This is a genomic window from Microcoleus sp. A003_D6 (assembly GCF_036702825.1).
Taxonomy (GTDB): domain Bacteria; phylum Cyanobacteriota; class Cyanobacteriia; order Cyanobacteriales; family Microcoleaceae; genus Microcoleus.
The window spans coordinates 1-55,378 of record NZ_JAUBWA010000035.1; the positions used below are offsets into that span (position 1 = coordinate 1).

Annotated in this window: 31 protein-coding genes and 2 pseudogenes; 14 read left to right on the top strand and 19 right to left on the bottom strand. The window is 47.9% G+C overall.

What is annotated here, in order from left to right:
• Positions 1–578: 578 nt before the first annotated feature.
• On the bottom strand, positions 579–1,595 hold the full coding sequence (locus QUB70_RS12155) for a methyltransferase domain-containing protein (RefSeq protein ID WP_332980576.1): 1,017 nt from the start codon (positions 1,593–1,595) through the stop codon (positions 579–581).
• 582 nt (positions 1,596–2,177) lie between these two features.
• Between QUB70_RS12155 and trxB the strand changes: the two genes are divergently transcribed.
• The 4 genes and pseudogenes from trxB to QUB70_RS12175 all read left to right on the top strand — a co-directional run.
• Positions 2,178–3,548, top strand: a complete 1,371-nt coding sequence (gene trxB / locus QUB70_RS12160) for a thioredoxin-disulfide reductase (protein WP_332980579.1) — start codon at positions 2,178–2,180, stop codon at positions 3,546–3,548.
• A gap of 177 nt (positions 3,549–3,725) precedes the next feature.
• Positions 3,726–4,610, top strand: a complete 885-nt coding sequence (locus QUB70_RS12165; RefSeq protein WP_332980612.1) for an ABC transporter permease — start codon at positions 3,726–3,728, stop codon at positions 4,608–4,610.
• 184 nt (positions 4,611–4,794) lie between these two features.
• Positions 4,795–5,019: an AAA family ATPase gene (locus QUB70_RS12170; protein WP_332980580.1), complete on the top strand. Its 225-nt coding sequence runs from the start codon at positions 4,795–4,797 to the stop codon at positions 5,017–5,019.
• A 121-nt stretch (positions 5,020–5,140) separates the two neighbouring features.
• Positions 5,141–5,921 (top strand): annotated as a pseudogene (locus tag QUB70_RS12175) (ISAs1 family transposase); the annotation flags it as partial.
• A gap of 180 nt (positions 5,922–6,101) precedes the next feature.
• On the opposite strand, the gene QUB70_RS12180 reads toward QUB70_RS12175, so the two are convergent.
• A complete protein-coding gene (locus QUB70_RS12180) occupies positions 6,102–6,725 on the bottom strand; it encodes a TetR/AcrR family transcriptional regulator (protein ID WP_332980582.1) in 624 nt (207 codons plus the stop codon).
• Positions 6,726–6,845: 120 nt separating this feature from the next.
• On the opposite strand from QUB70_RS12180, the gene QUB70_RS12185 reads away from it, so the two are divergent.
• From QUB70_RS12185 to QUB70_RS12205, 5 genes and pseudogenes are all read left to right on the top strand, one after another.
• On the top strand, positions 6,846–7,598 hold the full coding sequence (locus tag QUB70_RS12185) for an SDR family oxidoreductase (RefSeq protein ID WP_332980583.1): 753 nt from the start codon (positions 6,846–6,848) through the stop codon (positions 7,596–7,598).
• Between the two features lie 514 nt (positions 7,599–8,112).
• Positions 8,113–9,384, top strand: a complete 1,272-nt coding sequence (locus QUB70_RS12190; RefSeq protein ID WP_332980584.1) for a dihydrolipoyl dehydrogenase family protein — start codon at positions 8,113–8,115, stop codon at positions 9,382–9,384.
• Positions 9,385–9,657: 273 nt separating this feature from the next.
• Positions 9,658–10,797, top strand: a pseudogene (locus tag QUB70_RS12195) (ISAs1 family transposase).
• A gap of 802 nt (positions 10,798–11,599) precedes the next feature.
• Complete coding sequence (locus tag QUB70_RS12200; protein ID WP_332980586.1) at positions 11,600–11,782, top strand: hypothetical protein; 183 nt, start codon at positions 11,600–11,602, stop codon at positions 11,780–11,782.
• Positions 11,783–12,010: 228 nt separating this feature from the next.
• Positions 12,011–12,172: a hypothetical protein gene (locus QUB70_RS12205; protein WP_332980587.1), complete on the top strand. Its 162-nt coding sequence runs from the start codon at positions 12,011–12,013 to the stop codon at positions 12,170–12,172.
• Positions 12,173–12,271: 99 nt separating this feature from the next.
• On the opposite strand, the gene QUB70_RS12210 is transcribed toward QUB70_RS12205, so the two are convergent.
• The gene (locus tag QUB70_RS12210) at positions 12,272–12,616 is read right to left on the bottom strand and encodes a hypothetical protein (protein ID WP_332980588.1); all 345 of its coding nucleotides are present in this window, start codon (positions 12,614–12,616) and stop codon (positions 12,272–12,274) included.
• Between the two features lie 244 nt (positions 12,617–12,860).
• On the opposite strand from QUB70_RS12210, the gene rpoD reads away from it, so the two are divergent.
• On the top strand, positions 12,861–14,030 hold the full coding sequence (gene rpoD / locus QUB70_RS12215) for an RNA polymerase sigma factor RpoD (protein WP_332980589.1): 1,170 nt from the start codon (positions 12,861–12,863) through the stop codon (positions 14,028–14,030).
• Between the two features lie 520 nt (positions 14,031–14,550).
• Here the strand turns inward: rpoD and QUB70_RS12220 are convergent.
• The 4 genes from QUB70_RS12220 to QUB70_RS12235 all read right to left on the bottom strand — a co-directional run bounded on the left by QUB70_RS12220 (position 14,551) and on the right by QUB70_RS12235 (position 19,517).
• Complete coding sequence (locus QUB70_RS12220) at positions 14,551–14,703, bottom strand: chlorophyll A-B binding protein (RefSeq protein ID WP_332980590.1); 153 nt, start codon at positions 14,701–14,703, stop codon at positions 14,551–14,553.
• Between the two features lie 126 nt (positions 14,704–14,829).
• The gene (locus QUB70_RS12225) at positions 14,830–16,263 is read right to left on the bottom strand and encodes an ABC transporter ATP-binding protein (protein ID WP_332980592.1); all 1,434 of its coding nucleotides are present in this window, start codon (positions 16,261–16,263) and stop codon (positions 14,830–14,832) included.
• Positions 16,264–16,677: 414 nt separating this feature from the next.
• Positions 16,678–19,230, bottom strand: coding sequence for a DNA gyrase/topoisomerase IV subunit A (locus tag QUB70_RS12230; protein ID WP_332980594.1), 2,553 nt, complete (start codon positions 19,228–19,230; stop codon positions 16,678–16,680).
• The gene (locus QUB70_RS12235) at positions 19,194–19,517 is read right to left on the bottom strand and encodes a hypothetical protein (RefSeq protein WP_332980595.1); all 324 of its coding nucleotides are present in this window, start codon (positions 19,515–19,517) and stop codon (positions 19,194–19,196) included. The genes QUB70_RS12230 and QUB70_RS12235 overlap by 37 nt, the downstream gene beginning before the upstream one ends.
• A gap of 580 nt (positions 19,518–20,097) precedes the next feature.
• On the opposite strand from QUB70_RS12235, the gene QUB70_RS12240 reads away from it, so the two are divergent.
• Positions 20,098–20,493 carry a response regulator gene (locus tag QUB70_RS12240; protein WP_332980596.1) on the top strand — a complete coding sequence of 132 codons (396 nt, stop codon included), beginning with the start codon at positions 20,098–20,100 and terminating at the stop codon, positions 20,491–20,493.
• Between the two features lie 405 nt (positions 20,494–20,898).
• Here QUB70_RS12240 and QUB70_RS12245 read toward each other — a convergent pair whose 3' ends face one another.
• The 6 genes from QUB70_RS12245 to rpsT form a co-directional block, all read right to left on the bottom strand.
• Positions 20,899–25,029: a DNA-directed RNA polymerase subunit beta'' gene (locus tag QUB70_RS12245; protein WP_332980597.1), complete on the bottom strand. Its 4,131-nt coding sequence runs from the start codon at positions 25,027–25,029 to the stop codon at positions 20,899–20,901.
• 196 nt (positions 25,030–25,225) lie between these two features.
• Positions 25,226–27,103, bottom strand: a complete 1,878-nt coding sequence (locus QUB70_RS12250) for a DNA-directed RNA polymerase subunit gamma (RefSeq protein ID WP_332980598.1) — start codon at positions 27,101–27,103, stop codon at positions 25,226–25,228.
• Between the two features lie 86 nt (positions 27,104–27,189).
• Complete coding sequence (locus QUB70_RS12255) at positions 27,190–28,299, bottom strand: HNH endonuclease (protein ID WP_332980600.1); 1,110 nt, start codon at positions 28,297–28,299, stop codon at positions 27,190–27,192.
• Positions 28,300–28,432: 133 nt separating this feature from the next.
• Positions 28,433–31,816 (bottom strand): DNA-directed RNA polymerase subunit beta, encoded by a 3,384-nt coding sequence (rpoB, locus tag QUB70_RS12260; RefSeq protein ID WP_332980601.1) that lies wholly within the window; start codon positions 31,814–31,816, stop codon positions 28,433–28,435.
• 601 nt (positions 31,817–32,417) lie between these two features.
• Positions 32,418–33,197, bottom strand: a complete 780-nt coding sequence (locus QUB70_RS12265; protein WP_332954891.1) for a TatD family hydrolase — start codon at positions 33,195–33,197, stop codon at positions 32,418–32,420.
• Between the two features lie 187 nt (positions 33,198–33,384).
• Positions 33,385–33,684 (bottom strand): 30S ribosomal protein S20, encoded by a 300-nt coding sequence (rpsT, locus tag QUB70_RS12270; protein ID WP_332980602.1) that lies wholly within the window; start codon positions 33,682–33,684, stop codon positions 33,385–33,387.
• 893 nt (positions 33,685–34,577) lie between these two features.
• On the opposite strand from rpsT, the gene hisD reads away from it, so the two are divergent.
• On the top strand, positions 34,578–35,891 hold the full coding sequence (hisD, locus tag QUB70_RS12275) for a histidinol dehydrogenase (protein WP_332980613.1): 1,314 nt from the start codon (positions 34,578–34,580) through the stop codon (positions 35,889–35,891).
• A 203-nt stretch (positions 35,892–36,094) separates the two neighbouring features.
• Here hisD and QUB70_RS12280 read toward each other — a convergent pair whose 3' ends face one another.
• From QUB70_RS12280 to QUB70_RS12300, 5 genes are all read right to left on the bottom strand, one after another.
• Entirely contained in the window at positions 36,095–41,836 is a 5,742-nt protein-coding gene (locus tag QUB70_RS12280; RefSeq protein WP_332980603.1) for an AAA family ATPase, read from the bottom strand.
• A 101-nt stretch (positions 41,837–41,937) separates the two neighbouring features.
• Positions 41,938–42,105, bottom strand: a complete 168-nt coding sequence (locus QUB70_RS12285) for a hypothetical protein (protein ID WP_332980614.1) — start codon at positions 42,103–42,105, stop codon at positions 41,938–41,940.
• Complete coding sequence (locus QUB70_RS12290) at positions 42,086–43,480, bottom strand: hypothetical protein (protein ID WP_332980604.1); 1,395 nt, start codon at positions 43,478–43,480, stop codon at positions 42,086–42,088. The genes QUB70_RS12285 and QUB70_RS12290 overlap by 20 nt, the downstream gene beginning before the upstream one ends.
• A 149-nt stretch (positions 43,481–43,629) precedes the next feature.
• Entirely contained in the window at positions 43,630–43,773 is a 144-nt protein-coding gene (locus QUB70_RS12295; RefSeq protein ID WP_332980605.1) for a hypothetical protein, read from the bottom strand.
• A 75-nt stretch (positions 43,774–43,848) separates the two neighbouring features.
• Complete coding sequence (locus tag QUB70_RS12300) at positions 43,849–44,004, bottom strand: hypothetical protein (protein ID WP_332980607.1); 156 nt, start codon at positions 44,002–44,004, stop codon at positions 43,849–43,851.
• Positions 44,005–44,694: 690 nt separating this feature from the next.
• On the opposite strand from QUB70_RS12300, the gene QUB70_RS12305 reads away from it, so the two are divergent.
• Positions 44,695–48,447, top strand: coding sequence for a CHAT domain-containing protein (locus QUB70_RS12305; protein WP_442927776.1), 3,753 nt, complete (start codon positions 44,695–44,697; stop codon positions 48,445–48,447).
• A gap of 219 nt (positions 48,448–48,666) precedes the next feature.
• Positions 48,667–52,905 (top strand): FG-GAP-like repeat-containing protein, encoded by a 4,239-nt coding sequence (locus QUB70_RS12310; protein WP_332980610.1) that lies wholly within the window; start codon positions 48,667–48,669, stop codon positions 52,903–52,905.
• 128 nt (positions 52,906–53,033) lie between these two features.
• On the opposite strand, the gene QUB70_RS12315 is transcribed toward QUB70_RS12310, so the two are convergent.
• On the bottom strand, positions 53,034–55,169 hold the full coding sequence (locus QUB70_RS12315; protein WP_442927777.1) for an adenylate/guanylate cyclase domain-containing protein: 2,136 nt from the start codon (positions 55,167–55,169) through the stop codon (positions 53,034–53,036).
• Positions 55,170–55,378 lie beyond the last annotated feature (209 nt).

The window sequence follows — 55,378 nt, forward strand, 5'->3', positions numbered from 1 at the left end:
CCCATTCCACAAGAAAAAAACTTTTTGTGGGATGGGCATCTTGCCCGTCCCAGCTATTTTTGCAAGAGGTCTAGTAAGCGAGAGCCGAAAACTTGGCAGTCACCGAAAAACGAGACGGAAGCCCCTGGCACTTAGACACGGGGAGGAAGTCGGCTGCGGTTTCAACCGCCTTCAATATTTCTTTATACAACTTATTGAAAGGTTGTACTAGAATTAGATTGTAAGTAAAACAACCATCTACGTGTTGAAACACGCCTTGTATCGGAGAAATCCCGGCGAGCGTGAGCCACCACACTCCTTGAGGAGTAGTAAGCCTGTATAACTGACAAATAATGGCAGAGTGTGAAGCGTACCTATCTGGCAAAAGTGATGGATTATGAAAGCAAACACAATTTAAAAGTAAGCGCAATTGCAATACCATTTGTACCGGTAGTTGTTTTGAGCGTCTAGAGGTGCTTTGATAACGCCTTCCTTGAGTTTTCGGATTCATTCAAGAATCCCCGTGGCTTCAGCCCTGGGGAGTATCAAGAGTCTAAAAATTTTATGGATAGGAGATATATCGGACGATAGTACCGAGTCTACAAAGTCTCGCACCAAGCACGTTCTGCTGTCCAGTGCCTGTCCGAAGATTCGTAAATTCTCAACCCATCCAACCCGGCATTTCGGATCGTCTCCTCAACTTCATCCAGCGTAAATGCTGCTTGCAGCGAATCGCTGAACAACTGCTTCTGATGCGCGTTGCAATCTCCCGCATAAAGCTTGACTAAATTATCCCTGATTTCCGCTTTTTCCGGCCGCAGCAAATCCCGCAAAAAAATTGCTCCGTTCGGTTTCAACACCCGCTTGACTTCCTGCAAAAACGGCAGCGGATCGGGCAAATGGTGGATAATGCTGTTGGAAATCACCATGTCAAAATAATTGTCGGGATACGGCATTGCCTTAGCATCAATTAATTCGAGACTGATTTGCGATCGCGCGCCCGCCTTTTCCACATTTTGGGCCCCGACTTTCAGCATATTTGCCGACAAATCGATGCAAGTCAATTTCCATGCTGGCCGCATTTGACAAAGGGCGATCGGAATTCTCGCAGTACCAGTCCCCGCATCCAAAACGTTTCCAAAAACCGGCCCCAAGGCAGCCGCACTTTGAGCAAAAGCAGCATTAACCTCAGTAAAGTCCATCGAATCGTATTCGATCGCCTCTGCCAAGGAATCCATCACTTCCGGTTCCAAAACTCGCTGCATAAAACTTATCTCGTTCTCTGGCATTTCCATATAGGGGTTCAGTTTCGCCTGCAAAAGCTCGACTAACTCAGGTTCCATATATTTGTAATTGTCCGGAATTTGCAGGCAAATAACTTTCTTGCCTTCGAGACTTTCGGGAAATTTGCTGCGAAGTCGATCGCCATGCTTCTTCTCCATCACAAATATCAAATCCGCCCAACCGACAAGACCCTCAGTGACTCTAATTCTTGCACCTTTTTCCGTTCCAGCCGATCGCACGCTGTAGCCGCTAACATTCTCCCATATCTTCTCGGCAGTCAAACTTCTCCACTTATTCTGACTGCACACAAACAATATCTTGATTTTATCCATTCAGACACAAATCCAAAATGCTATTTTATCAGCGTTCATCCGCGTTCATCCGCCCACATCTGCGGTTAAAAAGCTCGATCGAATTTCCCCCCGATCGCACCTTACATACCACAAACACTGTATTTTGTCAAACTCGCCCAAATCTCCGTTACAATTCTTAACCCATCAAATTCTGATTTTGCGTAAAAAATTGTACTTATTACATTTGCGAGTTCGTTAATTTTACGATTTTAAAAGCTTTCAGCGTCAAAAAGTCAAATTAGTCATAATGCCCCTGGATTGTGAAAATCGTACCACAAGCCTCAAAGCAAGTAAATAGGTAAAATAATTGAGAATGAAGTCAATAATTTTGGTCGTCTTTAGATTTGCTTAAGATTTGAGGGGTCAAAATAGATCGAACATTTAAAACTAAATCGACTTTTAGATTGTTTTTGCTTATAAAACAAGCTGGAGTTGCCCCGAAGACCGATCGACCCTCAACAATAGATACAGGTGCTCGATCGCCCAATGGCATCAAACCAAACTCGATCGAACTCTGTTAGAATTAGTAAAACGAAGTCGTTATGAGTTTGACTAAAAGCTATGACCGAACAAACCGTAGAAAACTTAGTGATTATCGGCTCAGGCCCCGCAGGCTACACAGCAGCCATCTACGCCGGGAGGGCAAACCTGAAACCCGTAGTGTTTGAAGGCTACCAAGCGGGAGGCGTCCCCGGCGGTCAACTGATGACCACCACAGAAGTAGAAAACTTCCCCGGTTTCCCCGAAGGCATCACCGGGCCGGAGCTCATGGATCGGATGAAAGCTCAATCAGTGCGCTGGGGTGCAGAATTATACACAGAAGATGTAACTTACGTTGATTTAACAAAGCGGCCGTTTACAGTGCGATCGGAAGACCGAGAAATCAAAACCCACACCATAGTAATCGCTACAGGCGCGACGGCGAAACGGCTGGGGCTGCCTAGCGAACACGTATTTTGGAGTCACGGCATTTCTGCCTGTGCGATTTGCGACGGCGCTACCCCAATTTTTAAAGGAGTAGATTTAGCTGTCATCGGCGCGGGCGACACCGCAGCGGAAGAATCTATTTATTTGACAAAATACGGCTCTCGCGTACATATGCTGGTGCGGCGCGATCGGATGCGCGCCAGCAAAGCCATGCAAGACCGAGTGCTGAACAATCCCAAAATTACCGTGCACTGGAACACCGAAGCAGTGGATGTCTTGGGCAAACCGGGCGCAAAAATGGACGGGGTGAGAATTAGAAATATTGAGACGGGTGCCGAAAGCGATTTGCTGGTGAAAGGATTGTTTTACGCGATCGGTCACACTCCCAACACTCAACTGTTCCAAGGTCAGCTAGAACTCGACGAAGTAGGCTATATCGTTACCAAACACGGTTCGGTAGAAACCAGCGTCGAGGGAGTTTACGCCGTCGGCGACGTGCAAGACCACGAGTTTCGCCAAGCCATCACCGCAGCCGGCAGCGGCTGTATGGGTGCGATGCTGGCAGAACGTTGGCTGTCGTCGAACGATTTAACGCAGGAATTCCATCAAACCGAGGAATCCGAGCAACCCGCAGCAGCGCCGGAAGCTCAAAAAGTACGCAAAACCAGCGAGAACTTTGATCTCAAAGACACGCGCCACGAAGGAGGTTATGCTTTGCGGAAGTTGTTCCACGATAGCGATCGACTGATTGTAGTCAAATATGCCTCTGGGAGTTGCGGGCCTTGCCACAGCCTCAAGCCGATTTTGAGCAAAGTAGTAGATGAGTTCGAGGGCAAAATCCACTACGTGGAAATTGACATCGAAGAAGATCCAGAAATTGCTGAAAATGCTGGCGTGATTGGTACGCCGACGATTCAGTATTTTAAAGACAAAGATTTGGTGGCCGAGCTCAAGGGAGTTAAGCCGAAAAGCCAGTACCGCGAGTTAATTGCCAGTAATTTGTAGGAAGGCAAATTAGCGAAGACTTTTTAACCGCAGATATCAGCGGATGAACACAGATGAACGCTGATGTAATCTTATCTGCGTGTATCTGCGTTCATCTGCGGTTAAAAAGTCTTCTTATGGTTTTCGGTAAATATTGATATGCTGATGAAAACAAATCTGACGCAACAATTATCAATTATGGCTCAAAGCCGCCTCCGCCTGCCGCGATTTCTCAACAGTACCTCACCGTCAAGCCTGTCAATGAAAATGATGTGGGCAGGTTTGACAATAACTGCCGTGTTTATATTGGTAGCCACTTTGTCTCCAGCTATGCAAGCTTGGGGATGGCTGCAAAATCCTACCGAGGCTTTGATTAACCCCATCCACGAACCGCCGTCACCGACTTATTGGTTTGGTACTAGCCGCAGCGGCTACGATGTGTTTTCCCGCACGCTGTTTGCTTCTCGGGCGGCTTGGCAAGTGGTGATTTTAGCCACATCTTTGAGTTTATTTATTGGTGTGCCGCTGGGTTTGGTTAGCGGTTATTTGGGCGGTAAGCTCGATCGAGTGTTGTTATTTTTAATGGATACAATTTATACTTTGCCGGGGCTGCTACTTTCTTTGACGCTAGCGTTTGTAGTGGGAAAAGGAGTTTTGAATGCTGCGATCGCCCTGAGCATTTCCTACATCCCTCAATACTACCGCGTCGTCAGGAATCACACCGCCAGCGTCAAAACCGAATTATTTGTCGAAGCCGCGCGAGCAATGGGTGCTGACACTTGGACAGTGCTTTCGCGCTACCTGTTTCTGAATGTGATTCAAAGCGTACCGGTGCTGTTCGCGCTCAACGCTGCCGATGCAATTTTAACATTAGGAGGATTAGGATTTCTCGGATTAGGGCTTCCCGAAGCAACTCCCGAATGGGGACACGACTTGCGTTTAGCTTTAGATGCGCTACCTACTGGCATTTGGTGGACGGCCTTGTTTCCCGGTTTGGCGATGACTTTAATGGTAGTCGGATTGTCTTTGGTGGGAGAAGGATTGAATGAGTTTGTCAATCCTAAACTGCGAAATCAGCAGTAATTTGTCTCGCAGTTAAATTAAGTTCGCAGTCAGGACTTTAGTTTTTTTCTTCTTCTCTTTTCTTCCTTCGCGCACTTCGCGTCTTCGCGGTTCGTTAAATAGGTATTATTTAAGTGCTTCGGGAATCAATCAGTGGAAAAATTAGGATGGAAAAAACCGAGATTATAATTGAGGAGGTGAAATCATGAAAAATATTCCCCGTATAGAATATCTCAAAGTCCAAAATTACAGTGCTTTGCACAATCTAGAACTTAAAAATTTCACCCTCTTAACTGTCTTCTTAGGCCCCAACGGTAGCGGAAAGTCAACTATTTTTGATCTTTTTGCTTTCCTGTCTGAATGTTTCACTGAAAGCCTCAGAAAAGCCTGGGATACAGGGCGAACGCATCTAAATTTTATGTTAACATAATCTGGTATATTGGAGAATAGTTCTTGAGTATCCAAAAAACATTTAATTAGAGTTTACCCTTATGAAACTCAAACCTAAAATCACCATTGCTGACCATTTTCCCGACTGAGAAGCTCCAAGAATTGAGCGGACGAAGCGCCATCAATTAATTGATATTATCACCCTCTCAATTTGTGCCGTGATTTGCGGTGCTGATACATGGGTGGATATCGAAAGTTACGGGCGCAGCTCAATACGAATGGTTAAATAAATTTTTAGAATTACCGAATGGCATACCGACCCAGGACACAATTGCGCTCCTTCTTTTCTCGCCTCAAGCCGGAGCAATTTCAAAAATGTTTTTTGAGTTGGATTCAATCTATTAGCTGCTTCAATCCCGCAGAGGTAATCGCAATTGATGGCAAAACTCTTCGCCATTCTTACTATCGGGGAGGAGACAAAAAAGCGATTCATATGGTTAGTGCTTGGGCGACCAGTCAAAGATTAGTTTTAGGACAAGTTAAAGTTGATAAAAAGTCCAATAAAATCACAGCAATTCCGGCCTTAGTCAAAGTATTAGAATTAAACGGAAGCATTGTCACGATTGATGCCCTGGGCTGTCAGAGGTCAATTGTGAAGTCAATTGTCGAACAAGGAGGAGATTACGTAATCACCTTAAAAAATAACAAGCCATCCCTATATGCCAGAGTAGAAGAGTTGTTTAAACAAGCAATTAGAGCAGAATTTTCGGGGTTTAAACATACAGCTTATTCGACCAAAAAAGAGAGTAATCATGGTCGATTAGAAATCCGATATCACTTAATGTTAAGTGACATCAAAGACCTAATTGACCCGATAGTAAATGGGAGAATCTTCAGAGTATAGGTCTGATAGAATCCGTGCGAATAGTGAAGGGAAAAACCATTCGCCGTCTTGTGGGGAGTAGGGGTTGGGCGTCTCGCCCGCCCTCAATATGCAATTTAGATGCGTGACAGCTTATTAGACCTCTTGCAAAAATCCTTTTAATCAAATTCTGGAACGGGCAAGATGCCCGTTCCACAAGAAAAAAAATTTTGTGGGATGGGCCGGAGAGCCCGTCCTAGTTATTTTTGCAAGAGGTCTATTGAACAGGCCCGCAATGCCGTCTGAACAACCTCTAGGAGTTCCGCGCGACTAGCTCCACTTGCTGCTTGCACCGACATTCCAAAGTTGACTGTAACGATAAAGCTCGCGAGGGCTGCGGGGTCAGCATCAGAGGGCAAGTCACCTTCTGAGACAGCACGCTCGAAGCGATCGCGGATAGCAGCCTCGCCTGATATGCGGCGCTCTGCCAACTCTTGATGGAGTGGATGGTCTGGATCGACAGAGGAAAGCATACTCTGTGCGTAGAGACATCCTGATGGGTTGCACGGATTAGTCACCAAATCAACAACACCAAGCATCATCCGCTCGATGACTCTGCGGGCAGTTGGCTCGGAGAGTGCTTCACGCAGGTAGGCAGTTTGCCGATCGCGATAGCGATCGAGCGCCTTGCGGAATAAGGTTTCCTTGTTGCCAAAGGTCGCATAGAGACTGGGACGGTTAATGCCCATCGCTGCGGTTAGATCGGTCAGGGATGTTCCTAGATAGCCCTTGCGCCAGAATATTTGCAAAGCTTGTTCCAAGGCTTCGTCGATATCAAAAGCGCGAGGTCGTCCCTGTACGCTATGAGGCTTTTTCGTTTCCATACCGTTCAGTATAAAACTTCCTTGACACCCAGATTGAACCAGGGTATATTTTTTGTACCAATCGGTAAGTAAATCACCGATATCGGCAATTACTAAACCTTATTCAAAAAAAACATCATAATGTCACAAAAACTCTCAGGAAAAGTCGCTCTTGTCACTGGTGGCACTAGCGGCATCGGTCTTGCCACTGCCAAACGATTCGTTGCCGAAGGTGCCTATGTCTTCATCACAGGTCGCCGTCAGGCTGAATTGGATGCCGCCGTGGCAGCAATAGGCAACAACGTCACGGGCGTTCAGAGCGATGCCTCGAATCTGGCAGACCTCGATCGCCTTTTTGCCACAATCGAGCAAGAGCAAGGTCGCCTGGATGTAATCTTCGCCAACGCTGGCGGTGGAGAACTCGCCCCGCTCGGATCGATCACTGAGGAACACTTTGACAAAACCTTCAACACCAACGTTAAAGGCTTGCTGTTCACCGTGCAGAAGGCTCTGCCGCTGTTGCCAGAAGGTGCTTCCATTATTCTGAATGCCTCGATCACTTCCATCAAGGGTACTCCAGCGTTTAGCGTTTACAGCGCCACCAAAGCCGCCGTGCGATCGTTTGCCCGCAACTGGACACTTGACCTCAAAGAGCGCAAGATTCGCGTCAATGCCATCAGTCCTGGTGTTGTGCCTACTCCCGGATACAATCTCCTGGGGCTGAGCGAGGAACAGGTGCAGGGTTTTGTGGCAACACAGGTCAACACCATCCCGCTGGGACGAGTGGGTACACCGGATGAAATTGCTAAAGCGGTCGTTTTCCTCGCATCCGATGACAGCAGCTTTGTCAACGGCATCGAACTCTTTGTCGATGGAGGCATGGCACAGATATAAAGCCACAAAACTGCAAGTTCAGGAGATCGAGGTGATGTCTCCAATCTCATAGATATCGATCGCTATCTACACCACAATAGACCTCTTGCAAAAAAAATATGTGTTATCCTTAAAAGTTTGCTCAAGTTTAGGTAAAACTTTGAATTATTGGGTTGATTGGCATCTCCTTAAACTTGCCCAGCCTGCTAGATTATAAAATTGCCTAAACTTTCCATAATAGCACAAAATAATTTTGCAAGAGATCTAATTGAGTAATAAAGATGACGGCAGCTATATCACTGACATTGAAAAGTTTGTTGATGGGGGTGTAGCACAAATCTGAAGGGGGCGATCGCGTGGTTGATGAAATTATCAGCGCAGGCGTTAAGGCGATCGCAGTCGGCACCATTCCAGGCAATGCCAAATGACGATGTGCTAACTCAATCCAAACTCTACCTCAATGAACACAGAAAGTTTTGAACTTGGAGTGTGAGAGTGTTATGAAAGCAAACTATTTCCAAGGAGTTTAGCGCTAATGGAAACAGCAGATGTCATAGTTATCGGCAGTGGTCAAGGCGGCATTCCACTGGCGACTGATTTTGCTAAAGAGGGGCGCAAGGTCGTCTTGTTTGAGCGGGATGCTTTAGGCGGTAGTTGCATCAACTATGGCTGTACTCCTTCCAAAGCGTTCTTAGCAGCAGCTCATGCAGCAGGTAGGGCACGCCAAGCGAAGAAGTTAGGCATCCATGCGGAGGTTGAAGTAGATTTTCCCGCTGTTATGGAGCGAGTTCGGGGAATTCGCAGCGACTTTTATCAGGGGATTCGCAACCGCTTGGAGACTGCGGGTGTCAAAGTCATTTGTGCTGAAGCTTCTTTTGTGGGTGAACGGACGGTCAAAGGTGGGGATGTCACCGTTCAAGCTCCTCTAGTAATTATTAACACGGGTACGTCATCGCTGATTCCTGAGATTCCCGGTTTGGCAGGAACTCCCTACCTGACTAACCGCAACTTCTTTGATTTGAACACTAAACCCGCCCGTTTATTGGCAATCGGAGGGGGCTATATTGGCTTGGAATTGGGGCAGGGATTGGCGCGTTTGGGCAGTCAGACTCACTTAATTGTGCGGGGTTCACGCCTTTTAGATCGAGAAGAAGCTGATGTCAGCGAGGTCTTAGCAGAAGCCTTTAAGCAGGATGGAATTCAGCTTCATTTTGGGGTGAATGTCAATCAGGTTGCATACGAGAATAATGTATTTAATCTGATGCTGAGCAATGGCGAACAACTTCAGGGAGAAGCGTTGCTAGTTGCGATCGGACGGAAACCCAATACAGGTGCATTAAATGCTGCCGCTAGCGGGATTGAGTTAGATGCTCGAGGGTTTATAAAAATTGATGACCAGTTTCATACAACCTGTACTGGTGTTTATGCGATCGGGGATGCTGCCAAACAGCCCGCTTTTACTCATGTGTCGTGGGAGGACTATCGCCGCTTAAAAGCTATTTTGTGTGGAGAAAACCGGACGCGGGGCGATCGCGTTCTTGGCTATGCGGTATACACAGAACCCCAGGTGGGGCGAGTGGGGATGACGTTAGAACAGGCTCAGAAACAAGGCATCAACGCGCGTGCGGTGACGTTACCCATGAGCCAAATTGCACGCGCGATCGAGTGGGGGCATGACCTCGGATTTTATCGCATGGTAATCGACAGCGACACAGACAAAATCCTGGGAGCAACCTTGGTGGGGTACGAAACTGCTGAACTGGTTCATGTATTTTTATCGCTGATGGAGACGGGAGCAACTTGGTAGTTGTTAGAGCGATCGGTTCACATCCATCCCACCTATGGTGAAGCTTTACCCAGTCTGGCACGGTTGCTGCTTGGAGATAATATGCCTGGGTATCCGAATATATTATGAAGAGGTTTTATACCAATTTTTTATGAGGCTGCATAGAATCCGATCCCCCTTAGCTTGCCCCCTACTCCCCCTTAATAAGGGGGGGACAAGATTCTTCTCTTTCGTCCCCGCAACGATTCGGGGGATGCGAGGGGGATCGAGATATGTGCAACTTCACAGCCTTCACTGAATATTTTAAATGACAGTTTTTTAGAGCATTTTGCTAACTTGAAAGACCCCATAATAGAAAGAAGTAAAGAACATTTGCTCAAAGATCCGATCGCGATTGCGATTCTAGCTTTCCAGACGCGGTGCCGACGGATGGGTGGCAATAGAAGCCTATGGCAACGCCAAATATGAATGGTTAAAAAGCTTTCTAGAATTACCGAATGGTATACCATCTCATGATACATTTAGTCGAGTATTTTCCCGAATTGAACCGCAGCAGTTTCAAGAATGTTTTTTGAGTTGGGTAAATTCGATAGTGGGGGAATTAAAACTAGAGGTAATTGCCATTGATGGCAAAACAATGAAACAATCTTATGACAGAAATGACCCACAAAAAGCGCTACATATAGTTACGGCTTGGTCTTCATCTCATCAATTAGTTTTAGGACAAAAAAAGTTTATAAAAAATCTAACGAGCTGACAGCAATACCGGAATTGATAGAAATGCTAGAAATTGCCGGAAGTATAATAACCATCGATGTTATGGGCTGTCATAAAGACATAACATCTATGATTATCAAAAAAAAGGAGATTACATTTTTTTAGCTTTAAAAGGGAATCAAAAGCTCCTGCACAAAGCCGTGAAAGAATAGTTTGAAGTAGCTCAAAAAACCGACTTTTTAGACCAAAAGTACAATTATTATGAACAAGTAGAAGCGGGACATCATCGAGTGAAAAAAAGACAAGTATGGACGGTTGATGTATCTGAGTTGCCACCTCTACATAATCAAGAATTATGGAGTGGATTAAAAACAGTTGTTCTGATAGTTAGTGAACGACGATTGTGGAATAAAACCACCACTGACGCTCGTTTTTACTTAAGTAGTTTAAGCAGTAATGCTGAAAAGATTGCTGGGGCAATCCGCAGTCACTGGGGAATTGAAAATAGCTTACATTGGACACTTGATGTTACATTTTGTGAAGATAAAAGCCGGATTCGGAAAAAGAACTCTCCCGAAAATTTTGCACTTCTACGTAGACTAGCTATAAATTTACTGAAACAAGAAAAAACTTCCGGCACAAAGTCTAAAAATGAAACGGTATCGAGCCGCACTGGACAATAATTATTTAGTTCAAATTTTAAACTCTGCCAGTTAACACTCGAAATCTAATACCAATCTATGAATAAAAACTATCCGGCTTTAAGAAGTTCAGAAAATCTTAAAGTTCTGGTTTGATCTGCTCAAGTCGGGTTAAAATTAAGAATTTTAAGAAGGTTTTTTTAGTTATTTAGTAATGCACAAAATCACGTTTTTGTCAAATGAATTTAGATGTGTTTACCCTGCTAAGGAATGAGAATTAAATAACTTACACTCTTGAAAGTGGGGAGTAGGGGTTGGGCGTCCCGCCCGCCCTTTTTGGACGGGCGGGACGCCCATCCCACAATAACAATTAAAATTGTAAGTTATTTAATTTGCGATCCTAAATATATGAATCCTGAATTAAATCGCTCTAAAAGCTTCCAAGTATTTTATCGAGGTTTATTAGAAATCATCAATAGTAAGCAGGTATAATCAACTTTATAGACAATTTTCGCTCTCGTCATTGCTGAGCTAGGAGCGCGATCGATGATTTAGATATCAAACCTAGATCCGCGCTTTCGGAGGACACGCTGTAAATAAATGTAACAAAACTTTGAGCGATCGCACCAGCGTCCTACCCCTCCACATCTTTAATCGCATCCAGCAGCTTATGCCTTCTCCAACAATAGCAAGCACATCGCTAACTCGGTAAATTTTCCTTCCCTTGGGGAGTTATCATCTGCCGACAGTTGCAGCAATGTCGGCTGTGGATTTTGTTCCGTCTGCTTGAAATTATCAAGACAATTTGGGAATGCTACCTAAAATTGATGGAAGGGCTTTATAGAATCTTTACACTGTCACGATATATTGAAGGAATTGTGAAGTTATACTTCCGGGAGATGGCAAATTGTGTTGTTTGTGAGAAAGTGCGATCGCGCAAGCCAACAAATTTTAGAGAAATTTGCAGCCGCCAGTTGCGCGGCGGGTTAACTCTCAGTAGAATTTATCCGGGTGGTTTTTTGCCACTTACGCGACAAACTCGTGTCGAACTGCTTAAATGAGAATGTGACGTTAAGAACTTAATGTGATTTAACGTCAAAATTAAACCCAATTTCTGAGATTTGAGCTAACTTAACAATGAAAGCCCCCTGTTGCACTACTAAACCCGCAACGCTTCATTTGGGGTAATCCTCGGTCTCTAATCCAGAGTTGCCGACTTACAACTAAAGCTCGTAAGCTTTATTCGATCGCAGATTGCATAACATTCAATTCAGGGAAACAGGGTAAAGATGGGTGCATCTACACGGATTGTATTGGTTCCAATTCCGGTCAGTCAAAAATTGTCTGCTAACTGTCTGGCCAATTACGCCGCAGCCGTTCACCCAGATATTCGCAAAAAACAGCGCCGTTGGCTCATGCCCAAGTTTTTGCGGGCAGTGCTCAGGATTTAGCGGAGCCTGACACGAGTCAGTATTGTCAAGCTAAGCTGACAAAGTTTTCCTAGTTCTTGACAAAAAACGGAAAACAACTTCCATTTTTTGTGAGAAAGGCTACAATCGGAAAGGTCTTTGCAAGATCCGATTCTCACCGTTTGGTACTTCGACCCTCTGCTGTTGCAGTTGAGGCAGCAGAACCGCATCCAAGGTGGCGAAAATTTGCCGTGCAACTGTGATATCTGACAACCAGAGTGAAAGCAGCAGGCGAATCAAAAGTTCGACATCTCGAACACAAAAGTTAGAGGGTTCCGTGCCGGAAAACTTGTCCGGTAAAAGATCGAAGTAGCGAGTAAAAAAGCCAGTATTTTTGAAGGTGCGATCGATCGCATCTCTGGGTTCGCTTCTAGGGGCAAGGTATCGCAGATGATGCGGTAACTCGCTGAAGGAAGAAAAAGCCACACAGTCAATTCGAGGTCGCGACGTTCAAGTCTGCGATCGATTGAATGTGCTCGCTAATACAAACCAGAACTCGAACTTTGACTCAAAAAACGGGTGCAATTTCGGTAACAGCTTCATTTAGCAGACCGAAAATCCCACTATTTCTTCCTGCGGGAATGTCAATACTGGCTAACTTGTCTAAACTACAAACAGACACTATTCCACTGTTATTTATTCTTCAATTCAGGAGCATGAGGAAGGCGGCATGATCCAGGCTAACACCGTACTCGAAACCACAATTAAACCCGAAATGGAAACAATGGAGTTGCTTCGGAACGCCGAAAGCGTTCTACCTGAGAGTGAGTTGGAACTCTTTATCGACGAAGAAGACGATCGAGAAGATTTTCTAGACAATCCATCTGAGGAAGACGACACTAAGTCTGCCAAAGGCGCCAAAGCCCGCCGTCGGGCTCAGGCAAAGAAAAAGCATTATACTGAAGACTCTATTCGTCTTTACCTGCAAGAAATCGGTCGGATTCGGCTGCTGCGAGCCGATGAAGAGATTGAACTAGCCCGCAAGATTGCAGATTTGCTGGAATTAGAGCGTGTTCGAGAAAAACTGCTGGAAGAGTTAGACCGCGAGCCCAAAGACAATGAATGGGCTAATGCTGTAGATATGGCACTACCTGCATTTCGCCATCGACTCCACGTCGGACGGCGGGCAAAGGAAAAAATGGTGCAATCAAACCTGCGTTTGGTGGTGTCGATCGCCAAAAAATACATGAATCGCGGTTTGTCTTTCCAAGATTTGATTCAGGAAGGCTCTTTGGGTTTGATCCGGGCGGCTGAAAAATTCGATCACGAAAAAGGCTACAAGTTTTCCACCTACGCAACTTGGTGGATACGTCAAGCCATCACCAGAGCAATTGCCGACCAATCCCGCACTATCCGCCTACCAGTGCACCTTTACGAAACCATCTCGCGCATCAAGAAAACTACCAAACTTCTTTCTCAAGAAATGGGACGCAAGCCTACGGAAGAAGAAATCGCCACTAAGATGGAGATGACGATCGAGAAGTTGCGCTTCATCGCTAAATCCGCACAGTTGCCTATCTCCTTAGAAACTCCGATCGGCAAAGAGGAAGACTCGCGTCTGGGAGACTTTATTGAATCTGACGGGGAAACGCCAGAAGATCAAGTCTCGAAAAACTTGCTTAGGGAAGACTTGGAAAGCGTTTTGGATACTCTCAGCCCCCGAGAACGGGATGTACTGCGGCTGCGTTACGGCTTAGATGACGGACGGATGAAGACCTTGGAGGAAATTGGTCAAATCTTTAACGTCACTCGCGAGAGGATTCGCCAAATCGAGGCTAAAGCCCTGCGGAAGTTGCGCCATCCCAACCGGAACAGCATCTTGAAAGAATATATCCGCTAGAGTAATTTTCTAGCATCACCCAAAAGAGTGATTCGCACTCTTTTTTTGGGGGGGGGGAACTCCCCGCCCCCGGTTTGAGCTATAGCTGGTGAACTACCAGAGGCTGATGCTCCGCATACAGCACTGGCTTCCTGATTCATCGGGATGTGCTTTTATCTACGAAAAGATAAGTAGTCTTACCATCCCTCCACAGGCGGTCGTCCTAGTTCCTAAGACCCATATTTTTTCTTGCAACACGTCCCGTTCAGCTTGGTTTTTGCATTGGGAGATAATGGTCAAGATGCATCTATCGTATCATTGATTCGTTATCACTCAATTTATTTTCGGGCTGCGCTTTCATTCCGTCACTCATCCTGTAAACAGATAGAGTGCGGGACTTCCCGTTCGCATTAGTTAAATTTTGTGCTGCTAACTGCACCGAGCAATTGCTATTTGCTGCTCAAATCGCCCTGCCAAAATTTAGGGAGTCCGTTACGGAACTCCCAAGCTTTGCAGTGTCTCAAAAATCTTAACTAGAAAATTACATCACGCCCCAAAAGTGAAGCACGCCTTGACCGGAAACCAGTTCGATGATGACAGCGGCAGAGAAACCAATCATCGCCAAACGACCGTTCCAATTTTCCGCTCCTTCGCTGAAGCCCCAGTTCCAAGCGTTGCGTTTTTGTTCTTGCATAGTGCGAACTCCTTTTGTTAACTTTTGTAAGGCTTACGTAAATAAATATAACAGTCACTTGAAAAAAGTGCAAGCTTGTGTAATGTGATATCGGTCACAACGGTCGATCGACCCTTATGATTTTGCCTAACGAGGAAAAATAGCCAGCTCGGTATCGGGGTCAAACAAGTGAATCTTGTCATGGGCGACGGCCAGCCAAAGCTCCTCGCCAACACGGATCGATCGCTCAGGAGGAACCCGCACCTGCATCCGCACGGCCGGAGCATCCGTCAAACAGACCCGCAAATAAGTTTCGTGTCCCAAAGCCTCTACAATTTCCACTTGTACCGACAGATTTTTGGTAGCAGGAGGGTTAATGCTCAGATGTTCCGGCCGAATGCCCAAAATGAGTTTTCGCCCGTCATACGGTTGTAAATTTTTGGCCCAAATATCCGGTAAAGTAAAGCGAAATTGCGGGTGATAAATCAACAGCGGGGCAGTAAATTGCACCGGCAAAAAATTCATCGGCGGAGAACCGATAAACTCAGCAACAAACAGATTAGCCGGCTTGTTGTAAAGCTCTAAAGGTTTAGCTACTTGCTGAAGCTGTCCTCCATTCATAATAGCAATGCGATCGCCCATAGTCATAGCCTCAGTTTGGTCGTGAGTCACATAAATAGTTGTAGTTCCCAACTGCCGCTGCAACTGCACAATTTGCGATCTAGTTTCCGCCCTCAATTTCGCATCAAGATTCGATAGCGGTTCGTCCATCAAAAACACTTCAGGATTTCGAGCCATCGCCCTACCCAAAGCTACCCGCTGCTTTTGCCCTCCCGAAAGTTGTTTCGGCAAGCGATTTAAAAGAGATTCTATTTGCAATAATTCAGCTACCTTCAGGACTCGTTCTCCTACTGCCTTTTCCCGTTCCGACAAATAGCGCAAACCCGGAGGCAGCTTGCGAGTTACTCCTCCTAAAAAATCCTCAAACAAAGGATAAGGTAGATGAGTTTTAAAAGAATTAGAAGCTAAATAATTAATAACCTCTTCTAGCTTATTCCTAATTTTTTCTATATTCTGAATGCTTCCTTCTTCTCCTTGTATCTTCCCCCTTATCCCTTCTACTTTCTTCCCTCTTCCTTCTTCCTTCTTCCTTCTTCCTTCTTCCTTCTTCCTTCTTCTTTCTTCCTTCTCCCTTTCCGAGCGGCGCAATCCAAAGGCGAGATTATCGTAAACTGTTAAGTGAGGATAGAGAGCATAATTTTGAAATACCATAGCGATATCTCGGTCTTTAGGAGGCAAATCGTTAAGGAGCCGATCGCCAACCCAAATATTGCCGGCCGTCAAAACTTCCAAACCGGCGATCGATCGCAGCAAAGTGCTTTTTCCGCAGCCAGAAGGCCCCACCAGCACCATGAATTCCCCATCTTCGACCGTCAGGTTGATGCGACGCAAAACGCTGTTAGACGAAGGGCGATCGGTCACAGGCGAGACAGTTTCTGCGACGCTGTTTGCTGCTTTTTCCTGTTCTCCTTGGCGGAGCGGAAAACTTTTGTAGATATTTTCTAATACAACTTTCGCCATCGAACAATTTTAGATTTTAGATTTTAGATTTTAGATTTTAGATTGGGCATGGGGCATGGGGCATGGGCCAAACAGGTAATTGAGATATTCAAGAGACCCCTTGCAAAAGTCCTTTTAATCAAATTTTGGGACGCTGCTCAAAGCCCATCCCACAAGAAAAAAGATTTTTGTGGGACGGGCCGGAGAGCCCGTGCCAGCTATTTTTGCAAGAGATATAAGGAAGGAGGAAGTTCGGTAACGAGCAATGTACAGGATTTAAATGATTTAACGGATGGATGTTGAAGTCAGAAGTCAGAGGTCACAAATCAGATTAATGCCCAATGCCCCATGCCCAATGCCCCATGCCCCATGCCCAATGCCCCATGCCCAATGCCCCATGCCCCATGCCCCATGCCCCATGCCCCATGCCCATGACTATTGACTGCTGATAACTTTGATAATTCTTTCACCTGGATTGAGGTCAAAAACTCGATCGCCCGCAGCATCTTTCCCCCAAAAAGCTATAGCATCAGTAGCCGATCGCAGCAAGCGGCCGCTTGTCGTAAAAAGTTTAACATCCGTACCCGGAACAGCCCGCAGCAAGCCAACCAAAGCATCAGACGGCTCTGCAAAGCGAAAAGCTTGAGTGCCAATTTCGCCTCGGTTAGTAAGTCTGACAGAACCCGCAGGCATTCGTTTAGCCCAACCCAACTCCGAAAATAGTACCAAACTGTCGTCCGGGTCGAGAGTGACGCAACCCACCAACTGTTCCTGCTTCCGCAACCTGGTTACTTGAGAACCCTGGGCGCTGCGGCCCATTGGCGGAAGTTGTTCGTCATCGACATCAAACCGGAGGACTCGGCCTCCTGAAGTTGCGACAGCCACTTGCTCGCCAACTTTGCTCAGACTCGCGCAGCGCAGCCGATCGTCCTCCTTGAGTTTAACAACAGTAACGCCGCGATTAGTCAAATCCGCAAATTCCTGCATCGGCAAGCGCTTAATTTTCCCTTGCTGAGTCAGAGTTACTAAATCCGCCACTTCCGAATTTTCCGGCAAAATAAAGTGTCCCACTGTGATTTCCGACAAAACGCGACCGGCACTTTCTTTAGTAGCACTCGGCGACAACAAACCGACGATCGGCGTTCCCCGGTCTTTCGGGCTACTATTAGGAATATCCGCGACTTTCAGCGGGTAAGCTTTGCCGTTAGGAGTTAAGACGACCAAAGTGCGATCGGTTTTTGTCAGATTTGCCGTCACAATAAAATCTTCATTTTTTTCTAAAGCTGGAACCGATTTTTCCCGACTTTTCGAGCGCGGACGTTCCCCCGGCGGCACGCGCCGCACGTACTGCTTGTGAGAAAATTCAACAATAGTTTCCTCTGCCTCTAGAACGGGCAATAAGTTAGGCTGAATCGTTGCCGGCGACAACTGTTTCACCCCAGAATTCTTCTTACCCGAAACTTGTGGTTGAGCGTTTCCCCCGCGTCCGGTTTCCTTGGCGAATTTAGTGCGGCGTTCGTCAGCGTACTTGCGTTTGAGCGATCGAAATTCCTTCTTCAAAGCCTTCAAAAGTTCGCGCCTGTCGCTCAACAACCGCTGCAATTCTTGAATATTTCCCATCAACTCATCAAACTCAGACTGCAAATTTTGCCTTTCCAAACCAGTCAGCCGGCGCATCGGCATCGCCAAAATCGCATCAGCTTGACTTTCGCTCAAATTGAGGCGAACTTGCAAAGTTTGCTTAGCAGTAGTGCCGTCAGGAGAATTTCTGAGAATGTCGATCGCAGCATCAAGATTTGTCAAAGCCAAAATTAAGCCTTGGACAATGTGACAGCGGCGTTCCGCAGCCTGCAACTCGTAATTGTAGCGGCGCGTAAGAGTCACTTCCCGGAAATCCAGAAATTCCTGCAACAATTGTCTTAGCGTCAACTGTCGGGGTTGACCGTTGACAATTGCCAGCAAAATCGCCCCAAAATTTGTTTGCAGGTCAGTTTGTTGGTAAAGGCGAGCCAGAACCGCTTCCGGGGTAAATTCCCGCTTGAGTTCAATCACAACTCGAATGCCTTCGCGATCGCTCTCGTCGCGCAAATCAGAAATACCGTCGAGGCGGCCGGCATTAACCAACTCCGCCACCTTTTCAATCCAAGCCGCCTTATTTACCTGAAACGGAAACTCCGTCACCACGATCGCCGTTTTAGTCCGCACCTTGCGATTACCAGGCACTTCTTCCACCCCGGCCACACCCCTGACCGCAATGCTACCTCGGCCCTTAGTGTAGGCGTCAACAATGCCCTCTGTAGCGACGATTTCCCCTCCGGTCGGGAAATCCGGGCCCGGAATCAGTTCTATCAACTTCTCGTCCGAGAGTTCCGGGTTTTCAATCAAAGCAATTAAACCGTCTACAACCTCCCCCAAATTGTGGGGCGGGATATTAGTTGCCATCCCCACAGCAATGCCCGTACAGCCGTTGAGTAACAGAAACGGCAACTGAGCAGGCAGCGCCGTCGGTTCCTGCTGCGAACTGTCAAAGTTAGCAGTAAAATCAACAGTTGCATCCCCGACTTGGGTTAGCATAGCTTCGTGGGCGATCGGTGCCAGCCGAGTTTCCGTGTAGCGCATAGCAGCAGCCGGGTCATTGTCCACCGAACCGAAATTGCCGTGACCCGCCACCAAAGGATAGCGGCTCGAAAACTCCTGAACCATGCGCACCAGAGCGTCGTAAACCGATTGGTCGCCGTGGGGGTGATATTTTCCCAAAACATCTCCAACTACCCGGGCGCACTTGCGGTAAGGTCTGTCTGGCGTCAGACCCAGTTCGTGCATCGCGTACAAAATTCGACGGTGAACCGGTTTTAAACCGTCGCGGACATCAGGCAAAGCTCGCCCGACGATCACACTCATGGCATATTCGAGGTAGGATTGCTGCATCTCGGCGTGCAGAGGCGTAGAAATTACTTGCCCGGAAAGTAGGTTGAGTTGTTTAGCCATGAGTCCTTGTGTCCGTTAATTCCTGAGTGAAGACAGCCTCTGTCAATAATGCTGAGGTTGCCTGTCTCTCCTTTAAAAGTGTTTGCCGCAGGCGAACCGAAAGTTCGACAAAACCGCGATCGCGAGAGGATAAAAATAAACTTAACTTGTGAAAGCAGAATCAGAGTGCCGAAGACCGACAACACTTGCCTCTTGCTCTCCACTCTTACCCTAACCTCTATGTTGCCTTCATTTGTGGCTACCTGTCTATTTACCGCCCGATCGCGCGTAGGTTGATTGACAGTCATGCTTTTCCTTATAATCGCTCACAAATGCCGATCCTTAAGAATTCAGCAGTCAAAATCTCTCCTAGATCGCGGGAGAGTCTGACCTCCGCTTGAGGAACGGAAGCGTCGCTCTTTTAAGCCGTGTCGATCGGTCAAAACTGAGAATTGGGAATCCCCAAAAATCCCCCGCTATATTCGCTACTCCGAATGCAGCAGCGGGAGTATGTGAATAAACATTGCTTTATTCTAAGAGCATCAAAGAAAATAATTGTCACACCTCCCCGACTCTAAGCCGGAGGCTTGACCGAAAGAGGATACTAGAAACCTGTTAGGGAATCTTGAGACTCTCGCCAGTGTCAGGTCTAGTTCTAAAAAACAACTAAACTGTCTGTGTGTAGTAGTCTAAATGATGGTAATGGATGCTTCTGGGCATCTGTACGCCCTCTCACAGTTAGTGACTCAAGGATATACATACGGGTTTTGCAGTCTTTCCCGGCTGATGGCGCTAAAAACTCTGCATTTTTGACGGGGAATGTGTTCCCCGTGCCGTGTTCCTCTTTCGACTAAAGTCGCAAAGTTTCCATACTTCCCATATTTATTTATGAAAACCGTTCTGATTGTAGAGGACGATTTGGTCAATGCTCGGGTTTTTTCCAAAATTCTGACTAAGCGGGGGGGCTTAGCCGTGAAGCATACAGAAAATGTTGAAGAGGTGATGCAGATTGCTGCGAACGGCGAAGCTGATTTGATTTTAATGGATGTGTCTCTTTCGCGCAGCGTGTACCAGGGAAAAGCTGTTGACGGCATCAAGATTACTCAACTCCTTAAAGCTGACCCGCAAACGGCCTCGCTGCCGATTATTTTGGTGACTGCTCACGCGATGGCCGGTGATAGAGAAACTTTTCTGAATCAAAGCGGTGCCGACGGTTACATCTCTAAACCTGTGGTAGACCATCAAGAGTTTGTCGATCAAATCAAGGCTTTGCTCCCTGACTGAGCGAACCGAAGGAAGAAGGCCCTTCGACCTCCTTCGACTCGCTTGGCGGCTCGCCCGGGGAGGCGAAGCTGAGCGGGCAAAAGTCGCTTTTCGGGTAATAAAGAAGCAAGAACGAAGAAGCAAGAAATACTTTTTTGTTGTAACTAACAAACAATTAAAACTCTTGAACTATAAATCTTTCTTGAATTCTGACTTATGCCTTCTGACGAGTACATAAGTGCCTTCTTCCTTCTTCCTTTCGAGGTGCCAAGAGCACAATGCTATGAGTTCTGAGTTCTAAATAAGGAGAAAAAAAAATTTAATATTTTTCAACTCATGAAGAAAGGCGTGCGTTCCGAGGCACGAAAAAAATCTCCGCGGCCGTCGGATTTCTCGGGCGCGCCGCGGCAATCTCAAAACTTTTTATCAGTCTTCGTCCTCATCGAAGTCGTAACCGATATCATCATCATCGTCAGCCGCTTCCTCTAAGGAATCATCATCAGTTAAGCCGACAAAATCTTCCTCCTCAACCTCAACTTCCTCGAAATCCCCATCAGCCTCAAGGTCAGAGCCCCGGCCGATATCGAAACCGCTCTCGATCGTATACTTGCGGCGCGCAGTGCGATCGTCCAGCACCACATCCTCCGGCAAATCGTGGATTTCATCATCAAACACGGCACCGTCAAGAGCCGCATCCGAACTGCCCTGATCCTCATAAGCATTGAACCCAGTCCCGGCAGGAATCAGGCGGCCGATAATCACGTTTTCCTTCAGGCCGCGCAGCCAGTCAGACTTACCCTCGATCGCAGCTTCAGTCAGCACCCGCGTCGTTTCTTGGAAGGAAGCCGCAGAAATAAAGCTGTCAGTATTCAGCGAAGCCTTAGTAATCCCCAGCAGCACCGGAGTATAATCCGCCGGCGCCCCGCCGGTAATCGACATCGCCTCATTCACCTGCTCCACCTGCCGCAGTTCCACCAACTCACCCGGGAGCATAGTAGTATCGCCGCCGTCCTCCATCCTGACTTTGTTGGTCATCTGGCGGACGATCACCTCAATGTGCTTGTCGGAAATATCCACACCCTGAGACTGATAGACAGACTGCACCTCGTTCACCAAGAAAGTCTGCACCTGCTGGAAACTCTCCAAAGCCGCCTCAAAAGTAGGCTGGCGCTCCTTCAGGACATGGAAAAACACCTCCAGAATCTCGTGAGGGTTAGCGGGTCCGTCGGTCAAAGCTTCGGCGACACCGACGCGCTGTCCGTCAGAAACGATCGGATTCTGACCGGGCAACAGGGGATACTGCTCGATCCGACCGTCATCCTCAACCACCGCCAGTTCGACAACATCGTCGTCCGTCACCACCTGAGCCGTCCCGGGCCGCTTCGCCAAAATACAAGCCTCCTTCGGCTTCCGCCCCTCCAGAAGTTCCTCAATCCGGGGCAAACCCTGAATGATATCCCCAGTTTTGGCGCGCTCGAACACCAGAATCACCAAATTGTCGCCCCGCTGCACCAAATCCCCGTCGTCTACGTGCAGCACCGCACCCCCCGAAACCCGGTAAGGGCGTGCCACCCGCAGCACGATCTTTGCAGGTTCGCCGTCAGACGCAGGCACGACTTTCACGACTTGACCCGACTCTTCCAGCACCACCCCCGGAGCCACCTCCGTACCGGCCACCAAAAGTTGACCGGGGCTGACATCGGGAGTACCGGCCACAGAAATCGAAACAGAATCGGCATCCCGCATCACCAGCAGGCGGCGCACGGGTTCGTTCAGTCCTTCGCGGATGCCCCGGACGATGCCGGCTTCTTTGCAGAGAATCTCGGTGCGGGCCACGACTGCCCCGGGCGCGATCGACTGCCCGTCCTCCACCAGCAGCCGCGTGTGAGTGCTGCCCTGAGTCGGATCGGCTGACACGTCCCGCCGAATCACCAGCGATTCCAAAATCACCAACTGCAAGCGGAAAATCCTAGACGGCACAGAGTCCTCACTGCTTAGAGGGTGCGCCAGCTCTTGCGACTCCACGAGCGCATCTGACAAACCCCAAGCCGGGCCCGAACCGTCCGCCCCAAAAGCCAGAGCATCCCCCTCATCCGGCAGCAGCTCGATATCCGCCGCCAGTTGCGGAGCGCTCCCGCCGATTTCCAAAATAAGCTGAGTCCGCAGCAGTTCCAGTCCCTCGACAGACTTGACGCGCTCCCCATCCTTGTAGGGCAGCCGCTGCACCGCCTTCAGGGCGATCGACTCGTTGAGCGCCGTCTGAGAAGGTATGGGCGGCTTGTCCGGCACTGGAAACTCCACCACAGGTCGCAGCAGCAAAGCGGGGCCTTCGGGAGTTTCGATATATTCCGCGTAGCCCAACTCTTCGGCAATCAAGCCGGGGAAAATTTCTTGACCGGCGCTGACAATTTGACCTTCGCCGAAAGTTAGCGGCGGGCGGTCAACGGCGTGAAGCGTTCCCGGCTTGATGACAATTTCCCGAAGGATGTCGTTTTTCTGAGTGACTTCTACCGCCCCGCTGGTTTGGCAGAAAATATCCTTGACTACTTCGGTACCGGCTTCGACGTACTGGCCGTCTTCGACCAGCAGCAGCGAAATATCCTTGTTAACTTCGTGGCATTCTTCGGGTATCCACAGCAGAGTCCCGCCCTTCACCACTTCGTAGCCGAGTTTGGCTTTGCCGCGCTTGTGGACTTCGACTCCGGCGTATCTTACTATCCCGCCTGTCGCGGTGCGGTAGCTGTCGTCGAGCAGTTCCGCCACCACTTCCCCGTTGATGACTTTGCTTCCGGGAGCTGTCTTCAGGGAAAACCGCTGGTTGGAAGCTGTTTCGATTATGTAGTGGTCGCGGCCGCCGGCGCTTTCGGCCCGGACAACTGCTTGGTCGAGCAGCACTTGAGCGGTGATGATTTCTATTTCTCGCTCGTCGGCGATGCGGACTACGCCGCCGTGTTCGGAGACGAGTTTGGTTTCGGCGATGACGCTTTCGGCCCGAATGCGATCGCCGTTTTTCACGGCGGGTTCTGCGTTGGGGGGCAAGTTGTACACTTCTCCCGATAGAATCCAAATCAGCCCGCCTTTGCTGGCCGTGCGGGTTGTGTTGCCTTGGCGGTCGGTTTTTTCCTCCGGTATCAAGTCGGCAAATTTGGCTTCTCCGGCTAGGTCGGAAGCCACGTCTGTAGTCACTTTTTCGGTGGTTTTGCGGGCGGCGCGGCCGACGATCGGCACTTGGGCCAAAACTTGATTCTTGACGGCGCGCTGTCCGTCTTTGACCATGAGAGTGGAACCCTGGACGATCGCCAGTTCAATCTTCAGTTTTTGATTTTTGGCGCCGGATTTGGCTTCCTCAAAGCCGTCGCCCTCGAATACGAGTTTGCCGTTGTTTTCTGCCACGAGCGCTTCTTCGCCGTGGGAGGTGCGGAAGGAGCGGGTGCGCAGGTTCTTGAACTTTGCTACGCCGGGGAAGGGGGCGCGTTCTTGTTTTGCGACTTCTCCGGTGAACACGCCGCCGGTGTGGAAAGTGCGCATGGTGAGTTGGGTTCCCGGTTCCCCGATCGACTGGGCTGCAATAATCCCGATCGCCTCTCCCATGTCCACCATCTTCAGGTGGGCCAGACTCCAGCCGTAGCAGCACTGACACACCGACCGCGTAGATTCGCAAGTCAGGGGCGATCGCAAGTACACTTCGGGCACCCCTGCTGCCCCAATTTCCCCGGCCAGCTCCTCTGTAATCGGCTGGTTTCGAGCGGCTTTTTCGTTCTCAAAAGCCACGATTTCCCCTGTTTTGGGGTGCACCGCATCTCGGGCCAACACGCGCCCCAGCAGCCTGTCTTTCAGGGGAATCAGCACGGTCGCCCCGTCGGTCATCGGCCGCACCCGAATCCCCCGCTGGGTGCCGCAGTCCACTTCGCGCACGATTACATCTTGGGATACATCCACCAAACGGCGGGTAAGATAGCCGGAGTCGGCGGTGCGCAGGGCTGTATCGACCAAGCCTTTGCGGGCTCCGTAGGAAGAAATAATATATTCGGTGACGGTGAGTCCTTCGCGGAAATTGGTTTTAATTGGCAAGTCGATGATTTCTCCTTGCGGGTCTGCCATCAGCCCCCGCATCCCCACCAACTGCCGCACTTGGGAGATGTTCCCCCGGGCGCCGGAGAAGGCCATCATGTAGACGGAGTTGAGGGGGTCTGTGGCTCGGAAGTTCTTGACTACTTCGTCTTTGAGGTCTTCGGAGGTGCTGTTCCAGGTGTCGATTACTTTTTGGAAGCGTTCGACTTCGGTGATTTCGCCTCTGGTGTATTTCTGTTCGGTGATGCGGATTTCTTCTTCGGCCGCGTCCAGGAGCGATCGTTTGGAGGGCGGCACTTGCAAGTCGTCTACGCTGATCGAGACTCCGGCTTTGGTGGCGTAGCGGAAACCCAGGTCTTTGAGTTTGTCGGCCATTTGCGCCGTCCGCGCGGTTCCGTACTGCATGAACGACCAAGATATTAATTTTTTGAGCTGACCTTTGTCAACAACTCGATTGCGAAAAACAATTTCCTTATTTTCTGTCATTTTTTGCGCTTGATTGGTAATTGGTCAGTAGTCATTGGTCATTAGTCATCGGTCATTAGTCATTAGTCATCGGTCATTAGTCATTAGTCATCGGTCATTAGTCATTAGTCATTAGTCATTTGTAGCAACTGTCAACTGACAACTGTCAACTGCCAACTGCCAACTGCCAACTGACAACTGTCAACTGAACCATTTCCTAGTTGTTAATTACCGATTCGATCGTTTGGTGATAGATAATCCTGCCCGGAGTAGTGCGAATGAACTGAACTAGAGGCTTGCCCTCTGCGTCTTCTCTCAGACGGCGGAACTTGTATTCTTTCGTCACCACTTTACCGTCTGCCGAAACCGAGACTGCAAGGGGTTCCCCTTCCGGTTCTACGTTTTCAACTTTCCCGGTAAACCTCACCCACACGTAAGAGTGCAAGTCGATCACTCCTTGTTCGTAAGCTACAACCGCGTCCTTAAAGTTCGAGAAATAGCGACCCGCCCCTTTTTGAGCGTCAAGATTTTCCGCTGTCAAGTAATAGCAACCGAGCACCATGTCTTGAGAAGGAGTAACGATCGGTCTTCCGGTTGCCGGCGACATAATGTTGTTAGAAGCCAGCATCAGCAACCGGGCTTCTGCCTGAGATTCCAGAGACAAAGGCACGTGAACGGCCATTTGGTCGCCGTCAAAGTCGGCGTTAAAGGCCGGACAAACTAGCGGGTGAAGCTGAATCGCCCTCCCGTCTACCAATATCGGCTCAAAGGCTTGTATCCCCAAACGGTGCAGGGTGGGAGCTCGGTTGAGCATTACCGGGTGGCCTTCAATCACTTCTTGAAGCACTTCCCAAACGCTTTCGTCGTTGCGGGTTATCAGTTTTTTGGCGGCTTTGATGTTGTTGACCAATCCTTGGCGGATCAGGCGGTGGATGACGAAGGGCTGGAAAAGTTCGATCGCCATTTCCCTCGGCAAACCGCACTGGTGAATCTTCAGCTTCGGCCCCACGACAATCACGGAACGCCCGGAGTAGTCAACCCGTTTCCCCAGCAAGTTTTGCCGGAAGCGGCCTTGTTTCCCTTCAATGATGTCCGACAGCGACTTCAGCGGGCGGTTGTTTGCCCCCACGACTGTGCGGCCCCGGCGACCGTTGTCGATCAGGGCATCCACTGCTTCTTGCAGCATCCGCTTTTCGTTGCGGATGATGATCTCCGGCGCCAGAATTTCTTGCAGTCTGGCCAAGCGGTTGTTGCGGTTGATGACTCTGCGGTACAGGTCGTTGAGGTCGCTGGTTGCAAAACGCCCGCCGTCTAGCTGCACCATCGGCCGCAAGTCCGGGGGAATCACCGGAATGACGTTGAGTACCATCCAGTCGGGATGGGAACCGGTGGCGATGAAGTTGTCAATTACCCGCAAGCGTTTAATTAACTTCGCCCGTTTTTGACCTTTAGCATTGGCAATATCTTCCCGCAGCTTTTCGGCTTCGCTTTCTAGGGGAATGTTTTGCAGCAAGACTTGCAAAGCTTCAGCACCAATCCCCACCTCTACACCTGTGAGTGTGGAATCTTCGCTGTAAAGTTCGTCTTCTATTTCCAACCAAGCATCTTCTGTCAGCAATTGCTTGTATTGCAGCTTCTCTGCATTACCGGCATTCAGCACGACGTAGGCATTGAAATAGACGATTTGTTCGACATCTCGCAGGGGCATATCTAACAGAATTGCCATGTAACTCGGGATGCCTTTGAGATACCAAACGTGAGCTACCGGAGCCGCTAATTTGATAAATCCCATGCGGTGACGGCGCACGCGAGATTCAGTGACTTCAACACCGCAGCGTTCGCAAACAATGCCTCTATGGCGAACTCGTTTGTACTTGCCACAATGACATTCCCAATCTTTTGCAGGCCCAAAAATTCGCTCGCAAAACAAGCCATCCATTTCAGGTTTTAAAGTCCGGTAATTAATTGTTTCCGGTTTCAAAACCTCGCCCACTATCTGACCGTTGGGTAAAGTTCTCTCTCCCCATTGTCGAATTCTTTCTGGTGAAGCTAACCCAATCTTTACGTAATCAAATCGTTGTTCTATCTTAGCCATTCTTGACTCCAATTGATGATTTACTTGAAATTATTTGGTGCTGTAATTTATCTTCTTTGCTTGATTCTTTGGTGATTAAATCAATCTCAGACTCCTTTATATGTGACATTATTTTTGATATCATAAATGACACTTCTGGACAATCCAAATTCCAGAGCAATATTAGGGATGGATTCTCCAGCTTTAATTCGTTCTCGCACATCCTCTGCTTGAGCAAAAGTCAGTTGGCGATCGAGATATCCACCCATGCGACGAATCGGAACCTCTTCGCCTGCGTCCTTCCAAGTCAGGTGATACTTAATATTGTGTATAGTTATGGGATTTACGCTGTATGCTTCAGCTAGATCCTTCATTCTCTCTCCTGCTGCTAGTTTTTGCCGGATTTCTCGCACTTTTTCCCAGTCTAATTTGGCATTGGAAAGGGGATGACTTTTTCCTTGGGTGCGTCCTTTTTTGGAAGCATCTAATAAATTCTGAGTGCGAGTACCAGCCCAGAGGTGTTCTGGATTAATACAACTGGGAGTATCGCAAGTATGACAAGCATCCATATAAGTGGAAAGTTCATATCCTAATTTCTCTGCTAAAACAGCACGAGTAACTGATTTCAACTTCCCATTTTTCCAGTATCTGCCATAGCCTGAACCATCTTTTCCGCCTTGAAAAATTATGCAGCCGTTGTCTTGAATTTCTCCTAAAAAACGTGGGGAAACTGTGGTGAAGTTATCGGGTATATTTGTCTGAACGATCTTAGTAATAGTTTCATGTTGTACCCCATACTTTTTTGCTAGGTGGTTCTTGACTTTTCCAGATAAATATTTAGTCTGAATTTCTCGCAGTTGTGCGATCGACAATTTATCAATTCCCGGAATACTTTTGCGTCTGGGAGTTTTGCGATCGCGCAGCCCTCGAAGAGGATCGCGCCCCATCATCTGTCCGGTATTCTCAGCAGCCGATCCTGCTATGAGATGTTCCGGGTTGATGCAGCTTCGGTTATCGCAGGTGTGGCAAGCAAAATAAGCGGAATCGAGGAATCCTGCTATTTTTGATTCGAGGACTAATCGGTGGACTAATACCGTTTTGCCATCGATCCACTTACGCCCGTAACCGTTTTTCAACCTACTGCCTTGCCAATTAATACAGCCTGTCTCCCGATCGAATTCTCCTTCAATTCCGGGGATAACTGTTACAATAGTCATGTCAGCGGCTCTCCCTTTTAGAGCGTTGATTCGCCTCAACAGTGGTACGAACACTGCTGAGGCATTTTCATTGGAGATTGTCGATTAAAGATTTTAGATTAAATGTTGCCAAAAAATCTAAAATCTAAAATCCCTAATCTTCGTCTTCGTCGCGAGAAAGCGACTCGTAAGTAGGCCGGGAGGGCGATCGCCGACCCCCAGCATCCGCCATCAAATCCACCTCAACGTGTTCGCTGCCCTCGTCGGACGTATTCACCTTGTGCACGGCAATATCCAAGCACAAAGACTGCAACTCCCGCATCAGCACCTTGAAAGATTCCGGCGTTCCCGGCCTGGGGATGGCTTTGCCCTTGACAATGGCATTCAAAGCCTCGTTTCGGCCCTGCATATCGTCCGACTTCACAGTCAGCAGTTCTTGCAAGGTGTAAGCGCAGCCAAAGGCTTCCAAGGCCCAGACTTCCATTTCTCCGAACCGCTGTCCCCCCTGCTGCGCCTTGCCGCCCAAAGGCTGCTGCGTTACCAGCGAGTAAGGCCCCGTGCTGCGGGCGTGAATTTTGTCATCTACCAAGTGGACGAGTTTGAGCATATAAGCGATGCCGACTGTAATTGGTCGATCGAACGCCTCCCCAGTTCTGCCGTCGTAGACTATAGTCTTGCCCGGATGCTTTTCATTAAACACCCACGGCTTACCAGTTTTTTCCCGCGCCTCCTGTAACTTGCCGTGAACCGTTTCGCGAGACTTTTCGGCCCCGTGCATTTCGTCGAAGGGAACCATTTTGAACCGCATCGACAGATTTTCGCCGGCCCAGCCCAGCAAACACTCGAAGATTTGACCCACGTTCATCCGCGACGGTACGCCCAAGGGATTGAGCACTATGTCAACAGGAGTCCCGTCGGGCAAATAAGGCATATCCTCCATCGGCAGAATCCGGGACACAATACCCTTATTCCCGTGGCGGCCTGCCATTTTGTCGCCGACTTGAATCTTCCGCTTTTGAGCTACGTAGACGCGGACGACCATGTTGGCACCGGGGGGCAGTTCGTCGCCCTGTTCGCGGGTAAACACCCGCACGTCCACCACGCGGCCTTTTTCGCCGTTAGGGACGCGGAGGGAATTGTCGCGCACGTCGCGGGCTTTTTCCCCGAAGATTGCCCTCAGCAGTTTTTCTTCCGGCGGTTGGTCGGATTCGCCTTTGGGAGTTACTTTGCCGACCAAAATGTCGCTGGCTTCTACCCAAGCACCTTTGCGGATAATGCCCTGTTCGTCTAGCTGGCGCAGCGCGTCTTCGCCGACGTTAGGAATTTCGCGGGTGATTTCTTCCGGGCCGAGTTTGGTTTGGCGGGCTTCGATTTCGTATTTTTCAATGTGGATCGAAGTGTACACATCTTCGTACACCAAACGCTCGCTAATTAGCATCGCGTCTTCGTAGTTGTAGCCTTCCCAAGGCATATAAGCTACAAGGATGTTGTGACCCAGAGCGAGTTCTGCCCCTTCGGTGGAGGAACCGTCAGCGAGCACTTGACCGGCAACAACTCGATCGCCCTCATAAATCAAAGGACGCTGATTTAAGCAAGTATCCTGGTTAGAACGCTGATATTTTTGGAGTTCGTGTTCGATGCAGCCAGCATATTTTTGCTTCCAAACCGAGGGCTGTTTGACTTTGAGGTCGTCGTACTCCCGAATCAGGAAATGTTCTTCGCTGGAATTCGATTCGGCATCTACAGCCAGGGGTTTGACAATAATCCGGGTGGCGTCGATGTAAATCACCTCGCCGTCGATCCGGGAAACCACAACCATCCCGGAATCTCGGGCCGCCTGAGCTTCCAAGCCCGTACCGACTAGGGGCCGTTCTGGTTTCAGCAGCGGCACAGCTTGCCGCTGCATATTCGATCCCATCAGAGCTCGGTTGGCGTCGTCGTGTTCCAGGAACGGAATCAGGGATGTCGCGACGGAGACGATTTGCACCGGCGAAATCGCCATGTAGTCCACCTGCATCGGAGTGGTGGTAGTAAATTCTTGGCGGTAGCGGACGGCTACGGTTTCGCCCAAGAGGTTGTTGTCTTCGTCGAGGCTGATGTCTCCGGGGGCGACGCGCAAATCGTCTTCTTCATCGGCTGTCATGTAAACGGGGGCTTTGTCGCGCAGCACCCGTCCTTTTTCTACGGGATAAAAAGGAGTTTCAATGAAGCCGTAGGGGTTGACGCGGGCGTGGGTTGCCAAGGAACCGATCAGACCGGCGTTGGGGCCTTCTGGTGTTTCGATCGGGCAAATCCGGCCGTAGTGGGACGGGTGAATGTCCCGCACCGCAAACCCGGCGCGTTCCCGTGTCAAACCTCCAGGCCCCAAAGCCGAAAGCCGGCGTTTGTGAGTCAGTTCTGCTAGAGGGTTGGTTTGATCCATGAACTGCGATAGCTGGGAGGAACCGAAGAATTCCTTGATTGCTGCTACCAGCGGTTTGGGGTTGACCAGAGAAGCGGGGCTGAGGGAGTCGGCATCCGAGACGGTCATTCTTTCGCGGATGATCCGTTCTAAGCGGTTGAGGCCGACGCGCACTTGGTTTTGCAGCAGTTCTCCGACACTGCGGACGCGGCGGTTGCCTAAGTGGTCGATGTCGTCTGTCGAGCCGATGTCAAATTCGAGGTTAATTAAGTAGTCGATCGCCGTCAAGATATCTTGCGATGTCAGCACCCGCATGGTATCGGGGACTGTCAAGCGCAATTTTTTGTTGAGTTTGTAGCGACCGACTCGACCCAAATCGTAGCGTTTGGGGTCGAAAAAGCGCGAGTTGAGGAGCTGTTCTCCCCCCGCTACGGTGGGGGGTTCGCCGGGACGGAGTTTGCGGTAGAGCTCCATCAAAGCTTCTTCTTCGCCGAATTGTCCTTCTTTCTCGATCGTTTTCTGGAAGTATTCTGGGTGGCGCAGGGAATCGTAGATTTCGCCGTCTGTGAGTCCCAAAGCTTTGAGCAGCACCTGAGCCGATAGTTTGCGGGTTTTGTCGATTCTTACCCAGACTAAATCGTTTTTGTCTGTTTCAAATTTCAGCCAAGCGCCGCGGTTGGGGATCAGGGAGGCGTTATACGAACGGCGGCCGTTTTTGTCGGTTTCCGATTTGTAGTACACTCCGGGCGATCGCACGATTTGGTTGACAATCACCCGTTCCGCGCCGTTGATAATGAAAGTACCGCGCTCGGTCATCAAGGGCAAGTCGCCGATGAAGACTTCTTGTTCTTTGATTTCCCCTGTTTCTTTGTTAATCAGGCGGGTGGGTACATACATTTGCACCGAATAGGTGCTGTCCCGGCGCTTTGCTTCGTCCACATCGTATTTTGGGCGCTTGAGTTTGAAGTCTTTGCCCATGAAGTGAAGTTCCAGCTTCCCCGTGTAGTCTGTAATCGGAGAGAAGCTATCGAGTTCTTCGATCAGCCCGGCTTCTAGGAACCAGCGAAAACTTGCCCGCTGGATTTCGATCAAATCGGGCAAGGTGAAGGCGAATTCTGTGTAATCTTTAGTGGTCATGGGTATCCTTTTTCCGCAGTGGCTCTAGCTTTTTACATGGCGCCAAGGCTGGGCTTTTTTACCTTGTTGCGTTTTTTTGATTGATTGTGTGAGAGAATTTATATGATGTTTTCGATCGCCTACCAACTGCTACAACGGTTATTTTTGCTGGTGGCTCGCAGTGTTTTTGTGCGGATTTTGGTTTCGATTGAGATGCTTTTAGCTTTCATCTCGTGGTGTTTAAGGGTAAATCCCCTACACTTTTGACTTCTAAAATTCACTTGACAGCTATTGCCAAATTGCTGAGGTTCCAAGTTTCTTCTGATGTGTAAGTTTGAGTGTGTAAGTTTGAGGTATTGCGTGAAGTTTTGACCGATCCCGAAGGTTAGCGTACTCGCGTTGTGTTGGTAGTTCCGGGGCGACATCGCAGTCGCGGATACTAAGCCAACGCCCGATCGGTCGGTTCTTTTATTATAGGACGCAAATCCGATCGCAGCAGGCAACGCCAAAAGAATCTCAAATAAAGGATGAATTCGGTTTTTATAACGGCATATAGATGGGATTATCCCTACTGCTTGCCCCTAACTCTACCTGTTTTCCTCCTTTCTCTGTTCTGAATAAGCTAAACTGAAAAGCCGAATAGCTGACAGGCATTTTCGGTTGTCTGCTGGGACAAAGTTAAGAGAGAAACTCCTCTCAATTTAGCAACTTGCTCGGCTACGTAGTAGACGTAGGCGGGTTCGTTGCGTTTTCCGCGCTGGGGTACGGGGGCGAGAAAAGGGCAATCTGTCTCGACTAGGATGCGATCGCTATTTACCATACAAGCTGATTCTTGTATTTGCAAGGCTTTTTTAAAGGTGACTGTTCCGCTAAAACTGATGTAGAAACCTAGGTCTAAAAACCACTGGGTTTCTTCGGGCGTACCTCCCCAGCAGTGCATGACCCCGCGCACTGGCCCGCGTGTTTGCCAAAAGTTCCTCAGCATTTGGGCCATTGGGGCGGCGGCGTCGCGACAGTGAATAATGACTGGTTTGTCAAGTTGCTGGGCGATTTCAAGCTGTGCCTCAAACACTTTAAACTGGTGTTCTCGATCGTCAGCTTTATAAAAGTCCAGTCCGGTTTCGCCGATCGCCACTACCCTAGAGTCCGAATTCGCTAATTCCCTAATCTGGCTCGCCGTCTCGTCTTTCCACTTGTCGGCATCTAGAGGGTGGAGTCCCACTGCAAACGAGACTTCTGCAAACTGGTTGGCGATTGCTTGAATGCCGGCAAACTCTTCTGGCTCTACACAAGAATGAACCAGCCGAACTACACCAGCTTCGCGCCAGCGTTCTCGAATGGCTTCTAACTCAGATTTGTAGGTCTCAAAGTTGATATGAACGTGAGTGTCGATGAGCTGCATGGGCGAATGGGAGAGGGGGAGAGGGGAAGAGGGGGGAGAATCTGGAGAATCGGGAAAATCTTCCCTCTTGCTTCTTTCATCCATCCGTTAAATCCGTTACACAATCCGTTGCCGAACTTCCCTCGGACTTTTTCCCTCAACATCCGTTAAATCCGTTACATAATCCGTTGCCGAACTTCCTTCTGTCTTAGGATGCTACTTGTGTTTCGTGCGGCTTGAGGGTTCTTGCCAAGCGGGACTTTTTGCGAGCGCCGTTGTTGCGGTGGAGTACACCTTTTTTGACAGCTTTGTCGATTTTGCTGAAGGCCTCAGACATTCGCTGCTGCACTTCTTGCATTAATTCAGGACTCGGAGCTGCGGCGTACTTGTCAACGGCCGCGAAATACTTCTTCATCAAGGTTTTGACCGCTGACTTGTAAGATTTGTTGTACAAGCGGTTGCGTTCGGCGATTTTGACTCGTTTGACGGCGGACTTAATATTTGCCATAGTTCAGTTGCTGGAAGTAGGTATTCATTGATAGACCCTAGTCTAAAGACACGGGGATTTTGAAGGACAAGCTTTTCAGGAGCGAGCCACAAAAAGCTTGATTTTTAAAGGCTGAGTCAGACAGCTACTACCCACTGGCTCAGATTGAGCTGAGTCTGCGGCTACTTTTTGGCATCGATCCCGAATACGATCGTCGCGCAATAATTTTTTATTGACTCATTTAACTGCCTATTTTTTACCCTGACGATACCCAAAGGTAGGACACGGGTGTTAAGGAGGCGTTTTGCGGGGTTCCCACCGTCACCAGTTAAAGTCACGGTTTCTTGCGCGCAATTTTCGATTGTACAATAATTTGGCGTTTTTTTATAAAAAAATTATCAAGTGTGGGAAAAACCAATATAGCATCTATTCTGCTTAAAATCCCATTCCCTGAAAAATCCAAGTTAAGCTATAACAAAGAGTACGGGTTATTTGGGCTTCTTGCCGAAGCACTTACCGAAGGTAGAAGGCAAAAGGTAGAAGGTAGAAGGTAGAAGGTAGAAGGCAGCCGGAGCAGAAGGTAGAAAGTAGAAGGCAGAATCAAAATTCTCCCGCTCGGACACTCTCGCTTTCGGATAATCTCGGGTTCGGACACTTTCCCCCTCTGCGTTCCAACCCTCTCCCTCCGCACCCGGCTCTCTGTCGGGCAATTTCTAAGGAAAATTGTGACTTGTTCTCAGTGTGGCAAAATCCTCGACAGAGATTTAAACGCTGCACTGAAGCGGGAAAAATGCCGCGAGTCTCGCGGTTTAAGTTTGTGGACTGGTGGTCGCCGACTTCTCCAGAATATCGCCACAAAAATTCCCAATTGTCAAGCAAATGTTAGTGAATTATTGACGGCATTCCTAATCTCCATGCTGCGAATCATTACTCAGTGGGTTGAGGCACAAGCTGAACTGCGACGGATCTGCGATCGCACCCATGACGAACTTGTCGTTCACAAAGAAGCCACCGTGCGGGAGGTGCTGCAAGCTGTAAGGCGCAGAGGCGATAAGGCTGTGCTGCACTACACTGCTGAATTTGACCGCATGACCCTAAATGTGGAAGATTTACGGGTGAGCGGCGCCGAATTGGATGCTGCTTACCAACAGGTGTCGAAAGAATTATTAAATGCAATCCGCACAGCTTGCAAACAGGTAGAGGCGTTTCACCGACAGCGCGTACCCAAGTCTTGGGTGCAGTTTGGTGATGACGAGATTGTTTTGGGCAAACGCTACACACCGGTCGATCGAGCGGGAATCTACATTCCTGGCGGTCAGGCATCCTATCCCAGCTCGGTGATCATGAATGCGGTTCCTGCGAAGGTCGCCAAGGTTCCGAGACTGGTGATGTGTACTCCCCCCGGACAGGAGAAGAAAATGAATCCTGCGGTGCTCGTAGCGGCTCAGGAAGCGGGAGTTGATGAGATTTATCGGGTAGGCGGGGCTCAGGCGATCGCGGCTTTGGCCTACGGTACGGAAACTATTCCGAAGGTGGATTTAATTACTGGGCCGGGGAATATTTACGTCACCCTTGCTAAAAAACTGGTTTACGGGACTGTGGGGATCGATTCTCTGGCTGGCCCGTCGGAGGTGTTGATTATTGCCGATGGTTCGGCGAATCCTGTACACGTAGCTGCGGATATGTTGGCTCAAGCTGAACACGATTCGATGGCGTCGGCAATTTTGCTGACGGCGGATTCGGTGCTGGCTCGGAAGGTGGTGGCTGAGGTGGAACGACAACTGGTAAATCACCCGCGCCGGACTTTAACGGAAAAGGCGATCGTCAACTATGGTTTAGTCGTGGTAGTTGACTCGCTCAAAGCCGCGGCGGAACTGTCTAACGAGTTTGCGCCCGAACACTTGGAATTGCAAGTTGCAGATCCCTGGGCTTTGCTCGACCAAATTCGCCACGCTGGGGCGATTTTCTTGGGCTTATCGACGCCGGAAGCTGTAGGTGATTATTTGGCTGGCCCGAATCACACTTTGCCGACTTCTGGGGCTCCGCGCTATGCGTCGCCGCTGGGTGTCGAAACTTTTATGAAGCATTCGAGTTTGATTCAATATTCGCCCGCTGCACTTAAGAAGGTGAGTAGGGCGATTAATGTTTTGGCCCAAGCAGAGGGGCTTCCTTCTCATGCTGATTCGGTGTGGCTGCGGACTGAAAATGATGAGGATGCAGAATTTTAGCTTCTAGTTGGTAGATTTTAGATGGGTGGTGGTGGTGGGAAAAGAAAGATTGTTGCAAGTAGGCAACAATCTAGGAATCTCACTTTCTGAGAGCTAAAATCTCATATTGAAGTTAATAACTTTTACTTGCCACCGACATCGCTAGGGTAAAAATGACACGGGTGGCGCGGTGCTTCCCGATCGACGACACGCCCAGAGAAAAACTAATCGGGGTCGCTGGCATCAGTTATGGCTGTTTGCGATTGGGGAGAGAGTGCCTGCTGCTGACAGCGTTCCCAATAAATTTTAGCCACGCGATCGCCCTGATTCTGACGCCAACACTCGGCAAACAGCCGCCCCGCTTCAGCTAACTTCCCTTCCGAATAAATTGCCAAGGCTTCGGCAAACAATTCCAGCGTAGCTAACTTGCCCGCTTTAATTTCTGGCGAATCTGCATCAAACACCTCATAAACCGTCACGGCTTCGGATTTTCCCTTGACTTTTACCGTATCGAGAGTGCGGATTGTGTACTGGGATAGATTTTTCAGCCGCGCATAAGTTGGCTGGGTGATTAACAGCGACACCCCATAATTTTTTGTCAAACTTTCCACACGAGAAGCTAAATTCACAGCATCGGAAATTACCGTCCCGTCCATGCGATTTTGTCCGCCCACCGTTCCCAGCATCAAAGTTCCAGTATTGATGCCAATCCCAATCTGAATCGGTGCATAGCCAGAATTAGCGCGATTTTGATTGTATTCAACCAGGCAGTGCAGCATAGCAATTCCCGCTTTCACCGCATTATCCGCATCGCCGCTAAACAGCGCCATAATCGCATCGCCAATATATTTATCAATAAACCCGTTATTTTCATTGATGACGGGTTCCATGCGAGAAAGATAGGAATTGATAAATCTGAAATTTTCATCGGGCGTCATGCTTTCCGAAAGCGTAGTGAAGTCGCGAATGTCGGAAAACAACACTGACATTTCCAACTGCACTTGGTCGCCCAATTCCACATCAATAATGCTTGATTTCCCTAAAAACTGGAGAAATTGAGAGGGGACAAAACGCTCGTAAGCTTTGTTGAGTTGGAACAGTTCATTGGTAAATCTAAGGCGCTCTGTTTCGGCTTTTTTACGCTCTGTGATATCTTGAAAGGCTACCATTGCATAAGAAATGTTGTCCTTTTCATCATAAATTGGCGTACCCCAAGCCTCGATCGGAATAATCTTGTCGCCTTGGTGGATTTCCATATCCTCAGCGGTGACACTTTCTCCCTTCAACGCCCGCACAATCGGCAAATCAGCAGCGGGATATTCCTCATCCGTACCCGCTTTATAGTTTTGATAAACTTCTGCTATTTGATCCGATCTAGCATCCGCTATGATTCCTTTGCCAAGTAAATCCTGTGCCACGCGATTTGTATAATAAGGTTTTCCGGAAGCATCCAAGATTCCTATACCAACTGGTATCGCTTCTAAGAATTGAGTCAGTTTTCTTTCATTCTCGCGTACTTCTGTATAAAGCTTAGAATTTTGAATCGAGATCGCCGCCTGTCCAGATAACAGTTTTAATAATTCCACTCTTTCTGGCGTAAAAGCTCCGGCTGTCAGATTATTTTCTAGATAAACAATACTAATAATTTGAGATTGGTTAATCAGCGGAACGCATAAGATTGATTTGGGCTGATGCTTTTGGATGTAGGGGTCATTGGTAAATTGTCCCTCTCGAACCGCATCATCTAGTACGATACTTTCTTGAGTGCGGGCCACATAATTGACAATTGCGGAGGAAAGTTCTTGGCAATTTTCAATGGGGATTGACTGCAACACAGTGACGAGTTCGGAATTTATTGTCCCTTCAGCTTCAATTAACAGCTTTCCCTGGCTTGATAAAATTAGATACCCTCTTTGCGCCCCTGCATTTTCCATCAAAATTTTCATCAAGCTAGACATTAACTTATCTAGCATTATTTCACCGGAAATCGCCTGATAAGCTTTCATTACTGTGGTGATATCTAAGTTATATGCCGAACCAGTTGTCGTCCCTCTTGCGGTAGCTTTAGTGTTTTTTCTTCCCGGTTGAATTGCCGCCAATAATTGGGAATATCGCGTTTCTAAATCTTTTACCTTAGCAGTTGCTCCCCATTGAGCATAACAATAATACGCCTCAATCATGTATGTTTGAGCAAGTTTTTCTTTACCCCAGTTGAGATAAAATTTAGCTGCCAGTTCATTTGCTAAACCTTCTTCTTGGATATATTCGTTAACTTTAGCTCCCAAAGTTGCCTTGTCATATAACTCAATGGCTTCGGCTTTTTGTCCTAACACTCGACATTTTTCGGCTTCTACCAAATCAACTTTATGTTGATAATTCATTGGGGCATAGTGCGCCCAGTGCTGCAACCGAGTTTGGTTTTCTGTTACACTCTGCAATGCTTCTGCTGTTTCCTCTACCTCTGGATTCAATAGTGCCAAAGTCAGCAGAGAATCATAAAGATAAAAGACTGGTTCGCTGACTAATCCCGCACCAGCCATAAAATAGCGCCTGACTTCAATAGCATGATTTTTCGCTGGCTCAATTTCTCCAAACAAGAAACAAAGCATCAGTTTATACAAATGGAAAATATACAATCCATATCCATCCTTGGCAGATTGTAGCTGCTGGAGAAATTCTGTTTCTTCCAGGGCTTTCCCAGACAAAAGGGTGGGATGTTCTGCAAGACCTAGCAAATTTAAAACAGGTTGCCAATAGATCCGGCAATAATTTGCGGTTGTCAATTGATTTATTTGCATCAAACTATGGCAGTAAGCGCAAATTTCCTGCTCTAAGGTAGCCAGGGATTGATTACACCAAAAAGAATTAAGACAAAAAGTGTGCCCATTATATCCAGCCATTACCAGGTTTCCAAATTCTAGGGCAGAGGTATAACCATCTTGCAACATGGGTAGTGTTTCTTTAATGTGAGATTTGCGGTGTACAATAAGTATCCCCAAAATCATCAAAATCTCTGTCTTACTGGCTTTGGCATCGAGTTTTGAGATAATCTGAAGTGCCAGAGAACCAAACTGCGTTCCTGTATCCACGAGTTGGAAGAAATTGCAGAGAATATTGCCATAGGTCGCATAGCCGAAAGTAGAAGTCGATGTGTTACCGTACTGAATCGAGAGTTTAACGGACAAAGTATTCAGCAATGAGTACAACGTTGAGCCAGTGAGGTAAGCTGCTGGGCTGATGATATTGACAATCTTGAGAGTAGCGAGTTTTTCTGCATCCCTCATTTCCGGCAAGTGAACTAAATCGGCAATTTCCCTATCTCCAATGAGTTCCTCAATCTCTTGGATTTCCTGTTGCAGATCTGATGGTGTTGGTGTTTCAGGAAAGGTGACACCAAGCTGTTGTAAGACTGGTTGGGCGATCGCGATCGCTGAAATCAATTTACCTTGGGAAATATGCGATTGAATTCTAATGCAGTAAACATTAACCTTTTCTAGTAAGGAATGTGCCTGTTCAATGACAGTATCAATGAACTGTTCCATCACCTCAAAGTTACCGCATAACATTGCCACTTCCGCCGCTAATTCATGGAAGGCGAGGGTCATTTCGTATAGCTGTTGCCAATTATTGTCTCCCAACAAAGACAATCCCACTGTGACATATTCACGCGCTGCTTGATAGGCGGTGGCAGTTCTGGCTTTGCGACAGGCGATGAGGTTAAGTTGTGCGAGTTCATCTCGTTGGGGTTGTTGAGTAATTAAAGAAGTTCCATAATTTAATTGATTGACTATTTCAAAAATACGGTCTTCTCTTGCTTCTGAGGGAATTTCTTGCAGTAGCAGTTGCCCGATTTGGTAATGAGTTGTCTGTTTTTGGTCGTCGGGAATCAAGGAATAAGCTGCTTGTTGGACGCGATCGTGCAGGAACCGATAAGTTGGATTGGCGACATAATTAGTAGGCGATTGAGCATCTATTTGAATAAATTTATAGCCTTCGGCAATCAGTGAAATAAGTCCTTCTTGCAAGGCTTTCCAAAGTGCTGATGCCGTTTGTTCTGGTAATTCTTCACTGACTACTGCCAATGTCTCTAAATCAAATTGTGCCCCAATGCAAGCCGCCAGTTTAAGAACCTCCTGAGTTTCTTTGGGCAACTTCTGCAATTGCAGCGCCATAAACTCCACCACATCATCGGCGTGGGTAAGTCTAGCTTGAGCAATATCGCACTGCCAATGCCGTACATCCCAGTCAAAGATAATTTGACCCTCTTCATGCAACGCCTTGAGGAATTGAGTAGAGAAAAATGGATTACCTTTGGTTTTTTGATAAACCAATTCTGTCAAGGGTTGAGATAAAGATAAATCGCAAATCAGCGTATCTGCTACCAACTGATTCATATCTGCTAAACTTAACGGTTGCAGCGTAATAGTATTCACCACTGCCCCAGACTTCACAATCTCATCCACCGTCAACATAAACGGATGAGTCGGTGACACTTCATTATCCCGATAAGCACCCAACACCAACAGATACCCCCTATCCTGCATCAACAGTTGTAATAACTTTAAAGATGCCGAATCTGCCCACTGCAAATCGTCCAAAAACATCACTAAGGGATGTTCGGCTTGAGTAAATACTTGCACAAATTTTTGCATCAGCAAATTAAAGCGATTTTGGGCGGCAGTACCCGACAGTTCTAGTGCCGGACTTTGAGCGCCAATGATGCGTTCTAATTCAGGAATTACCTCAATCAAGACTTGCCCACTCTCGCCTACTGCCGTCAAAATTTTGGCTTTCCATGTTTGTAATTGAGCATCGCTTTCTGATAACAATTGACCCATTAATTCGCGAAATGCTTGCACAAATGCTGAGAAGGGTATATTGCGTTGAAATTGGTCGTATTTACCTTTAATAAAATAGCCACGCTGTCTGGCAATCGGCTTATGGACTTCGTTCACTACGGCGGTTTTCCCAATCCCAGAGAAGCCAGCTACCAGCATCATTTCGGCGCTACCTGTACTGACTCGTTCAAATGCAGCTAATAGACTAGAAACTTCAGTTTCTCTGCCATATAACTTTTCGGGAATCAGGAAACGGTCTGTAATATCTCGCGTTCCCAAGTCAAATTCTTCTATGCTATCCGTTGCTTGTAATTGAATCAAACACATCTCTAAATCGTGCTTTATTCCCAAGGCAGTTTGATAGCGATTTTCCGCATTCTTCGCCATCAATGTACTGACAATCTGAGATACAATTACGGGAATTTGTGGCTCTATTTCGTGGGGAGGAATTGGTTGTTTAGCAATATGGCAGTGAACCAACTCTAAAGGATATTCTGTGTCAAAAGGAAGTTTTCCTGTTAGCAATTCGTAGAAGGTGACACCGAGGGAGTAAAAGTCAGTGCGGTAATCGAGAGTGCGATTCATCCTGCCAGTTTGTTCCGGTGAAATGTAAGCGAGAGTTCCTTCAAGAACGCCGGGGTTTGTCAGTATCGGTGTCTCTCGGCTTAGCTGAGTGGAAATGCCAAAGTCAATAATTTTTAATTGTTCCGTTTTCGGGTTGTAAACAATATTAGAAGGGTTAATATCTTTGTGGATGATGTTGGCACGGTGAATTTGCCCTAAAATTTCAGTGGTGGCGATCGCGATTTGCAGAAACTCCTTGAGACTAAACTGGCGCTGCTGCATCCAAATTGTCAAGGATTCGCCGCCAAAGTCCTCCACAAACATCACGAGGCTGTTTTGGTATTTTTGCAAGTCATAAACCTGCACGATTCCTGGCTCTTTTAGCTGTTGGGTAATGCGGAATTCGGTGCGGTAGCGCACCAATTCTTGAGGTGTGGGGTAGCTTTCTTTGAGCAGTTTGAGGATAATCGGCCGGTTATCTGCTTCCCGAATTGCCCGGTAAACCAGAGAGTTGGCACTTTCGTAAAGAAGTGTCTGGGCGGCAACGCCTGCAATAGAGAGCATATTGATTTTTTTGCTAAAAATTAACGCGAAGTCAAAACGCACCAGCTTTGTGTAGAGAATAGCCCGTGAAAAGGGAAAAAATTGGGTTTGTTAACAAATGTTTAGTTTTTTGGCAAGAACCGTGTGGGTTCTTGCCTAGAAGTAGAATTATCAACAATTACGCCAGCAATCTCGACGATGGCCCCTTTGATGGAATGCCCCTCGGCGGCTTCGGTGTCGGCTGTATCGGGCGATCGCAACAACCGATAGTCACTCCTGCATTCCTGCATATAGCAGTCTTACAAATAAGCGAACGCCATCATCATTCTTTAAAGTTGAATAAGACGGAGCTTCACAATTACCGATCGCCCGCAAATCAGAAAGCAACTCAGGATGAAATTGGCAGGTAAAGGAGCGTCGGATTTTCTTAGTTTCAAAGTCTTTGTAGTTAATGCAGGTAGCCGAACATTCTGTAACGAGGGCACCATCAACTGCTGTGGAACAGAGAATTTCAATGGCATCTGGCAGTTGGATTAGCCAGGATAGAGCGCTGGCAGCAATGATGTGCCGATAGGGAACAATGGCATCATGAATACTGCGATAAGACCAGTTCGCAAATAGTATCGCTTCTTCGTTGACTTCATCTGAGTGAAACATCGAAATCGATACTTCACGCTCATATTGAATCGTTGTGTCAATCACTCCTTCATGCGCGTCAGCGGTGACATCATGGGCATGGATGAGTTCCCAAGGAATGTTTAAGGCATCACCATCTGGAGACTGATACGGCAACAATACGCGATCGCCAACTTCTGTACATTCATTGCGCGTCACCACAAAATGTTCATCATTCCAACCTCGAGCAACCACCTTTCCATCGCGCTTTTTGACTTGGAGTTTCTTGCCCATTGCTTCGATGCGCTGTGAAACCTCTTGCAACGATTTCAGAGCCATGCCTGAGCGATCGCGTTCCAAAGAAGTCAGCGAGAGAACTTCTTTGACTGCTCGCCGAATCAGCCGTATGTGACATTCAGCCGCTAATTGGTGTCCTACACAAATGAAGATGGCGGTGGCACTGGTGGGCGATCGCGAAATCAGTAATTTTTCCACTAATGCAAACATATCCTCTCGCGGACAAACCGGACTTGTCCAAGTGGAAGCATCGTAGGTTGACGGATCTCCGCCTTCCACTATCACTGCATAACCCGAAGTAATTGCCGGAATTACTATTTCTGGATCGATGATACCGCTAGACCAAACAGGTAACAATATAGAGTCTATATCGGCAACTTTTTGAGCAATATAGGCAACGTTTTTAGAAGCCCGTACCTCTTCGCCCACAGCGTTAATACCTACGTGTTCCCAAGGTTCGATAATAGTTATAGACTTGCGGTATAAATTAGGATTTTTTAACAAAAACTCTAAATCTTCCCGTGAGTTAATAACTTTTTCTAAAGGTAACGCGTGTCCCCACTCAAAAATCCCGTCCTGAGCAAATAGTTCTTTTTCATCCAATGGATCTTCAGAGGTTCGATCTGCTAAGAAACGGCCTAGCAAAATATGGGCAGATTCAAAATCAGAGCGACCTTCATGTAGGTAGCCAGGAGTTTGTCGCCAGTCAGCTATAGTCGTCTGATTTTTGTGAGACTTGATATCTTTGGTCATGAAAAATTATTTTTTCCGACGAATATATATAAACATTGTACAGCAATTTTCATACACAGCGCAAGTAAGGAGTAATAACATCCGGCGCGATCGCATCTCCTTCCTTCACCACCTAATTCTCACTTACAGTCACACTTTCTACCGTTCCTTCAGTTCCCCCCCCCAAAGTCCTCCACAAAAATCACGAGGCTGTTTTGGTATTTTTGCAAGTCATAAACTTGCACGATTCCTGGCTCTTTTAGCTCTTGGGTGATGCGGTATTCGGTGTAAGCTGTTCTACATCTAAATTGCATTTTTTGTGCGGGCGAGACGCCCAACCCACAAGAACTTTATCAAATTTTGACTGTGTAGTTTAAATGCAGAACAGCTTAGTAGCGTAGCAATTCTTGAGGTGTGGGGTAGCTTTCTTTGAGAAGTTTGAGAATAATCTGCCCTTTATCTGCTTCCCGAATCGCCCGGTAAACCAGAGAGTTGGCACTTTCATAGAGAAGTGTCTGGGCGGCAACGCCTGCAATAGAGAGCATATTGATTTTTCTGCTAAAAATTAACGCTAAGTCAAAACGCACCAGCTTTGTGTAGAGAATAGCACCTTAGACAGGAAAAAATCAGGTTTGTTAACAAATGTTTAGTTTTTCGGGTAGCAGCCTGCAAATACTTGTAGGTGCCCGGATTGCGATCGCCTAATTTGTATGCTGCCTCAACAGTCGATCGCACTTTTGCGTTGATTTTCAGCCCACATTACGCTGCTTGGGGTGTGACACAGCATAATTATGCAGAAAACTCTATTTTTAAAGTAATAAATTATCGCTTTAAAACGTTTTTTATCAGTCAATGTACGGTATAAAGCTATAAATTATAGCTTTATTGCTGGATAAAAATAAGTAAGCTGTTCGACATTTAAACCGCTAACGAGGCCTGTAGGGTGCGTCAGCTAGAACACTTACTAAGCAAGGGAAACAAGATAGGGCTGACGCACCCTACAATACTATTTTAAATGCGTAACAGCTTAAAAACCGATCGTGACATTTGAGGGTGCAGAATGTGATTTTAAGGTAAAGCAACCGCCCTGATGGTGACGAGGTTCTTCATCGCTAAGTCTGCGCCGCAGTTGACCGCACTGAGCAGCCACTACCTTAAAGTTATAATTGTCAGATACGTGCTCTGCCAGCTAAAAGCTAATGAAACTAGCCTTCTTTTCTATACATGGTGCTGCAATGCTAGCGATCGCAGCCACTATTGTCAATACAGGGGTGTTACAAGCACAACCCATTGTTCCCGCACCCGATCGCACTGGCACTACTGTCACGCCTAGCGGCGATCGCTTGAATATTACAGGCGGCCAAACTTCTAGAGATGGAGCGAATCTTTTCCACAGTTTTCAACAGTTTGGGCTGAGCGAAGGGCAGATTGCTAATTTTATCTCTAATCCCGCTATTCGCAACATTTTAGGACGGGTAGTAGGCGGCAATCCTTCTATTATTAATGGTTTAATTCAAGTAAGTGGCGGAAATTCCAACCTGTTTTTAATAAATCCTTCGGGCATGATCTTTGGCCCTAATGCTAGCTTGAATCTTCCGGCTGCTTTTACAGCTACTACTGCTACTAACATCGGTTTTGATTCGGGTTGGTTCAATGTTGCCGGAGCGAACGATTACAGTACCCTGATAGGAACTCCGAACACTTTTTACTTTAATCTCAGCCAGCCGGGAAGTATCCTCAATGCAGGTAATTTAGCTGTTTTGCCGGAACAAAGTATAAGTTTAATTGGCGGCACAGTTGTCAACACTGGTTCCCTCAATGCTCCCCAAGGTAATATTATTGTCGCTGCTGTTCCCGGTGAAAATGCTGTTCGGATTAGTCAACAAGGACATTTATTAAGTTTAGAAATAGGGGTAGTTGACGGGGGATTGTTGGCACAGAATGGGCAATTATCTCTGCCTTTGTCTCTTCCGCAATTGCTGGCGGGCGCAGGTGGAAGCTCTGCTACTGGTATCTCCGTTAATGGTGCCGGAGATGTGGTTTTGACGGGGGGTTTGAGGGTGGAAAGCGGGGATGTGGCGATCGCTAGTTCTACTGTTAATAGTCAGAATGCTACACTCTCGGCAGCACGTAATCTCACTTTGGTAGAAAGCCAGCTACTTACTGAGAACAATTTGTATCTGTTGGCAGGAGATACGGTGCGGGTGAGGGATGGAAATAACGCTTTCAGGGCGATCGCAGGCGGCAATCTTACTATACAAGGTAATCAAAATATTGATATCTTCGCGCTAAATTACCCTAACGCTGCATTCCAATCCGCAGGGGATATCACATTATTGAGCAATGGCAATGTTTCCGGTGATGCTCACTTCGCTGCGGGAGGTAATGTAAGTATTCTCACATTGTCTGGCAACGGTGGCAGTTTTGTGAGTTTGTACGACCCGATTATTCGCTCCGATGGAGATGTGAGATTTGGGGATTATACTGGAACCTCACTCAAGGTAGAAGCAAAAGGGGCGATCGCGGCGGGAGATATTAGTATCACTGGGCCAGATACTACTTTGTCAGGTTCCGCTGATCCAGATGCGGCGGTGCTTTCAGGTAGTGCAGCTTTAATTCTGCGATCGGGCGTTTCGACTCTGGCGAATGCTGCGAATGTGCCGCCGAATACGACAGCAGGGGAGACATTTTTTGTTTCGCCCGGTGTTGCTTCGGGCAATAGCATCGGAGTAGGAGCGATTTCGACAGCAGGCGGGCCTGTGATTTTGGAATCAGCAGGGGACATTGCGCTGGATGCGATCGCGACTTCTGGGGGTAATATTACTCTCAAAGCTGCCAGCGACATCGCCGTTACAGGCAGTCTTCAGTCTACTGGCGGCAGTATTGACCTCACGGCTGGCAATTTGCTCACAGTCAGCGGCATTTTTACAGATAGTAACGGTATAAATGTGAGCATTTCCAGCGCTAATGGCACAAGTGGCGGCGCGATTACTATTCGCCACGCGGGGAGCACGACTACACCTTTTATTGTCGGCGATGCGACAACGAATGGGACGACGGGAGCCATTACATCAGGTTCCGAGACAATTTCGCCACAGTTCGCGGTGCCGGTGCCACCTAGCACTTACACTCAGGGCAATATTGCGATCGTTACTTCCGCGCCATCGTCAACGCCGGAACCGACACCATCTTCAACGCCGGAACCGACACCATCTTCAACGCCGGAACCGACACCATCTCCAACACCGGAACCGACACCATCTCCAACACCGGAACCAACACCATCTCCAACACCGGAACCAACACCATCTTCAACACCGGAACCAACACCACCTCCAACGCCGGAACCGACACCATCTCCAACACCGGAACCAACACCATCTCCAACACCGGAACCAACACCACAACCAACACCATCTCCAACACCACAACCAACACCATCTCCAACACCACAACCAACAGCGGAACCCGCGCCACAACCAACACCATTTCCAACACCACAACCAACACCATCTCCAACACCACAACCAACACCATTTCCAACACCACAACCAACAGCGGAACCCGCGTCATCTCCAATATCAGAACAAACGACATTACCGGATATCTCAATTACCAATGCGCTCTCTCAATCTGGCAACCTGAATAGCATTAATAGAATTGAATCTCTTTTTAACTACAGATCCGATTGGGTAAGCGAAGTTGTCCAAACGGCATCGCCTCTAAGTATAGTTACCCTTAGCGATATCACACGACTAATCGATAGAGGCGATATCTCTGAAGCCAGTTTCTTTATCGATATCTTCTATAGCGAACAAGTGGGGTCATACGTCAACCAGGAAATCAGGCGGGACTTGCAATCTTTTACCGCCATACAGCAAAGAATTAGAGCGATCGCTAGCCAAACTGGTAAAAAACCAGCCATTATCTACACCTTAGCCCGCCCTGAACAATTAGACCTGATCATCGTCCCCCCTACGGGCCTCCCAATTCATAAAAGCATCCCCGCCGCCCGGCGCGAAACTCTGATGCAAGTCGTCGCCAATTTCAGATCGGAACTCCTTAATCCCAGAAACATCAATACTGATAGCTATTTGCCAGCATCTCAACAACTTTACCAGTGGATGATTGCTCCCTTGGAAGCTGATTTGAAAGCTCAGGGCATCGATACGCTAGTTTTTAGTATGGATGCGGGGTTGCGATCGCTCCCCTTAGCCGCTCTCCATGACGGTTCCCAATTTCTAGTAGAAAAGTACAGCATCGGACTCATTCCCAGCGTCAACTTGACCGATACTAACTATGAAAGCGTTAAAAATGCTGAAGTTTTAGCAATGGGAGCCTCGCAATTTACCAATAACCAACCCTTGCCAGCAGTGCCGGCAGAACTTAACGCTATTGCCTCCGAATGGAAAGGCGAATCTTTCCTCAACCAAACCTTTACTCTGAATAATCTTCAATCGCAGCGCAATGACAGACCCTATCGAATTATTCACCTCGCCACTCACGGAGAGTTTAAGTCTGGATCACCAAGCAATTCTTACATTCAGTTATCAGATCGCAGGCTCACACTTGATCGCGTGCGCGAACTAGGGTGGAATCAGCCACCTAAAGTTGAGCTATTGGTGTTGAGCGCTTGTAAAACTGCTGTGGGTGATGAGGGCGTTGAATTAGGCTTTGCGGGGTTAGCTGTGCAAGCAGGGGTGAAGTCAGTTTTAGCTAGCCTTTGGTACGTCAGCGATGAAGGCACTTTAGCATTAATGGCTGAATTTTACCATCACTTGAAAGTTGCGCCGATTAAAGCTGAAGCTTTGCGGCAGGCTCAAATTTCTATGATCAAAGGTCAAGTTCGCATTGAAAATGGTCGTTTAATTTTGTCAAACTTAAATAAGGAGTTAGAATTGCCGCCCGAATTAGCTAAACTAGGTAATGAAAACCTCTCCCATCCTTATTATTGGTCAGCCTTTACAATGATTGGGAGTCCTTGGTAAGGTATAAAGGTGATTGCAATTGCTTCTTGACTTGCAATCAAATAAAATTGCTTTCTCCTGGTAATGACATAGTAGTAAGTGCCTAAATAATAGCATCTGATGGCGAGGGAAGCGAAGCAATCGCAATGAGGGTAGGCATGACTCGCAATCAGATGCTAGTGAGTGCATAAATCCTATTTTAATGAAATATATAAAAAATAAAAAGTAGATAGAGTGCAAATGATACAACAAAAACTTTTTTCAATTCTAGTTTTTATTGACTCCAATGTTGAAGATTATCAAATTTTAATGAGCGGCGTTTGTTCAAAGGCTGAAGTAATTATTTTAGATGAAACGCAGGATGGCATCAAGCAAATCACCGAAAGGCTAGCAATTGAACAAAAGATAGAAGCAATACATATTATCTCTCACGGCAGTCCTGGTGCAGTACATCTCGGTACAAATACACTCAACAACAGCAACATAGAAAGTTTCGGCCCTCAACTCAAACAGTGGCGCAAAGCACTAATTCCTGGTGCCGATATTCTCCTCTACGGGTGTAACCTAGCAGCCGGAGACACAGGCCACCAATTCCTCACTCAACTCCACCAACTCACAGGCGCAAACATCGCCGCCAACCCCCACCCTACAGGCAACAGCAAACGAGGAGGCACCTGGGACATCCCCCAACTCATCCCCCCATCCCCCCAAAAGCCAAAACTAATTCTCACAGAAACCACCCTCAAAACCTACAGCGGTTTACTAGGCTTCGCCCCCCAAGTCACCTTCCCTACTGGCAGTAACCCTTTGTTCGTCAGCATTGGCGACTTCAACGGCGACGGCAGACTTGACTTAGCAACGGCGAACACCAACAGCAACACCGCCTCCATCCTGCTCAACAATACTGCCACCGGAGCTACCACCCCCACTTTCGCCCCCCAAGTTCCCTTCGCCACTGGCGATGGCCCCTTCGGCGTCAGCATCGGCGACTTCAACGGCGACGAGAAACCTGACTTAGCAACGGCGAACTACACTAGCAACAACGTCTCCATCCTGCTCAACAATACTGCCACCGGAGCTACCACCCCCACTTTCGCTCCCCAAGTTCCCTTCCCAACTGGCACTAAGTCCGCCTCCGTCAGCATCGGCGATATCAACGGCGACGGTCAACTTGACTTAGCTGTGGCGAACAGCGGCAGCGCCAACGTCTCCATCCTACTCAACACCACCGCCACCTTCGCCACCACCGCCACCTTCGCTACTGAGGCTGGCCCCTTCGGTGTCACCATCGGCGACATCAACGACGACGGCAAACCTGACTTAGCTGTGACGAACATCAACAGCAACACCGTCTCCATCCTACGCAACACTACTGCCACCGGAGCCACCACCCCCACTTTCGCCCCCCAAGTTCCCTTCCCAACTGGCGCTGCCCCCTTCGGCGTCACCATCGGCGACATCAACAACGATGGCAAACCTGACTTAGCTGTGGCGAACACCAACAGCAACACCGCCTCCATCCTGCTCAACACCACCGCCACCGGAGCCACCACCCCCACTTTCGCCCCCAAAGTTGACTTCCCAACTGGCGCTGGCCCCAGATTCCTCAGCATCGGCGACATCAACAGCGACGGAAAACCTGACTTAGCTGTGGCGAACGACTACAGCAACAACGTCTCCATCCTGCTCAATACCACTACCACCGCAGGCACCAGCCCTGATTTCGCCCCCCAAGTTCTCTTCCCAACTGGCCGTTACCCCCGCTCCGTCGGCATCGGCGACTTCAACAGCGACGGAAAACCTGACTTAGCTGTGGGGAACCCGGGCGACAACAACGCCGGCATCCTGCTCAACACCACCCCCAAAGTTACTGCTGTCACCGCTACCACCGCTGACGGCAGCTACAAAGCAGGTGCTACCATCGCCATCACCGTCACCTTCGATGCCGCTGTCAACGTCACCGGCACACCCCGACTGCAACTAGAAACAGGCACAACCGACCGCTTTGCCACTTACGCCAGCGGTAGCGGCGGTACTTTACTCACCTTCAACTATGTAGTGCAAGCTGGAGACACCTCCGGTGACTTAGAATACCTCGCCACCAACGCCCTCACCCTCAACGGCGGCACCATTAAAGAAACTGTTGGTACAGCCTTTGACGCTTTCTTAACCCTCCCCACTACCGCCTCAGTTAGCTCTCTCGGTGGTAGTAAAGCCATAGTTATTGATACCGTTGCACCCACCATCACCAGCGTCACCTCTACGACCACTGACGGCAGTTACGGCACAACTGCCAACATCAACGTTAGCGTCAACTTCAGCGAAGCCGTTACTTTAGCAGGCGGTAATATGAGTGTCGCCTTAGACACGGGCGGCACTGTTACTATTGCATTTTTTACGGGTACATCTGCTGTCGGCACTTATACTCCAACAGCCGGACAAAATAGCCTCGACCTTAATTCAAATAGTATAACTTTAGCGACTGGTGCAACCTTAAAAGATACAGTTGGAAATGATGCAACCTTAACTATTCCTGCGGGACAATCTTTAGCCGATAGCAGAGCCATAATTGTAGACACCATTGTACCGACAGTTGCCTTAAACTCAACTTCAGAAACCACAGTCAACGCAGCATTTAGCGTCACAGCAACATTCAGCGAAAATGTCGCTGGGTTTGATAATACTGATATTACTGTCGCCAATGCGAATGTCAGTAACTTTGTCACAGTTGATGCCAAAACCTACACCTTTGATGTCACACCTAGTGCTGATGGCGCTGTCACAGTTGATGTACTTGCGGCTCAAGCGAATGATACTGCCAATAATAACAATACCGCTGCCACTCAACTGGCTCGCACTGCTAATGTTACAGCACCTACTGCTAGCTTGGGAGCCGTTTCTAACATTACTAATTCGGCTGGTACAAGTCAGACATTGACAGTTACTTTCAGTGATAGCAGTGGAGTTGATGTTAGCAGTTTAGATAATTTTGATCTGGTAGTAAATTGGTCAGGTGGTGCAATTCCCGCTACATTTGTCAGCGTCGATACTAATAGTAATGGCACACCTCGCGCGGCAACTTATTCGCTGACTCCGCCTGGGGGAAGTTGGGATGATACAGATAATGGGAGTTATGCTGTTAATTTGCAAGCATCGCAAGTAAAAGATACTTTTGGCAATCAAGTTGTAGCTCGCAATTTAGGCAGTTTTACTGTTAACATTGCCACGCCGACTCCCACGATAACGCCAACACCAACGCCGACTCCCACGATAACGCCAACACCAACTCCGACGATAACGCCAACACCAACACCAACTCCTACCACAACACCAACGCCGACACCGACTCCCACGATAACGCCAACACCAACTCCGACGATAACGCCAACACCAACACCAACTCCTACCACAACACCAACGCCGACACCGACTCCCACGATAACGCCAACACCAACTCCTACCACAACACCAACACCGGCTCCCACGATAACGCCGACTCCCACGCCAACTCCAGGTACTCCCGCTGTCATTTTCCTTGAACCACTTGGCAGTACCAACGTACTTGAAAGCTTGGGCAGCGATATATACAAAGTGCGACTAAATACTCAGCCAACTGCTAATGTCACCGTCGCTATTACCCCTGAAACTCAAGTTACTATCAGCCAACGGGCCCTTACTTTTACTCCCGCCAATTGGAATGTCGCTCAAACGGTAACGGTGACTGCGGTTGACGATGCGGTTGTTGAGGGCAATCATCTCAGCCCAATTAGCCATGCCACTACCAGCACTGACACATTGTATAATAATCTCGTCGCCCCTCTCACAGTCAATATCAGCGATAACGATAACTTAGGCGATGTCACAACCTTGTTGAAAAAGTCAGTAATCGGTTTGTCAGATCAGGACGATCGCGTAATAGGATCGGCATTAAACGACATTATCCACGCACGCCCCGGCAATGACTATCTTCATGGCAAAGCAGGAGATGACTTGCTTTACGGACAAAAAGGTGATGACGGTATTAGCGGCGGCGATGGCAATGACATTATTTTTGGTGGTAAGGGGATTGATTTTATTCAGGGTGACGGCGGTACTGACTTGATTTACGCAGGTAAGGAAAACGATCGCATTTACAGCGGCGATGGCGACGATATCGTGTTTGGCGACGGGGGCAATGATTACTTATTTGGAGAAATGGGTGCCGACACTCTCACAGGCGGATTGGGTTTTGATGTGTTTGCGATCGCGATCGATACTGGTGGAACAGACTTAGCCACCGCTGATGTGATTATTGATTTTACCCTCAATGAAGACAAAATTGATTTAATTAGCCCCCTGGCTTTTAGCCAGTTAAATATTTTTCAAGGAACCGGCGCTTTGGTGAGCGATACTATAATTCAGTATCAGGTAACAGGGGAATATTTAGCTGTCTTGAAAGGAGTCACTGCCAGCAGTATAGTTCAGGCAGTAACTTTTTAGGCTTCGTATGTTGTTCCGTTTTAGCGCTTTAGCGCGACAACATACCTACCCGATTGCGATCGCCTAATTTGTATGCTGCCTCAACAGTCGATCGCACTTTTGCTGTGATTTTCAGGTATAGCAACCGCTTAATGTAAATGGTGTAGCCTGTCTTTAATTTTTGTGCGAGTCACCAATGCAGACTCACAGCGTTCCCAGTAAATTTTAGCAACGCGATCGCCCGGATTCTGACGCCAACACTCGGAAAACATTCGCGCCGCTTCAAACAACTTCCCTTCCGAGTAAAGTGCCCTAGCTTGTGCAAACAATTCCAGCGTAGCTAACTTGGCCTGTTTAATTTCTGGCGGATCTGCATCAAACACCTCATAAATTGTTACAGCTTCTGATTTTCCCTTGACTTTTACCGTATCGAGAGTGCGGATTGTGTACTGCGATGGATTTTTCAGGCGCGTATAAGTTGGCTGCGTAATTAACAGCGACACCCCATAATTTTTTGTCAAACTTTCCACACGAGAAGCTAAATTCACTGCATCGCTGATGACTGTCCCGTCCATGCGATTTGGTCCTCCCACAGTTCCCAGCATCAAAGAACCCGTATTAATCCCAATCCCAATCTGAATTGGCACACCGCCAGTGTTAGCGCAGTATTCATTGTATTCAGCGAGACGGTGCAGCATAGCAATTCCCGCTTTCACCGCATTATCCGCCTCACCGCTAAATAGCGCCATAATCGCATCGCCAATATATTTGTCGATAAACCCCTTATTTTCATTAATGACGGGTTCCATGCGAGAAAGATAGGAATTGATAAATTTGAAATTATCCTCCGGCGTCATAGTTTCCGAAAGCGTGGTGAAGTCGCGAATGTCGGAAAACAACACCGACATTTCTAACTGCACTTGGTCGCCCAATTCCACATCAATGATGCTTGATTTCTCTAAAAACTGGAGGAATTGATGGGGCACAAATCGCTCGTAAGCTTTGTTGAGTTGAGCCAGCCTGCTTTCATTTTCGCGGACTTCTGTATAAAGCTTAGAATTTTGAATCGAGATCGCCGCCTGTCCAGATAACACTTTTAATAATTCCACTCTTTCCGGCGTAAAAGCTCCGGCTGTCAGATTATTTTCTAAGTAAACAATACTGACAATTTGAGATTGGTTAATCAGCGGCACGCATAAAATTGATTTGGGCTGATGCTTTCGGATGTGGGCGTCGTTGGTAAATTTTCCCGATCGCGCAGCATCATCTAGTACCACACTTTCTTGAGTGCGGGACACATAATTGACAATCGCAGAGGAAAGTTCTTGACAATTCTCAACGGGGAGTGACTGCAAAACAGTGACTTGTTCGTCATCGATTGTCCCTTCAGCTTCAATTAACAGCTTTTCCTGGCTTGCCAAAATTAGATATCCTCTTTGCGCCCCTGCATTTTCCATCAAAATTTTCATCAAGCTAGACAGTAGTTTATCCAGCAATATTTCGCCGGAAATCGCCTGAGAAGCCTTCATGACTGCGGTGATATCTAGGTGATTACCAGAACCGGTGGTTGTCATTGCTACAGTAGTTTGATTGTTGTTTCTTCCCGGTTGAGTTACAATCAATAATTGAGGATATCGCGTTTCTAAATCCGTTACCTTAGCAGTGGCTCCCCATTCAACATAACAATAATACGCCTCAAAGATGTAGGCTTGAGCAACTTTTGTTTTGCCCCATTCCCCGTAGAATTTTGCTGCTAGTTCGTTGGCCAGGGCTTCGTCATTAACATATTTGTTTTCTTTGGCTCCAGAAATGGCGCGATCGTACATTTCAATCGCCTCGGCTTTATTGCCGGACACCCGTTGCCGTTCTGCCTCAACTAAGTGCCATTTATGCAGATAATTCATCGGAGCGTTTTGCGCCCACTGTTTGAGCGTGGTTTGATGAGTTTCCACCTGGATAAGAATTTCAGCTTGTTCTATTTCTGACTGTGTGGGGAAAAGTGCCAAGTTTGTCAGGGCTGCATAAAAATGAAAAATTGGAACAAAAGCCGATCCAGATACTCCCATCAAATACTGTTTGACTTGGCTAATGTGGTCTAGGGCAGCGGTATAATTGCCATAGCAGTAAGCAAGCAGCAGTTTGTAGATGCAGGCACAAGCGATCGCCGTAAATTCATTATCCTGATAGTGCTTGGGAATCATCACCGTTTCATCGTAGGCAGAGCCTATTAACAAATCCGGCCGAATCTGGGTTTCCCTCAAGTTTTGCACCGTCTGCTGAATCATATCCAAATAAATCCGCGCAGAATATTGTTTCAACTGCGCCATTACCGCCCTGTAATTGGCTATTTCTGGTTCCCAAGTGTCTAGTTCTACACCAGCGAATAAATGAGTATAAAAACAAATATATATGTTGTACTGGACAGTGAAAAGTTCTGTGAGATAATTAAGTAGGGACCTTCAACTCTCTAGTTCGTTTGTGTATGGCTTGAAGC

Excerpts from the sequence above, each read along its gene's own strand:
- QUB70_RS12155 (WP_332980576.1), bottom strand. The coding sequence starts at position 1,595 with ATGGATAAAATCAAGATATTGTTTGTGTGCAGTCAGAATAAGTGGAGA.
- trxB (WP_332980579.1), top strand. The coding sequence starts at position 2,178 with ATGACCGAACAAACCGTAGAAAACTTAGTGATTATCGGCTCAGGCCCC.
- QUB70_RS12165 (WP_332980612.1), top strand. The coding sequence starts at position 3,726 with ATGGCTCAAAGCCGCCTCCGCCTGCCGCGATTTCTCAACAGTACCTCA.
- QUB70_RS12170 (WP_332980580.1), top strand. The coding sequence starts at position 4,795 with ATGAAAAATATTCCCCGTATAGAATATCTCAAAGTCCAAAATTACAGT.
- QUB70_RS12180 (WP_332980582.1), bottom strand. The coding sequence starts at position 6,725 with ATGGAAACGAAAAAGCCTCATAGCGTACAGGGACGACCTCGCGCTTTT.
- QUB70_RS12185 (WP_332980583.1), top strand. The coding sequence starts at position 6,846 with ATGTCACAAAAACTCTCAGGAAAAGTCGCTCTTGTCACTGGTGGCACT.
- QUB70_RS12190 (WP_332980584.1), top strand. The coding sequence starts at position 8,113 with ATGGAAACAGCAGATGTCATAGTTATCGGCAGTGGTCAAGGCGGCATT.
- QUB70_RS12205 (WP_332980587.1), top strand. The coding sequence starts at position 12,011 with ATGGGTGCATCTACACGGATTGTATTGGTTCCAATTCCGGTCAGTCAA.
- rpoD (WP_332980589.1), top strand. The coding sequence starts at position 12,861 with ATGATCCAGGCTAACACCGTACTCGAAACCACAATTAAACCCGAAATG.
- QUB70_RS12220 (WP_332980590.1), bottom strand. The coding sequence starts at position 14,703 with ATGCAAGAACAAAAACGCAACGCTTGGAACTGGGGCTTCAGCGAAGGA.
- QUB70_RS12225 (WP_332980592.1), bottom strand. The coding sequence starts at position 16,263 with ATGGCGAAAGTTGTATTAGAAAATATCTACAAAAGTTTTCCGCTCCGC.
- QUB70_RS12230 (WP_332980594.1), bottom strand. The coding sequence starts at position 19,230 with ATGGCTAAACAACTCAACCTACTTTCCGGGCAAGTAATTTCTACGCCT.
- QUB70_RS12235 (WP_332980595.1), bottom strand. The coding sequence starts at position 19,517 with ATGACTGTCAATCAACCTACGCGCGATCGGGCGGTAAATAGACAGGTA.
- QUB70_RS12240 (WP_332980596.1), top strand. The coding sequence starts at position 20,098 with ATGAAAACCGTTCTGATTGTAGAGGACGATTTGGTCAATGCTCGGGTT.
- QUB70_RS12245 (WP_332980597.1), bottom strand. The coding sequence starts at position 25,029 with ATGACAGAAAATAAGGAAATTGTTTTTCGCAATCGAGTTGTTGACAAA.
- QUB70_RS12250 (WP_332980598.1), bottom strand. The coding sequence starts at position 27,103 with ATGGCTAAGATAGAACAACGATTTGATTACGTAAAGATTGGGTTAGCT.
- QUB70_RS12255 (WP_332980600.1), bottom strand. The coding sequence starts at position 28,299 with ATGACTATTGTAACAGTTATCCCCGGAATTGAAGGAGAATTCGATCGG.
- rpoB (WP_332980601.1), bottom strand. The coding sequence starts at position 31,816 with ATGACCACTAAAGATTACACAGAATTCGCCTTCACCTTGCCCGATTTG.
- QUB70_RS12265 (WP_332954891.1), bottom strand. The coding sequence starts at position 33,197 with ATGCAGCTCATCGACACTCACGTTCATATCAACTTTGAGACCTACAAA.
- rpsT (WP_332980602.1), bottom strand. The coding sequence starts at position 33,684 with ATGGCAAATATTAAGTCCGCCGTCAAACGAGTCAAAATCGCCGAACGC.
- hisD (WP_332980613.1), top strand. The coding sequence starts at position 34,578 with ATGCTGCGAATCATTACTCAGTGGGTTGAGGCACAAGCTGAACTGCGA.
- QUB70_RS12280 (WP_332980603.1), bottom strand. The coding sequence starts at position 41,836 with ATGCTCTCTATTGCAGGCGTTGCCGCCCAGACACTTCTTTACGAAAGT.
- QUB70_RS12285 (WP_332980614.1), bottom strand. The coding sequence starts at position 42,105 with ATGCAGGAATGCAGGAGTGACTATCGGTTGTTGCGATCGCCCGATACA.
- QUB70_RS12290 (WP_332980604.1), bottom strand. The coding sequence starts at position 43,480 with ATGACCAAAGATATCAAGTCTCACAAAAATCAGACGACTATAGCTGAC.
- QUB70_RS12295 (WP_332980605.1), bottom strand. The coding sequence starts at position 43,773 with ATGCAATTTAGATGTAGAACAGCTTACACCGAATACCGCATCACCCAA.
- QUB70_RS12300 (WP_332980607.1), bottom strand. The coding sequence starts at position 44,004 with ATGCTCTCTATTGCAGGCGTTGCCGCCCAGACACTTCTCTATGAAAGT.
- QUB70_RS12305 (WP_442927776.1), top strand. The coding sequence starts at position 44,695 with ATGCTAGCGATCGCAGCCACTATTGTCAATACAGGGGTGTTACAAGCA.
- QUB70_RS12310 (WP_332980610.1), top strand. The coding sequence starts at position 48,667 with ATGATACAACAAAAACTTTTTTCAATTCTAGTTTTTATTGACTCCAAT.
- QUB70_RS12315 (WP_442927777.1), bottom strand. The coding sequence starts at position 55,169 with ATGATTCAGCAGACGGTGCAAAACTTGAGGGAAACCCAGATTCGGCCG.